Origin of the sequence: Streptomyces sp. NPDC006384 (assembly GCF_042870695.1) — a bacterium.
In the GTDB taxonomy this organism is placed as follows: domain Bacteria; phylum Actinomycetota; class Actinomycetes; order Streptomycetales; family Streptomycetaceae; genus Streptomyces.
The window spans coordinates 1-54,640 of the sequence record NZ_JBIAHR010000011.1 but is presented as its reverse complement, the minus strand read 5'-3'; the positions used below and the strand labels follow the sequence as shown (position 1 = coordinate 54,640).

The 54,640-nt window shown below is 71.8% G+C and carries 56 protein-coding genes and 3 pseudogenes; 30 read left to right on the top strand and 29 right to left on the bottom strand.

Going from position 1 to position 54,640, the window contains the following annotated elements:
* Window positions 1-664 precede the first annotated feature (664 nt).
* From ACFYOJ_RS17050 to ACFYOJ_RS17030, 5 genes are all read left to right on the top strand, one after another.
* The gene (locus ACFYOJ_RS17050) at window positions 665-1,843 is read left to right on the top strand and encodes a cytochrome P450 (protein ID WP_356557691.1); all 1,179 of its coding nucleotides are present in this window, start codon (window positions 665-667) and stop codon (window positions 1,841-1,843) included.
* Window positions 1,844-1,929: 86 nt separating this feature from the next.
* Complete coding sequence (locus ACFYOJ_RS17045) at window positions 1,930-3,198, top strand: MFS transporter (protein ID WP_356557692.1); 1,269 nt, start codon at window positions 1,930-1,932, stop codon at window positions 3,196-3,198.
* 53 nt (window positions 3,199-3,251) lie between these two features.
* Window positions 3,252-5,168, top strand: coding sequence for a RiPP maturation radical SAM C-methyltransferase (locus ACFYOJ_RS17040; RefSeq protein ID WP_356557764.1), 1,917 nt, complete (start codon window positions 3,252-3,254; stop codon window positions 5,166-5,168).
* The gene (locus tag ACFYOJ_RS17035; RefSeq protein WP_356557694.1) at window positions 5,165-5,737 is read left to right on the top strand and encodes a DUF5825 family protein; all 573 of its coding nucleotides are present in this window, start codon (window positions 5,165-5,167) and stop codon (window positions 5,735-5,737) included. Before ACFYOJ_RS17040 ends, ACFYOJ_RS17035 begins: the two co-directional genes overlap by 4 nt.
* Window positions 5,730-6,941 carry a cytochrome P450 gene (locus tag ACFYOJ_RS17030; protein WP_356557696.1) on the top strand — a complete coding sequence of 404 codons (1,212 nt, stop codon included), beginning with the start codon at window positions 5,730-5,732 and terminating at the stop codon, window positions 6,939-6,941. The genes ACFYOJ_RS17035 and ACFYOJ_RS17030 overlap by 8 nt, the downstream gene beginning before the upstream one ends.
* Here the strand turns inward: ACFYOJ_RS17030 and ACFYOJ_RS17025 are convergent.
* Window positions 6,938-7,120, bottom strand: coding sequence for a hypothetical protein (locus ACFYOJ_RS17025; RefSeq protein WP_356557697.1), 183 nt, complete (start codon window positions 7,118-7,120; stop codon window positions 6,938-6,940). The two genes, ACFYOJ_RS17030 and ACFYOJ_RS17025, sit on opposite strands and share 4 nt — an antisense overlap.
* A gap of 194 nt (window positions 7,121-7,314) precedes the next feature.
* On the opposite strand from ACFYOJ_RS17025, the pseudogene ACFYOJ_RS17020 reads away from it, so the two are divergent.
* Window positions 7,315-7,772: pseudogene (locus ACFYOJ_RS17020) on the top strand (RNA-guided endonuclease InsQ/TnpB family protein); the annotation flags it as partial.
* Between the two features lie 31 nt (window positions 7,773-7,803).
* Here the strand turns inward: ACFYOJ_RS17020 and ACFYOJ_RS17015 are convergent.
* The 5 genes from ACFYOJ_RS17015 to ACFYOJ_RS16995 all read right to left on the bottom strand — a co-directional run bounded on the left by ACFYOJ_RS17015 (window position 7,804) and on the right by ACFYOJ_RS16995 (window position 11,706).
* Window positions 7,804-8,388 carry a dienelactone hydrolase family protein gene (locus tag ACFYOJ_RS17015; RefSeq protein WP_356557699.1) on the bottom strand — a complete coding sequence of 195 codons (585 nt, stop codon included), beginning with the start codon at window positions 8,386-8,388 and terminating at the stop codon, window positions 7,804-7,806.
* 209 nt (window positions 8,389-8,597) lie between these two features.
* The gene (locus tag ACFYOJ_RS17010) at window positions 8,598-9,338 is read right to left on the bottom strand and encodes a sporulation protein (RefSeq protein ID WP_356557700.1); all 741 of its coding nucleotides are present in this window, start codon (window positions 9,336-9,338) and stop codon (window positions 8,598-8,600) included.
* A gap of 118 nt (window positions 9,339-9,456) precedes the next feature.
* Entirely contained in the window at window positions 9,457-9,639 is a 183-nt protein-coding gene (locus ACFYOJ_RS17005; protein ID WP_356557701.1) for a hypothetical protein, read from the bottom strand.
* Window positions 9,640-9,818: 179 nt separating this feature from the next.
* Entirely contained in the window at window positions 9,819-10,799 is a 981-nt protein-coding gene (locus ACFYOJ_RS17000; protein ID WP_356557702.1) for an alpha/beta hydrolase, read from the bottom strand.
* A gap of 196 nt (window positions 10,800-10,995) precedes the next feature.
* On the bottom strand, window positions 10,996-11,706 hold the full coding sequence (locus ACFYOJ_RS16995; RefSeq protein ID WP_356557703.1) for a TetR family transcriptional regulator: 711 nt from the start codon (window positions 11,704-11,706) through the stop codon (window positions 10,996-10,998).
* Between the two features lie 89 nt (window positions 11,707-11,795).
* Between ACFYOJ_RS16995 and ACFYOJ_RS16990 the strand changes: the two genes are divergently transcribed.
* The 3 genes from ACFYOJ_RS16990 (at window position 11,796) to ACFYOJ_RS16980 (ending at window position 16,148) form a co-directional block, all read left to right on the top strand.
* Window positions 11,796-13,244, top strand: coding sequence for a cytosine permease (locus ACFYOJ_RS16990; protein WP_356557704.1), 1,449 nt, complete (start codon window positions 11,796-11,798; stop codon window positions 13,242-13,244).
* A gap of 175 nt (window positions 13,245-13,419) precedes the next feature.
* Window positions 13,420-15,051: an amidohydrolase family protein gene (locus ACFYOJ_RS16985; RefSeq protein ID WP_356557705.1), complete on the top strand. Its 1,632-nt coding sequence runs from the start codon at window positions 13,420-13,422 to the stop codon at window positions 15,049-15,051.
* Window positions 15,048-16,148: a C45 family peptidase gene (locus tag ACFYOJ_RS16980; RefSeq protein ID WP_356557706.1), complete on the top strand. Its 1,101-nt coding sequence runs from the start codon at window positions 15,048-15,050 to the stop codon at window positions 16,146-16,148. Before ACFYOJ_RS16985 ends, ACFYOJ_RS16980 begins: the two co-directional genes overlap by 4 nt.
* A 155-nt stretch (window positions 16,149-16,303) precedes the next feature.
* Here the strand turns inward: ACFYOJ_RS16980 and ACFYOJ_RS16975 are convergent, their stop codons facing one another.
* The 5 genes from ACFYOJ_RS16975 to ACFYOJ_RS16955 form a co-directional block, all read right to left on the bottom strand.
* Complete coding sequence (locus tag ACFYOJ_RS16975) at window positions 16,304-17,428, bottom strand: hypothetical protein (RefSeq protein ID WP_356557707.1); 1,125 nt, start codon at window positions 17,426-17,428, stop codon at window positions 16,304-16,306.
* A 121-nt stretch (window positions 17,429-17,549) separates the two neighbouring features.
* Window positions 17,550-18,593: a GNAT family N-acetyltransferase gene (locus ACFYOJ_RS16970; protein ID WP_356557708.1), complete on the bottom strand. Its 1,044-nt coding sequence runs from the start codon at window positions 18,591-18,593 to the stop codon at window positions 17,550-17,552.
* Window positions 18,594-18,813: 220 nt separating this feature from the next.
* Window positions 18,814-20,109 (bottom strand): methyltransferase domain-containing protein, encoded by a 1,296-nt coding sequence (locus ACFYOJ_RS16965; protein ID WP_356557710.1) that lies wholly within the window; start codon window positions 20,107-20,109, stop codon window positions 18,814-18,816.
* A complete protein-coding gene (locus ACFYOJ_RS16960; RefSeq protein ID WP_356557712.1) occupies window positions 20,106-21,593 on the bottom strand; it encodes an NUDIX domain-containing protein in 1,488 nt (495 codons plus the stop codon). The genes ACFYOJ_RS16965 and ACFYOJ_RS16960 overlap by 4 nt, the downstream gene beginning before the upstream one ends.
* A gap of 62 nt (window positions 21,594-21,655) precedes the next feature.
* On the bottom strand, window positions 21,656-23,668 hold the full coding sequence (locus ACFYOJ_RS16955; RefSeq protein WP_356557714.1) for an ABC transporter ATP-binding protein: 2,013 nt from the start codon (window positions 23,666-23,668) through the stop codon (window positions 21,656-21,658).
* Between the two features lie 657 nt (window positions 23,669-24,325).
* Here ACFYOJ_RS16955 and ACFYOJ_RS16950 point away from each other — a divergent pair.
* The 3 genes from ACFYOJ_RS16950 (at window position 24,326) to ACFYOJ_RS16940 (ending at window position 27,084) form a co-directional block, all read left to right on the top strand.
* Entirely contained in the window at window positions 24,326-24,487 is a 162-nt protein-coding gene (locus ACFYOJ_RS16950) for a hypothetical protein (RefSeq protein ID WP_356557716.1), read from the top strand.
* On the top strand, window positions 24,477-25,895 hold the full coding sequence (locus tag ACFYOJ_RS16945; RefSeq protein WP_356557718.1) for a glycosyltransferase family 2 protein: 1,419 nt from the start codon (window positions 24,477-24,479) through the stop codon (window positions 25,893-25,895). Before ACFYOJ_RS16950 ends, ACFYOJ_RS16945 begins: the two co-directional genes overlap by 11 nt.
* 349 nt (window positions 25,896-26,244) lie before the next feature.
* On the top strand, window positions 26,245-27,084 hold the full coding sequence (locus tag ACFYOJ_RS16940) for a DUF899 family protein (RefSeq protein ID WP_356557719.1): 840 nt from the start codon (window positions 26,245-26,247) through the stop codon (window positions 27,082-27,084).
* Between the two features lie 197 nt (window positions 27,085-27,281).
* Here ACFYOJ_RS16940 and ACFYOJ_RS16935 read toward each other — a convergent pair whose 3' ends face one another.
* Both ACFYOJ_RS16935 and ACFYOJ_RS16930 read right to left on the bottom strand, forming a co-directional pair.
* Complete coding sequence (locus tag ACFYOJ_RS16935; RefSeq protein WP_356557721.1) at window positions 27,282-28,277, bottom strand: EamA family transporter; 996 nt, start codon at window positions 28,275-28,277, stop codon at window positions 27,282-27,284.
* Complete coding sequence (locus tag ACFYOJ_RS16930; protein ID WP_356557723.1) at window positions 28,274-28,870, bottom strand: TetR/AcrR family transcriptional regulator; 597 nt, start codon at window positions 28,868-28,870, stop codon at window positions 28,274-28,276. Before ACFYOJ_RS16930 ends, ACFYOJ_RS16935 begins: the two co-directional genes overlap by 4 nt.
* Window positions 28,871-29,092: 222 nt before the next feature.
* Here ACFYOJ_RS16930 and ACFYOJ_RS16925 point away from each other — a divergent pair, with 222 nt between their 5' ends.
* From ACFYOJ_RS16925 to ACFYOJ_RS16900, 6 genes are all read left to right on the top strand, one after another.
* A complete protein-coding gene (locus ACFYOJ_RS16925; protein ID WP_356557765.1) occupies window positions 29,093-30,091 on the top strand; it encodes a Ku protein in 999 nt (332 codons plus the stop codon).
* Window positions 30,092-30,248: 157 nt separating this feature from the next.
* Entirely contained in the window at window positions 30,249-30,371 is a 123-nt protein-coding gene (locus ACFYOJ_RS16920; protein ID WP_356557724.1) for a hypothetical protein, read from the top strand.
* 383 nt (window positions 30,372-30,754) lie between these two features.
* Entirely contained in the window at window positions 30,755-31,417 is a 663-nt protein-coding gene (locus tag ACFYOJ_RS16915; protein ID WP_356557725.1) for a DedA family protein, read from the top strand.
* Window positions 31,418-31,506: 89 nt separating this feature from the next.
* A complete protein-coding gene (locus ACFYOJ_RS16910) occupies window positions 31,507-32,706 on the top strand; it encodes a sensor histidine kinase (RefSeq protein WP_356557727.1) in 1,200 nt (399 codons plus the stop codon).
* Window positions 32,706-33,341, top strand: coding sequence for a response regulator transcription factor (locus ACFYOJ_RS16905; protein WP_356557766.1), 636 nt, complete (start codon window positions 32,706-32,708; stop codon window positions 33,339-33,341). The genes ACFYOJ_RS16910 and ACFYOJ_RS16905 overlap by 1 nt, the downstream gene beginning before the upstream one ends.
* Before the next feature lie 680 nt (window positions 33,342-34,021).
* A complete protein-coding gene (locus tag ACFYOJ_RS16900) occupies window positions 34,022-34,828 on the top strand; it encodes an SAM-dependent methyltransferase (protein WP_356557729.1) in 807 nt (268 codons plus the stop codon).
* Window positions 34,829-35,111: 283 nt separating this feature from the next.
* Here ACFYOJ_RS16900 and ACFYOJ_RS16895 read toward each other — a convergent pair whose 3' ends face one another.
* The 4 genes from ACFYOJ_RS16895 to ACFYOJ_RS16880 form a co-directional block, all read right to left on the bottom strand.
* Window positions 35,112-35,879, bottom strand: a complete 768-nt coding sequence (locus ACFYOJ_RS16895; protein ID WP_356557731.1) for a glucose 1-dehydrogenase — start codon at window positions 35,877-35,879, stop codon at window positions 35,112-35,114.
* A gap of 105 nt (window positions 35,880-35,984) precedes the next feature.
* Window positions 35,985-36,332 carry a cyclophilin-like fold protein gene (locus ACFYOJ_RS16890; RefSeq protein WP_388597153.1) on the bottom strand — a complete coding sequence of 116 codons (348 nt, stop codon included), beginning with the start codon at window positions 36,330-36,332 and terminating at the stop codon, window positions 35,985-35,987.
* A 197-nt stretch (window positions 36,333-36,529) separates the two neighbouring features.
* Window positions 36,530-36,940, bottom strand: a complete 411-nt coding sequence (locus ACFYOJ_RS16885) for a cupin domain-containing protein (protein ID WP_356557735.1) — start codon at window positions 36,938-36,940, stop codon at window positions 36,530-36,532.
* Window positions 36,941-36,976: 36 nt separating this feature from the next.
* Window positions 36,977-37,993: a zinc-dependent alcohol dehydrogenase family protein gene (locus ACFYOJ_RS16880; protein ID WP_356557736.1), complete on the bottom strand. Its 1,017-nt coding sequence runs from the start codon at window positions 37,991-37,993 to the stop codon at window positions 36,977-36,979.
* Between the two features lie 213 nt (window positions 37,994-38,206).
* Between ACFYOJ_RS16880 and ACFYOJ_RS16875 the strand changes: the two genes are divergently transcribed.
* On the top strand, window positions 38,207-39,094 hold the full coding sequence (locus ACFYOJ_RS16875) for a helix-turn-helix transcriptional regulator (RefSeq protein ID WP_356557738.1): 888 nt from the start codon (window positions 38,207-38,209) through the stop codon (window positions 39,092-39,094).
* A 419-nt stretch (window positions 39,095-39,513) separates the two neighbouring features.
* A pseudogene (locus ACFYOJ_RS16870) lies at window positions 39,514-40,283 on the top strand (histidine kinase); the annotation flags it as partial.
* Window positions 40,284-40,531: 248 nt separating this feature from the next.
* On the opposite strand, the gene ACFYOJ_RS16865 reads toward ACFYOJ_RS16870, so the two are convergent.
* Window positions 40,532-40,744: a DUF4287 domain-containing protein gene (locus ACFYOJ_RS16865; RefSeq protein WP_356557740.1), complete on the bottom strand. Its 213-nt coding sequence runs from the start codon at window positions 40,742-40,744 to the stop codon at window positions 40,532-40,534.
* Between the two features lie 53 nt (window positions 40,745-40,797).
* On the bottom strand, window positions 40,798-41,469 hold the full coding sequence (locus ACFYOJ_RS16860) for a DUF998 domain-containing protein (RefSeq protein WP_356557741.1): 672 nt from the start codon (window positions 41,467-41,469) through the stop codon (window positions 40,798-40,800).
* Window positions 41,470-41,591: 122 nt separating this feature from the next.
* On the opposite strand from ACFYOJ_RS16860, the gene ACFYOJ_RS16855 reads away from it, so the two are divergent.
* Entirely contained in the window at window positions 41,592-42,260 is a 669-nt protein-coding gene (locus tag ACFYOJ_RS16855) for a TetR/AcrR family transcriptional regulator (protein ID WP_356557742.1), read from the top strand.
* A 483-nt stretch (window positions 42,261-42,743) separates the two neighbouring features.
* Here the strand turns inward: ACFYOJ_RS16855 and ACFYOJ_RS16850 are convergent.
* Window positions 42,744-42,905 (bottom strand): annotated as a pseudogene (locus ACFYOJ_RS16850) (IS110 family transposase); the annotation flags it as partial.
* Window positions 42,906-43,159: 254 nt separating this feature from the next.
* Between ACFYOJ_RS16850 and ACFYOJ_RS16845 the strand changes: the two are divergent.
* The 3 genes from ACFYOJ_RS16845 (at window position 43,160) to ACFYOJ_RS16835 (ending at window position 43,875) form a co-directional block, all read left to right on the top strand.
* Window positions 43,160-43,315, top strand: a complete 156-nt coding sequence (locus tag ACFYOJ_RS16845) for a hypothetical protein (RefSeq protein WP_356557743.1) — start codon at window positions 43,160-43,162, stop codon at window positions 43,313-43,315.
* Between the two features lie 50 nt (window positions 43,316-43,365).
* Window positions 43,366-43,608, top strand: a complete 243-nt coding sequence (locus ACFYOJ_RS16840; protein ID WP_356557744.1) for a hypothetical protein — start codon at window positions 43,366-43,368, stop codon at window positions 43,606-43,608.
* A gap of 81 nt (window positions 43,609-43,689) precedes the next feature.
* The gene (locus ACFYOJ_RS16835) at window positions 43,690-43,875 is read left to right on the top strand and encodes a hypothetical protein (protein WP_356557746.1); all 186 of its coding nucleotides are present in this window, start codon (window positions 43,690-43,692) and stop codon (window positions 43,873-43,875) included.
* 112 nt (window positions 43,876-43,987) lie between these two features.
* Here the strand turns inward: ACFYOJ_RS16835 and ACFYOJ_RS16830 are convergent, their stop codons facing one another.
* Both ACFYOJ_RS16830 and ACFYOJ_RS16825 read right to left on the bottom strand, forming a co-directional pair.
* Window positions 43,988-44,155, bottom strand: coding sequence for a hypothetical protein (locus tag ACFYOJ_RS16830; protein WP_356557747.1), 168 nt, complete (start codon window positions 44,153-44,155; stop codon window positions 43,988-43,990).
* A gap of 698 nt (window positions 44,156-44,853) precedes the next feature.
* A complete protein-coding gene (locus tag ACFYOJ_RS16825) occupies window positions 44,854-45,876 on the bottom strand; it encodes an NADP-dependent oxidoreductase (RefSeq protein ID WP_356557748.1) in 1,023 nt (340 codons plus the stop codon).
* Window positions 45,877-45,976: 100 nt separating this feature from the next.
* On the opposite strand from ACFYOJ_RS16825, the gene ACFYOJ_RS16820 reads away from it, so the two are divergent.
* Both ACFYOJ_RS16820 and ACFYOJ_RS16815 read left to right on the top strand, forming a co-directional pair.
* Window positions 45,977-46,894, top strand: coding sequence for a LysR family transcriptional regulator (locus tag ACFYOJ_RS16820; RefSeq protein WP_356557750.1), 918 nt, complete (start codon window positions 45,977-45,979; stop codon window positions 46,892-46,894).
* A gap of 231 nt (window positions 46,895-47,125) precedes the next feature.
* Window positions 47,126-47,602: a hypothetical protein gene (locus ACFYOJ_RS16815; protein ID WP_356557751.1), complete on the top strand. Its 477-nt coding sequence runs from the start codon at window positions 47,126-47,128 to the stop codon at window positions 47,600-47,602.
* Window positions 47,603-47,834: 232 nt separating this feature from the next.
* Here the strand turns inward: ACFYOJ_RS16815 and ACFYOJ_RS16810 are convergent, their stop codons facing one another.
* Window positions 47,835-48,065 (bottom strand): hypothetical protein, encoded by a 231-nt coding sequence (locus tag ACFYOJ_RS16810; protein WP_356557752.1) that lies wholly within the window; start codon window positions 48,063-48,065, stop codon window positions 47,835-47,837.
* A gap of 133 nt (window positions 48,066-48,198) precedes the next feature.
* On the opposite strand from ACFYOJ_RS16810, the gene ACFYOJ_RS16805 reads away from it, so the two are divergent.
* The gene (locus tag ACFYOJ_RS16805) at window positions 48,199-48,546 is read left to right on the top strand and encodes a hypothetical protein (RefSeq protein WP_356557753.1); all 348 of its coding nucleotides are present in this window, start codon (window positions 48,199-48,201) and stop codon (window positions 48,544-48,546) included.
* A gap of 639 nt (window positions 48,547-49,185) precedes the next feature.
* Window positions 49,186-49,344 carry a hypothetical protein gene (locus tag ACFYOJ_RS16800; RefSeq protein ID WP_356557754.1) on the top strand — a complete coding sequence of 53 codons (159 nt, stop codon included), beginning with the start codon at window positions 49,186-49,188 and terminating at the stop codon, window positions 49,342-49,344.
* Window positions 49,345-49,440: 96 nt separating this feature from the next.
* Here ACFYOJ_RS16800 and ACFYOJ_RS16795 read toward each other — a convergent pair whose 3' ends face one another.
* Window positions 49,441-50,304: a helix-turn-helix domain-containing protein gene (locus ACFYOJ_RS16795; RefSeq protein WP_356557756.1), complete on the bottom strand. Its 864-nt coding sequence runs from the start codon at window positions 50,302-50,304 to the stop codon at window positions 49,441-49,443.
* A gap of 151 nt (window positions 50,305-50,455) precedes the next feature.
* On the opposite strand from ACFYOJ_RS16795, the gene ACFYOJ_RS16790 reads away from it, so the two are divergent.
* Window positions 50,456-50,857: a heme-binding protein gene (locus ACFYOJ_RS16790; RefSeq protein WP_356557757.1), complete on the top strand. Its 402-nt coding sequence runs from the start codon at window positions 50,456-50,458 to the stop codon at window positions 50,855-50,857.
* A gap of 140 nt (window positions 50,858-50,997) precedes the next feature.
* Here the strand turns inward: ACFYOJ_RS16790 and ACFYOJ_RS16785 are convergent, their stop codons facing one another.
* The 4 genes from ACFYOJ_RS16785 to ACFYOJ_RS16770 form a co-directional block, all read right to left on the bottom strand.
* A complete protein-coding gene (locus tag ACFYOJ_RS16785) occupies window positions 50,998-51,378 on the bottom strand; it encodes a toxin Doc (RefSeq protein ID WP_356557759.1) in 381 nt (126 codons plus the stop codon).
* A 3-nt stretch (window positions 51,379-51,381) separates the two neighbouring features.
* Entirely contained in the window at window positions 51,382-51,522 is a 141-nt protein-coding gene (locus ACFYOJ_RS16780) for a hypothetical protein (protein ID WP_356557760.1), read from the bottom strand.
* Between the two features lie 372 nt (window positions 51,523-51,894).
* The gene (locus tag ACFYOJ_RS16775) at window positions 51,895-52,155 is read right to left on the bottom strand and encodes a hypothetical protein (protein WP_356557762.1); all 261 of its coding nucleotides are present in this window, start codon (window positions 52,153-52,155) and stop codon (window positions 51,895-51,897) included.
* Between the two features lie 201 nt (window positions 52,156-52,356).
* A complete protein-coding gene (locus tag ACFYOJ_RS16770) occupies window positions 52,357-53,109 on the bottom strand; it encodes a transposase family protein (RefSeq protein ID WP_356557768.1) in 753 nt (250 codons plus the stop codon).
* A 355-nt stretch (window positions 53,110-53,464) separates the two neighbouring features.
* Here ACFYOJ_RS16770 and ACFYOJ_RS16765 point away from each other — a divergent pair, with 355 nt between their 5' ends.
* On the top strand, window positions 53,465-53,875 hold the full coding sequence (locus ACFYOJ_RS16765) for a VOC family protein (RefSeq protein WP_356557763.1): 411 nt from the start codon (window positions 53,465-53,467) through the stop codon (window positions 53,873-53,875).
* Here the strand turns inward: ACFYOJ_RS16765 and ACFYOJ_RS16760 are convergent.
* The coding region (locus ACFYOJ_RS16760; protein ID WP_388597146.1) for a transposase at window positions 53,833-54,640 on the bottom strand (808 nt) is incomplete at its 5' end. The genes ACFYOJ_RS16765 and ACFYOJ_RS16760 overlap by 43 nt on opposite strands.

The following is a 54,640-nucleotide window of genomic DNA, read 5'->3' as shown; positions in this document are numbered from 1 at the left end:
CGTCTGCATCCCATACAGTTCTTGAGGCCCTGTCAATGGTGAGTGCGCATATGGCCCGGCACGGCGTCCGAAGCCCCTTCCCGGCGGCGAACGGAGGGACCGCCGCCGTCCGGTCGATTCCGATTCTCCCTCGCCCGCCGACGCATTGGGCCATGAATTCCCTGGCCAGAACCCTTGTCGCGCCGGAGCGAGAGGGGGCATCCACCCACTCCGGATGGAGGGCTCCCCGAGGCGTGGCAACCACCAACGGTCCGAACGATTCGGGTGATTTCACATGGTTGAAATCCCGCTCCGGGCACGCGCTCCGGCTCTCCGCCGGCCGGCGGATGCGGTGTCTTCCCGCCTCTTGTGGGGCTTGATCGAATCTGGGTAGGGTGCTTCGGGTCCGGAATAGTGCCAAACGGAGAGGTCATCGTTCGACGGTGCCCGCCTTCAGTGGACAAGGGCCGGACATGGCCGGTTTTCCACTCTGTGGCGCAAAAAGATCGAGCACCGGAATCCGTGGGCTGCGGAAGCCGATTCGGCGATCACACCCTTCAGCGGGCATCGGTCCCCAATGTTGATGTGTCTTCCGTCATGGGACATTCGGAACGGAGCTAGGATTGTGACGTCTTCGCAGGCCGGCGTTCCCGATCTGGAATCCACGGCAATCCCGTACTTTCCGATGCCCCGGGCGTCCGGCTGCCCGCTGGATCCGGCACCCGAGCTCGCCGAGCTGCAAGAACGGGCGCCGCTGGTCCGGGTCCGGCTGTGGGACGGCAGCACCCCGTGGCTGGTGACCCGGCACGCGGAACAGTGCGCGCTGCTGTCGGACCGCCGGGTCAGCGCGGACTGGATGCAGCCGGGCTACCCGTTCCACACCCAGTTCCTGCGCGACCACCACGGCGAGGGCCAGTTCCTGACCGCCATGGAGGGCCCCGAGCACCTCCGGCTGCGCCGGATGATCGCCCGGCCGTTCACCCCCCGCATGGTCGAGAAGCTGCGGCCGACGATCCAGCAGGTCGTCGACGAGCGCATCGACGCCCTGCTGGCCGGCCCGGGGCCGGCGGACTTCGTGTCGGAGTTCGCCCTGCCGATCCCGTCCAGGGTCATCTGCCACGTGCTGGGCGTCCCCTACCAGCACCACGACTTCTTCCACCGCGCCATCAGGGCGGTGACCGAGAGCGACGTCCCGGCCGACGTCGCGAGCAAGTCCGAGCGCGAGCTGTACCACTACTTGGCCAAGCTGATCGGCCACAAGCTCGCCCACCCCGATGACGGCCTGCTGTCCCAGCTCGCCACCGAACGGCTGGCCACCGGCCAGCTGAACCGGCACGAACTGGTGATGCTGATCCTGTTCCTGCTGATCTCGGGGCACGAGACCACGGCCAGCATGATCGCGCTGGGCACGCTGGCCCTCCTGCTCCATCCCGACCAGATCGCCGTGCTGCGGGACGCCGACGAGGCCGGGGTCGACGGGGCCGTCGACGAGCTGCTGCGGTACCTGACCACCGTCCAGCCCGGCCGCCGCCGCGTGGCCGTGGAGGACATCGAGATCGCCGGACAGCTGGTCCGCGCCGGCGAGGGCCTGATCCTCCCGGAGGAGATCGGCAACCGCGACGCGAGCGTGTTCCCCGACCCGCAGAAGCTGGACCTGCGCCGCGACGCCGGCCAGCAGCTCGCCTTCGGGTTCGGTGTGCACAAGTGCACCGGCCAGCCGCTGGCCCGCCTGGAGCTCCAGGTCGTGTTCACCGCCCTGTTCCGGCGCATCCCCACCCTGGCCCTGGCCGTCGACCTCGACGGCCTCCCGTTCATGGACGACGGTCTCGGGTACGGCCTCAAGGGCATGCCGGTGAGCTGGTGAGTGAACGCGACCGAGCAGGAGCCGAATCCGCCCGTGATGGTGGAGAACGTCCTTGACCACCGGAGTCACCAGGGGGGACCCGCAGCATGACCGGCACCACACAGGCCCTTGACGGATCGGCGGCGGTCGACGTGGCACGCGACGTCACGCGCCCGTTCTACATCTACGCCGTGCTCTCCAACTCGGTCTTCCAGCGCGGCGTGTTCGTCATCTTCCTCTACCAGCAAGGCTTCTCCGCCGCGCAGGTGGCCCTCCTCCAGACCCTGCTCTTCCTGGCCAGCGGACTCGCGGAGCTGCCCACGGGCATCATCGCCGACCGGATCGGCAGGCGTGCCGGCATCGTGATCGGCCAGGTGCTGGTGGCCGGATGTCTGCTCGGTCAGGTGGCGACCTCCGACTACTGGCTCTTCCTGGCGCTGTTCATCGGCCAGGGCGTGGGCATGGCCTGCGTGTCCGGTTCGGACACCGCCCTGCTGTACGACCTGCTCGTGCGCCGCGGCGCGACGAGCGGCTACGTCAGGATCAGGTCCCGGTTCACCATGCTCGGGACGGTCACCTCGGGGGCCGCCATCATCCTCGGCGGCCAGCTTCAGCGGTTCTCCTGGGGAATCGTCTACACCGCCTCGGCGTCGTGCCTCGTCGTGGCCGTGCTGGTGCTGCTGGCCCGGGTGCCCGAGATCCGCGGCGTGGACGCGGTGGACGAGCAGGACGGTGCCGGGAAGGAGCACGGCGACACCACGGCCTGGCGGGCCATGCTCCGGGTCGCCACGCCGGCGCTCGTGACGCTCGCCGTGGTGTCCGGACTGATGCACGCGACGCTGACGCCCTACATCATCTTCACCCAGAAGACGCTCTCCGATCAGGGTGCGAGCACCGCGCTGGTCAGTGTGGTCATCTCGGCGGGATTCTTCATCGGCGGCCTCACTCCCCTGCTGTCGGACCGCGCCGACCGGCGCATCGGGTACCGGATCATCGCCCCGTTGTCGCTCCTGGCGCTCGCCGCGGCCCTCGGCCTGACCGGCCTCGGCCTCGTCTGGGTCACCATCGCCGCGTTCCTGCTCCTGGTCGGAATCCCCGAGATCACCGCCGTACTCGTGGACAACGTGTTCAACGAGGCGGTGCCGTCGCGCCACCGGGCGGGCCTGCTGTCGATGATCGCGTTCGTGGAGTCGGTGCTCATCGGCATCGGCTATCTCGTCCTCGGCGCGCTCATGGGCGGACTGGGCTCCGGCGTGGGCATGGCCGTCTACGCCGCGGTCCCGCTGCTGGCGTGTCTCCTGTGGCTCCCGGTGCTCATCCGGGGGACGCGGGTGAGCACCGGGAGCGAGCAGGCCGCCGCCCCGAAGGAATCCTGAAACAGCCCGTCTCGGACAACGCCCCTGACCGATGAGGAGCCGAAGTGGAACTGATGCAGATCGGGCACAGACAACCGGTGCCGAATCTCTCCCCCCCGGTCGTGCATGAGGACTCCCTCTCGGTCGCGCTGGTCTGCATGCCCTGGGCCGTGGTCGACATGCCCTCCTTGGCGCTGAGCACGATCGCCCCGCTGTTCGAGCGGCGCGGAGAGGTCGGGAAGCTCGACGTCGTCTACGGCAACATCCGGTGGCTCGACCACCTGGTCCGGGAGGCGGGCCTCGAACGCGGGCACTACGAGCTGATCGTCGACGCCGAAGTGTTCGGGGTCGGCGAATGGGTCTTCTCCAGCTGTTTCCGCCCCGGCGCCGACCCACGCAGCACGAGCTTCTACGACCTCATACGCGACAGCGAGCACGTCGACGCCTACTGCGCGATGTTCCGCGCGGCGCCCGCCTTCATCGACGAGCTGGCCCGGGACCTCGTGGCCTCGGACGCCGACGTCCTGGGGCTGACGACGACCTTCGACCAGAACATCGCCTCGTTCGCGCTTGCGCACCGCGTCAAGCAGCTGCGGCCGGACGTCGTGACGATCCTCGGCGGGGCGAACTGCGACGGCGTCCAGGGCACGGCGGTCCACCGCGCCCGCCCGGAGTTCGACTACGTGATCCGGGGGGAGGCGGAGCACTCGATCGCGCCGCTCATCGCCCACATCGCGGAATGCCGCAGCGGTGACGGGAAGAAGGACGAGGAACCGCTCCGTGCCGTGCCCGGCCTGTGCTGGCGGTCCGACGCCGACGGAACCACGGTCAGCAACCCCATCGGGCGGACGCCCGTCTCGATGAACGTGGTGCCGGAACCCACCTACGACCACTACTTCCGCGATCTGGGGAAGTCCCCGGCCGCGCCGTTCATCGACGTCAAGATCCCGCTGGAGGCCAGCCGCGGCTGCTGGTGGGGAGCGAAGCACCACTGCACCTTCTGCGGCCTGAACGGGTCGGCCATGACCCATCGGGCGAAGCCCGCCGAGCGCGTGCAGGCGGAGGCCGGCCGGGCCATCCGCCGGCACAACGTGCTCGACCTGGTGTTCTCCGACAACATCCTGGCGCCCGAGCACGTCGTGCAGCTGACCTCGGATCTGGCGCTGCCCGCCGAGTGGGACGTCCGGCTGTTCGCCGAGGTGAAGTCGAACCTCAGCTTCAGACAGCTGGAGTCCCTCGCGCGCGCCGGCTTCACACAGCTGCAGCCGGGTGTCGAGAGCCTTTGCACGCCCATCCTGCGGATCATGCGCAAGGGGGTGACCGGGTGGCAGAACGTGCGGTTCCTGCGGGACTGCGCCACCTGCAGGATCTACCCCTCGTGGAACATCCTCGTGGGCTTCCCCGGGGAGCAGGACAGCGACTACGAGGCGCTGATCGCCTCGCTCCCGTCCCTCCACCACCTGACGCCGCCCGCCGGGGCGTTCCCGATCAAGCTGGAACGCTTCAGCCCCTACTTCGACGATCCCGCCCTCGGTCTGCAGGCGCTCGGCCCCTCGCTCAACCTGGTGAGCGCCTACGAGGGGGTGGCGGAGGACCTCGACGACCTCGTCTACGTGTTCGAGTCCGCGCCCGCCGGCCTCTCCCCCGAGACGAACGAGCTGCTGCGCGAAGCGGTCGCGAGCTGGAAGGACACCGCCTCGGTCTCCCGGCTGGTCGCCCTGCCGTCGCCGGACGACTCGCTCGTCGTCATCGACGACCGGCCCGCCTGGCCCTCCCGCGAGCTGGTGTTCCGGCCGGGGCTCGAAGCCGAGGCGTACCGGGCGCTGGCGAAGGGCAAGACGCTTCCCGCGCTCGCCTCCGCGATGCGCTCGCTCGAGATCGACCTGCGGGAAGGTCAGCTCGAAGAGCTCGTCGAGAACTGGACGGAACTCGGCATCGTCTTCCATGAGGACTCGACCTGTCTGGCGCTCGCGACGGGATTGCGTTGGTGACGAAGCAGACAGCAGAGCGGCGGTCGAACCGCCGGAAGCTCTTCGCGCCGGTGGACCTCCACTCGGTGCGGAGCAGGGAGGACCTCGTCGCCCTGACCCGGTCGGGATACGCCGGGATCAGACTGACCGGTCACTTCACCCTGCAGGAGATGGGCGACGACGAACTCGTCTGCCTGATCGCGCTGCTCCGTGACGCCCGCGGGGTCGGCCTGCGGGTCTCGTGGAGCGGCGACTGCGGCACCCTGGAGGTCGGGAGCCTCCGCCACCTCGACCCGCCGCGGCGGCCGGACGGCTCCTTCGCGTGGCCGGCGCAGCAGGGAAGGGCCCTCGTCGTCCGGCGCGGTCCGACGTTCCTGGCCGTCGAGGACACCCGCTACGGGGAGCGCCGCCGCATCGACGTCGACCGCTCGGAACCGGCGGCGGCCGTCCTCGACGAAAGCCGCTGGGGACGTACGCTCACCCCCGCCGAGGCGGCCGGCCTGGACGCCCTCGAACTGCACGACCTCGTCTTCTGTGCCGGCGACCACGCCGTGGGCATCGCCGTGAGACAAGGAGTCTGGTGTGTCTGAAGGCCGCATCCTCTTCCGCAGGACGCTCGACGAGCGCACCGTGTCGCGAGGGCCGGGGGAGCCGCCCGCCGCCGTCGTCCCCCTGCGCATGGGGACGGCCGGGCTGGGCCTGCTCGTCAACGATCACCGCGAAGCCACCCGCATCCTGTCCGACGTCGAGACCTACGGCAGCGCGGGCGAACTCATGGCGAGCGTCTTCGACGAGCCGGACGAGGCGCATCCGGACGAGGCGCATCCGGACGAGGCGCATCCGGACGGCTCGCATCCTCACGCGGCGTCCGAGGAGGTCTTCGCGGTCAACCAGACCGACGGGGAGGAGCACCGCCGCGTGCGGCGCGCGCTCCGGAGGGTCATCGACACCCGCGTGCGCGACGTCTCGGACCAGCTGATCCAGGACGTGCGGCAGGCGGTCGGGAGCGCCCTCGCGCTGGGGAGGCTCGACGCGGTCGCGTCGATCGGCGTGCCCGTCGCCGACAGCGTGATGTCGCGCCTGCTCGGACTCGACGAGAAGCTCGTCTCGGCCCTGCGGGCCGCGGTGTACGGGGGATACCCGGTGCGCGAGCTCGACGCCACCCTCGTCGACTGGGTGCGCGACAGGCGGGCCCGCCCCGCCGACGACCTCGTGTCGGACCTGATGGCGCAGCTCCCCTCCCTCGACGACCGGCAGGTCGCGGCGAACACCCGGCTGCTCGCGCTGTCGGGCGTCGAGGTGCTGGCGGCGCTGATCACGAACGGCATCCTCTGCCTGGCGCAGGACCCGAAGACCCAGAGCCTCGTACGCGACGACGAGACGCTGCTGCCCGGCCTCGTCCATGAGGTGCAGCGGTACGCGAGCCCGATCGCGCGCGGGATCTACCGCATGTCGAAGGAGACGTCCGTGATCGGCGGGTACGCGGTTCCCGCCGGCACCCTGCTCGTCATCGGGGTGGACGTCTGCAACAGGGACACGTCCGCGCTTCCCGACGCCCACAGGTTCGACCCCACGCGCGGCCGGGATTTCGAGTACCTGACGTTCGGCCGCGGGAAGCACTCGTGCCTGGGCATTCCGGTCACGCGCCTCGTCGCGGCGCAGGCCCTGCGCGTATTCCTCTCGGGAACGACGAGCTTCGGCCTGACCGTGGAGCCGTCGGAGCTGCGTTTCCACGACACTGCGGTCATGAACGGTCTCGTCGAACTCCCGATCTGGGTCGAGTGCGCGAACTAGTGTCCCGTGATCGACGAGGATCTCGTCGGCGGGGTGGTCCGGGTGAAGGGTTTCGCGTCGTCGTTCCAGGAGTCGATGCAGTCGCGGATCTGTTCGACCAGGACGTTGACGCTCTCGAACGTGCCGCGGCGGACGGACTGCTGGGTGGTGATCCCGGACCAGGTCTCGATCTGGTTCAACCACGAGGATCCGGCGGGGGCGGAAGGGAAGTGGACGTGCGGGTTCTTCGCCAGTCACGCCTCCACGTCCGGGGAGGCGTGACTGGCGAGGTCCGAGGCAGAGGCGAACTCGTGGTGGGGCGGGTACCTGTCGTGGACCCCAGACGAACTCGGGCCGAGACCGTGAACCCGGTTGCTCGTCGCCGCCACTCCCGGCCCGGAAGGCCGCCAAGCCGCACGCCAGGATCCGGCGGCAGCGCGCCGGCTTCCACCACAAGACCGCGCTCGCTCCGTGCGCGACCACGGCGTGATCGCGCACGAGCGACTGAACACGGCGGGCATGACCAGAGCCCCCGCACCCAGGGCCGACCCCGACACGCTCGGCGGCTTCCTGCCCAACGGTGCTGCCGCGAAGGCCGGCCTCCACCGCAGCATCCTCGACGCGGGCTGGGCGCAGTTCCTCACCGTCCTGGCGCACAAGGCGGAGAGTGCCGGTCGCCTCACGATCCCGGTGGACGCGCGCAACACCTCCCGCACGTGCCCCCGGTGCGGGCACGTGGCGAAGGAGAACCGCGTCACCCGGGAAAGGTTCCGGTGCACGGCGTGCGGGTTCGCGGCGAACACGGACCACGTCGGCGCGACGAACGTCCTCACCAGGGCCGGACCGGCCCTCCCGTTCGAACCACCCTGGCCGGTGACGCCGGTTACCTACCGGTCATGCGGTCGAGGAAGCCGAGCACCCGATGGGTGACCTGTCCTGCGGCCTGCTCGTCGTAGGACGGGAGGCTGCTGTCGGTGAACAGGTGCCTGTCGCCGGGGTAGAGGAACAGCTCGGCGTCGGCGGCCGACCCGACGAGCGCGCGGGCGGCGTCCACGTCACCCTCCCCGGCGAAGAACGGATCCGCGTCCATGCCGTGGATCTGGACCGGGACGTCCCGGGGCCAGGCGCCGCCGAACTCCGAGACCGGGACGCACGCCTCGAGCAGCAGCGCGCCCTTCGCACCGGGGCGGGTCTGGGCCAGCTTCTGCGCCGGCAGGACACCGAGCGAGAACCCGACGTAGACGAGCTCCGCGGGCAGCCCTTCGGCGGCGGCGCTTCCACGCTTGATGAACGTGTCGAACCCGGTGCTCTCGACGTAGCCGATGCCTTCCTCGAGGCTGTCGAACAGCCGCCCCTCGTACAGGTCGGGGACGTGGACGGTGTGTCCGGCCCGCCGCAGGTGCCCGGCGAACTCGCGGACGCCGGCGGTCAGTCCGTGTCCATGGTGGAAAACCAGTACCTCGGCCATGTCGCTCCCCTCGCGCTGCGGCGCCCGAGTGGCGCCGTGGCACGAGTATGGCCCGCGGTACTGACAACCGCGGTCCCGGAAGCCCGAACCCCGCGCCGGCCCCGGACGTCCGACGTCCCCCTCCGGGCGGGCGGTGGCACGGGCGAAACGGGCGGCGGGGACGCGGCGTTCGCGTCCCCGCCTGTTCCGTCCTACGGACCCTTTGCGTCCTACAGGCCGTGGGCGTCGAGCAGTCCCTTCAGCCAGGCGGTGACCTTGGCCTGGTCGTTCGCCTGCTCGTAGGAGAAGGCGTGGGGACCGGTACTGCCGATGACGAGGTCGAGGGAGTCCTCACGGGCGATGAAGGCGGTCTCCAGCTGTCCGCTGCGGCCGGACTCCACCGGGTACCAGAACTCGAACTCCTGCCAGTGGTTCGCCTTCGAGTTGTCCCCGCCCTTCACCACCCCGTGCTTGACCTCCGCCTCGTCCAGCCGGTAACCGAGGTCGAGATACGCCTGCAGGATGCTGTCCTGCGCCGGCAGCGCGTGCACCTGGAACTCGTCGAAGTCGCCCTTGTCCACCGCGTTGTCGACGGCGAGCTCGGTACGCACCGCGGCCCTGCCGCCCTTGACGGGCCGGCCCAGCGCGTGGGTCAGCGGCATCTCCCAGGGCAGGTCGAACGTCGCCTCCCAGGAGAGTGTCTCCCCCGCGTGCAGGGTGAACGTCCCGTTCCCGGGCTGCCAGGTGAGCAGCACGCCGGGATTCTTCCAGCCGGTCTCGGAGCTCTCGTCGTCCTCGAACCGCGTGACGACCTCGAGCGCGAAACGGTCGATCCGTACGTCCGCCCCACCGCCCTGCACGACCACCTCGGCCGTCAGCTTGTCCCCCGGACGCACCGAGGTGCTGCCCAGAACGGTTTCCACGCTCGGGGCGTTGACGCCGAGCGCGCTGAGGAATTTGCGGAATGCCATCTCTGTGTCCCCTCCCGGACGTTCACTTCGAACGCCCATGCGGGAACTGTAGGGGACCACGGCATGCCGGAGTGAAGATTGTGACGTTCTTGTTCCGGACGGGAGTGGACGGCGTGCATCACGTTCCGGCGACCGCGTCGCGCACGCGTGCAGGGGATTCGCCGGACAGCATGCGCCGTCGGATCTCGCGCACGGCTGCCCGGTGCATCCCGGCGAGGGCGCCCGCGAGGAGCGCGGGCGCCGGAAGACCGGTGGTGTGCGGCGCGGTGGCGATGCCCGGCTTCGCCGCGACCGCTTTCATCGCGGCCCATTCTGTGTCGTACTCCGGACGTACCTGGGCGACCGTGCGGACCGCTCGTTCACTCAGCTCAACGGGGTGGGGGAAGGACGTGCCACGACTCGGTCCTCTCGAACGTATCGAGTCTCCGCCGACCCCGGAGCGGTCCACTCCGGCGGCAGCGGGCGGTGCGGGCGGGGGTGTCAGGCGGGCAGGGCGGTGAGCCAGTCGGTCAGGAGGCGGTTGACCTCGGCGGGGCGTTCCTGCTGGATCCAGTGGCCGCAGCCGTCGAGGAGGTGGGAGGAGACCAGGCCCGGCAGTGTGACCGGGTACGCCTCGATCGCGTCGGCCAGCCAGGTCGTGGAGGCGTCCAGGCCGCCGCCGATGAACAGGGACGGCTGGGTGACGGGGGCGCCGTCGAAGGCGGCGAGGTCCTCCCAGTCGCGGTCCATGTTCCGGTAGCGGTTGAGCGCTCCGGTCATGCCGGTCCGTTCGAACTCCCCGGCGTAGACGTCGAGGTCGGCCTCGGTGAGCCAGGCGGGCAGCCGGCCCGTGGGGAACCGGTCGCGCAGCGTCCCGTTCCTGCCGACGAAGTGCGGGTCGGGAGCGCCGGGTGCGGGCATGGTGTCGGCGGACAGGGCGGCGTAGAAGCCCGCGAGCCAGCCGCGCACATCGGGTTCGATCTCGGCCTCGGCGCGGCCCGGCTCCTGGAAGTACGAGACGTAGAACTCCTCGTCCCCGCCCATCCGGGCGAAGACGTCGCTGGGGCGGGGGCCGCCGCGCGGGGTGTAGGGGACGCTCAGCAGTCCCACCGCCCGGAAGACGTCCGGCCTGAGCAGGGCGGAGTCGGCGGCGATGGTGGCGCCCCAGTCGTGGCCGACGACCACCGCCGTCTCCTCGCCCAGGGCGTGCACCACCGAGACGTTGTCCTCCACCAGGTCGCGCATCCGGTACGCCTCCGTCGCGGCCGGCCCAGAGGAGCGGCCGTAGCCGCGGACGTCGATGGCGACCGCGCGGTGTCCCGCCGCCGCGAGGGCCGGCAGCTGGTGACGCCAGGAGTACCAGGATTCCGGGAAGCCGTGCACGAGCAGCACCAGCGGCCCGGTTCCCTGCTCCGCCAGGTGGATCCGGCCTCCCGGCGAGTACACCGACCGGTGGGTGATCTCCGTGGCGTGCTGCGACATGCGTGACCTCCAGGACCGTTGGTCTGCTGTGCGCGAGGAGGCGAGGAGGCGAGGAGGGTTCCCCGTCCCCGCCCGTTGCGCCGGCTCGACACCGATCCTGCGGAAGCTCCTGCCGGGAAGGCGAGATCTTTTGCCGTTACGGCAAGTCCGGCCGGGCCTTGCGGTGACGGGCGCCGCTACGGGCTCCCGGTCGCGTTCACCGAGGCTCGAGGGCCACCGGGGTCCGGGTGCCCGCGCCGCCGCCGGCGGCGGCGTCACCCGCCCGGCCGGCACCGGCGGCGCGGGCCCGGAGGGTGCCGGGGGACAGGCCGAGGCGGGTCTCGGCCGTCTCGATGGCCACGTCCCGCATGTCCAGCTCCTCCGGGGGTGCCTCGTCGTTGGCGTAGGAGCCCAGTCCGTCGACGGTGATGAGGATGTGCAGCGCCGTCCTCAGGGGGTCGTCGGTCGTGAAGTCCCCGGCCCGGACGCCTTCGGCGACGAGGTCGACCAGCGCGGAGCGGGTCGTCGTCTCCTGGGCGCGGACCGCCAGCCGCAGCGGCGTCCTGAACCTGCTGAGGTGCCGGGCGTTGAGCCACAGGCGGCTGAGGTCCAGGTAGTCGCCGTCCGTGAGCCCGACGAGGAACCGCGCGAGCCGGTCGACGGGCGGCCGGTCCGGTTCGCCCGGCGGCAGCAGTGCCTCGCGCTCCTGCGTCGTGGCGTGGGTGAACGCCTCGGCGACCAGTTCGTCCGCGGCCGGGAAGTAGTGGCTGATGAGGCCGGGGCGTACTCCCAGGTCCTCGGCGACCCGCCGGAGCGTGACCAGCTCGAGTCCCTCCTCCAGCGCGATGCGCGCGGCGCTGCGCACGATCTCGGCGCGGCGTTCCTGCGGAAGTTTGCGGGTGCGGGTCGGCCGGGGTCTTGACGTCATGGCGCAAAGGTTATTGGATCGGCGACCAACAGGCAGTTGGCCACTTGCTCAATAAGCGGCAACGTCGCCGTTACATCCGAGAGGCCCCTATGACGACACACCCCACCACCGCACCTCCGTCCGCGGAAGCTCACGAGGGGCCCGGTCCCGAACGTGCGGGACATCCGGAGACCCGCGGCATCGACCTGGTGCCGGACGCGGAACGGACCGGCCGGCCCCGCCAGCTCTTCGCGGTGTGGGCGGCGCCGAACGTCAGCTATCTGAGCTTCGCGGTGGGGGGCACGCTCATCCTGATGGGGCTGACGCTTCCGCAGGCGGTCGGCGTCATCCTGGCCGGAAACCTGCTGTGGGCCTGCACCGGGATCATCGCGGCGAGCGGCCCGGTCGCCGGGACCAGCGGCTCGGTCATCTCCCGCGCCTTCTACGGGGTCATGGGCAACAAGGCCGTGCTCGTCGTCACCGGCTGGCTCATCGCGGCGGCCTACCTCGCCCTGAACTGGTCGGCCGCCTCGGTCGCCGGCATCGGGCTGGCGGTGCGGTCGGGACTGCCGGACAGCTCCGTCGTGCACGCGGCCGTGATCTGTCTCATCGCCGGCGCCACCCTGCTGATCGCCATCTACGGCTACGCGACGATCGTCCGCCTCTACTCCACGCTCAGCATCCTGCTCACCGTGGTGTTCGTCGTGGTGACGGGGTACGTGCTCGCCGAGGCCGACTGGGCCTACGCCCCGGCGGAACCGCTGCACGGCGGCGCGCTCGTCGCCACGCTCGGCGTCGCCTTCACCATCGTCGCCTCCACACCGCTGTCGTACAGCAACAGCCCCGACCTGGCCCGCTACCTGCCGCGCGGCAGCAGCTCCGCCGCGATCGCCGGATGGACGGCCCTGGGCGCGTACCTGCCGAGCGTCGTCTTCACCTCCGTCGGCGCGCTGGCGGCCACCAGCCTCGACATGAGCGACCCCCAGGCCGCCCTGGAGAGCATCCTGCCGGGCTGGTTCATCCCCGTCTTCGTCGTCTCGGTCGTGCTCAACACCCTGACCAACAACGGCATGACCGCCTACAGCGCCAGCCTGTCCATCCAGTCGGTCGGCGTCCGTATCGCGCGCATCCCCGCGGTCCTGGTCATCGGCGTCCTCGGCACGGTCATGACGCTGTACGCGATCCTCGTCTGGGACTTCCTGACCAGCGTCAACACCATGCTCCAGCTCGTGGTCGTGGTGACCGGCCCGGCGATGGCGGTGGCCGTGACCGACCTCCTCCTGCGGCGCAACCGCTACGACGGCGCCGCCCTCCTCCGGCAGGAGCACGGCGGACCGTTCTGGTACCGGCGGGGCGTCCACCGGGCCGGCGTCCTCGCCCTGGCCGTGGGCGCGCTCGCCTCCCTGATGTGCGTGACGACCAGCTTCTGGACGGGCCCCCTCGCCGAGGTCATGGGCGGCGTCGATCTGGCCATCCCCGCCGGCATGGCCGTCGCCGCGGCGGTCTACTGGGCGACCGCGCGTGTCCTCGGGACGGTCCCGCGCCCCGAACCGTCCTGACCGCCCCGCCCGCACCACGCGGCACAAGCCGCACACGCGGCACGTACTGCACATGCGGTGCGTGCCGCACACGCGGTGCGTGCCGCACACGCGGTGCGTGCCGCACGAGCGGCCCCAGCCGTACGAGCGGCCCTGCCGCACACGCCGAACAAGAAGACAAGAAGAGGAACAGACTGTGCACGCCGACGCCCTCCTGCTGGCCGGCCATGTGGAGAACCCGGCCGAGGAACCCTCCGGCCCGCCGGCGAACGCGGTGGCGATCGCCGACGGCCGCGTGATCGCCGTCGGCGACAGCACCGCCCTCGACGCGCTGCGCGGCCCGGACACCGCCGTCCACAGCTTCCCCGGCGCCACGATCCTCCCCGGCCTCACCGACGCGCACGCCCACCCCGTGTGGGGCTCGATCGAGATCGGCCGCGGCGTGGACCTCTCCGGCGCCGCCACGCTCGACCAGGTCTGCGAGCGTCTGGCCGAGGCCGCGGACGGCCTGCCGGCCGACGAGTGGATCACCGGCTTCGACCTCGACGTCAACGTCTTCGACGGCGACCCGGCCGGTGCCGTGTTCGGGGAGCGCTTCCCCGGGCGGCCCGTCTCGCTGATGACGCGGGACGCGCACGCGCTCGTCATCAGCCCGCGGGCGGTGGAACTCGCCGGCCTGACCGGCCGCGAGACGTTCACCGACGCCTCCTCCGTCGAGGTCGGCCCCGACGGCCGCCCGACCGGGTACGTCGTCGAGCTCCAGGCGATGGACCTGGTGTTCGACCACTATCCCGAGGTGCCGGTGGCCACCGCCGCCGAGTACGTCCTGCGACAGCTCCGCGTCCTCGCCGGCAGCGGCCTGACCGGACTGCACGCGCTCGACTTCACCGACCCCTCGGAAGCCGTGTACCGGCACATCGAGGAACACGGCGAGCTGCCGCTGCGCATCCGCTGCTCCCCCCTGGTCCCCGCCGACTCCGCCCCCGGCGTCTGGCGCGACATCGCCGGGCTCCAGGGGCGCCGCGGCCGGCGCTGGCACGTCGAGGGCGTGAAGTTCATGCTCGACGGCACGGCCGACAACGGAACGGCCTGGTTCGACCGGCCGGACACCCACGGGGAGAACCGGGAACCGCTCTGGCGCGACCTCGACGCCTACCGGGCCGCCATGCGGTTCTTCGCCGGACGCGGCATCCCCACCGCCACCCACGCCATCGGCGACCAGGCCGTCCGCTTCGCCCTCGACGTCATCGAGGAGATCGGCCCGGTCGACCGCGGACCGCACCGCATCGAGCACATCGAGTCCCTGCCCGACGACCTCCTGGACCGCTTCGCGGAGCTCGGCGTCGTGGCCGGCCTGCAGCCCGTGCACGGCACCCGGCACACCCGCGCCGACGGGACGGACAACTGGTCCCGGCGCATCGGCCCCGACCGGGTCGCCCGCGGCTGGCGCACCCGCGACCTGCTCGACCACGGCGCCGTCGTGGCGCTCGGCTCCGACTGGCCGATCGGCCCCGGCGACCCGCGGATCGGCCTCGCCGACTGCCAGCTGCGCCGCCCGGTGGAGGAACCGGACACGCCCCCCGTGCAGCCCGGGCAGGCACTGACCGCCCGTGAGGCGTACGCCGGCATGACGGCCGCCGCCGCCCGCGCCGCAGGGGCGGCGCACGAACTCGGCAAGGTGGCGCCCGGCTACCTCGCCGACCTCACCGTGTTCGCGGCCAACCCGCTCGACCTGCCCCCGGACGCGCAGCCCGGCAACCCCGTCCTCGCGACGGTCGTCGCGGGCGTCGTCCAGCTCCACCCGAACAGCGCAGAAGGAACCTCGTGACCCCCACCGCCCTTCCCCGCCCCGCCCACCGCCTCCACGTCGAGGTCTCCGCGGCCGACCCGTACGACCGCGGCGTCGCCCGCGGCGAGCAGCTGCGCGAGGGCATCCCCGCCGCGGCGGAGGTCTACGACCGGCTGTTCACCCTCGGCGGCATCACCCCCGCCCGGGTGGCCGAGGACGCCGCACGCGCCCTGGAGGACATCGGACGGTTCCGGCCCGACGCCCGCGCCGAGATCTCGGGCATCGCCCACGGCGCCGGTGTCGAGGAGTGGCGCGTCGCCGCCCTCAACGCCCGCACCGAGATCCTCGCCCGCAGCGCCGCCGTACCGCCCGGGGAGTGCACCACGATCGTGCGCCGCCTGGCCGGCGAGGACGCCGCGGCGCGCACCTTCGGCGTCCAGACGTGGGACTGGCACATCGAGCTGGGCGACCTGTGGCACACCCTGGAGTCGCGCGGCGGCCGGCACGACTTCGTCGGCCTCACCGAGAACGGCATCCTGGCCAAGATGGGCGTCAACAGCGCCGGGCTCGCCCTGCACTTCAACATCCTCGGCCACCGCGACGACGGCATCGGCGGCATCCCCGTGCACGTGCTGGCGGCCGTCGTTCTGCAGGAGGCGGGCAGCGTCGCCGAGGCCGTGGAGATCGTCCGCAGCGCTCCGCTCGCCTCCTCCGGGTCGTTCGCGCTGTTCGACGAGACGGACGCCGTCCTGCTGGACCTGAGCCCCGTCGGGATCTTCGAGGTGCGGCCCGAGGACGACACGTTCGTGCGCACCAACCACTTCCTCACCCCGGTCCCCGCCGCCGACGAGAAGAGCTGGCTCTACCAGCCCGACTCGGGCGAACGCCGCGCCTTCGTCCTCGACCGCCTCTCCCGCAGGCGTCCGACGTCCGTCGACGACCTCCCGGAACTCCTCGTGACCGGCCCGGGCGAGCCGCCGGTGACCTGCCTGCCCGACCCGGACAAGCCCCTCGGCCAGCGCTGGGCCAGCCTCGCGACGATCACCCTCGAACCGGCGACCCGCACCGCCGCGATCCTCGACGGCACCCCGGCCGACATCGGCACCCGCGACTGGCGGATCCTCACCGCCGGCTGACCCGCCCCGACCGCCGGCCGGCCCACCCGCGCGCGGCCCCGTCCGGAGACGGACGGGGCCGCGCGTCATTCGCACGGGCGTGAGCCGGCCCCGCCAGGTGCAGGCCCGCCCAGGCCGCGCCCGGGCGCCCTACGGGCGGGCAGGACGCGGCGGCGCTACCGACGGTCGTCCCCCTCCGCCCAGGACGCGGCGGCCGTCACCGGGAAGGCGCGGCGGACCTCCGCGAAGAGGCGCAGGTGGCCGGTGCCGTGGGTGACCACCGCCGCGAGGAGGGCGTCCAGCGCCGCCTTGAGGGGGTCGGGGGCGGCGGCGTCCCAGAGGGCGGCGAGGGCCGCGGCCTGAGGCAAGCCGGGGGTCCCGTCGGGGGACCGCGGGACGCGTGCGTCGGAGAACACGGCGTCCCGCAGCCGCCGTGAGTCGTCCAGGGGCGGCGAGTAGGGCTCGCCCCGGTCGAGCTCCGCCAGGCCGCGCGCCACCCAGTCGATCCCGCCGAGCCCCGCTGCCGCACAGGCGCGGTGCGCCGCCCAGCGGGCGAGCGCGCGCTGCTCCTCGGGGCCCGCGGCGTCGATCGCGTGCACGAGTGCGGCATCGAGGCCGATGAGGCCTTCGGGAAAGCCCTCGAACCTCCGGAGCCCGTCCCGGACATTCCGCAGCCGGTCGCTGGGCAGGCGCCCGCCCCACGCCTCCCTCTCCTTGCGAAGCTCGGCGTGTTGCTCCTTCTCGCGGGCCCGGCGCTCCTCCTCGGCCCGCTCCTCGGGAGTGGGGCCCGGAGGCTGCTCGCGCGCGAACCCGTGCCAGTAGGAGGCGGTCCGGCTGGTCTCCCTGACCACCCGGTCCGGAGCCGGCGGAGCCGGCCAGAAGCGCAGCAGATACCCCTCCGGCACCGGTCCACCCCCGCCGCGTACCGCGTCGCGCGCCTCGTCCATACCCCGGCAGTGGTAACGCACCCGGTACGAGACCTCGGAGAGGGCGAGCGGGCACCGGAGGCGGTCCCACTCCACGAGACAGGTCCTGTCCGACACGGGCCGGAACGACACCTCGACGATGTCCTCCCAGGCGTCGGCGTCCAGGGGCGGTTCCGTCTCGTACAGTTCGACGGCCAGGGGGACGCGGCCGGTGTGCGTCGCGGTCACCAGAAAGAGACGGCCCGGCACGGCCCCGCCGCACAGCCCGGCCCGCTGCCCGGCGAAAGAATCCCCGAGATCGGGACCGCCGTCGTCGCTGTGGACATAGAACTGCCCGTAGGCCACCTGCACTTCGCCGCTGAAGAGTGTGCGCATGGAACAAACGTGCCGCACGGCTCCGACAACGAGCCCTTCCGCTCCCGCCGACGCGAGACGGAAGACGAGGGCCACGGCCGTGCCGTGCTGCGCCACCGGCTCGGAAACACGACGTTGCCTCTCATGCGTCCCCCCAGTCCCAGGCGCCGAAGTACGCGGCCTCGCCGGTGCGGCGGGCCTTCTCCACCGCGCTCAGGCGTGCGAAGTCCCGGGCCGGCATCAGCGCTTCCCACTCGGCCAGGGGCAGCACACGGACCTCGTCGTGTTCCTGCGGGTCGAGGGTGATGCCGCGGATCTGCGCCGCGGTGAGCCGGCCGCCGTCGAAGACCATCCCGATCGTGCTGTAGGGCCACTCGGCGCCGGGCAGCCCGTACACGGTGGCCAGCAGCCGGGGCGGACCGGAAACGGTCAGCCCGGTCTCTTCCCGGCACTCGCGCACGGCCGTCTCCCAGGGCCGCTCACCGTGGTCCATGGTGCCGCCGACCAGCTGCCACGGGTGGGCGGGGGAGTACACGGAGTGCAGTTGCAGCGGCCGGTCGTTCTCGTCGGTGAAGTAGAAACACGCGAACGCGGTGGCCTTGAGGACCGTCTCGGCGTACTGCTCGGGCGGCAGCCGGCCGGGGTCGCGCCGCGGGGTGTTCGTCGCAGCCGGCTGTTCGGGCCGTGTCATCCGCATCAGTGCCGGACTGCCTGTGAATCCCAGCTCACGGTAGAGCTGCTGTGCTTCCACGCCGGCGTGGACCTCGAACAGGGTGACCTGCTCGACGTCGGCGAGATGGCCGAGCAGAGTGGAGACGACAGCCCGGGCGTAGCCGCGACGGCGGTGGCCGGGGTGCGTGGCGACCACGTGCACGCGGGCGGCCAGGCCCCGGGGGCAGGCCGGGGCCGGGAGCACGGGATGGAGCAGGCCGAGGGCGCAGGCGGCCATCGTGCCGTCGGGGGCGTCGATGACGAAGGCCCGAGCGTCCCCCTGATCGGTCAGCCGGGGTGCCAGCTCCTGTGCGCACCGCCGGATCCACTGCTCGCTCAAGGGCGTGGACAGGACGTACTCGGAGCGCATCCGGACGATGGCCTCGGCGTCAGCGGTGGTCGCCGCGCGGACCGACGTCCGCGCGGCGGCGTTCCGCGGTCCGGCTGAGTCGGCGGGTGTCGTGCGGGCGTTCACGGGGAGTCTCCTGCCGATGAGAGGGGTGCACGGTGCTCTGTCTGCAGCCGGGTCGGCGAGGACGGGTGTGAGCGCGGCCCGGTCCCGGCCGAGTATCGGCCGGCAGCCCTACCACCTCGTCCGGAACATCCGGCCGATAGCGGTCGTACGCGACGGCGGCCGCCGCGAACAGCTCCGCCCGGCGTGCAGGGCTGCTGGAGGAGAGGATCGTCGGAACGGGTCATGTGGATGCTCCGTCGTCGTGCGGGCAGTGGGCGGGAAGGAACCAGGACAGACGACCGCACGGCGATGCTGCCCGCTGTCGGCCGTCCGGCTCGAAGAGAAGGCGGTAGCGGCCGGGGCTGCCGACTGCCCGCCACCGAGCGGCCAGGTCCTGGAGCTCCTTCCAGATGTCGCGCGGCCCGTGGACGGTGACGTCCCAGCGAGAGCGCCCCACCGGCTTCCCCCGCAGCCACGATCCGCAGCCGGGCGCGCCGATCACGAGGTGCTCGGCAGCAAAGTCCCGCACCAGCCCGCCCAGCAGGTGGTCGGCAGCGAGCCACAGGCCCCGGTCGGTGTCCGCGGGCGGCGCCGGCACGCTCCGCCGGGTCCGGGTGCCCGGCCCGGTGGCGATGCGCTGCCGGAAGTCCTTGCCGAGCCAGATCCGGTCCACGCCGTGCCCGGCCCGGTGGGCGAACTCCACCGCCCGCAGCTCCCCTGTGATCCGCCCGTCGGCGGCGCACTCGACGACGGCGAGGCCGGGCCACGACGGTGACGCGCTGGTCACGTGCACCAGCAGCCTGCCGCCGGGGGCGAGCTGCTCGACCAGCGCGTCCGGCACGCGCTGCACCGTGTACGACACGAAGATGCGGTCGAACGTCCGCCCCGGCAGGCCCTGTTCGCCGGATCCGCACACCACCTCCGGCCGGAAGCCCAGATCGGCCAGCCGGGCCGCCGCCGCTTCGGTGAGGTGGCGGTCACGGTCGAGGGTGACCACCCCCTGGTCCCCGCAGACCTGGCAGGCCACCGCGGCGGTCACCCCCGCGCCCGTCCCGACGTCCAGCACCCGCTGGCCAGGACGCAGGCCGAGTCCCTCCAGCAGCTCGGCAGTCAAGCTCGTCACCGTCGACATCGACGTGATCGACGCCCCCGACCGCGTTCCGCGCGCCCTGCCCAGCAGCGGTTCCCCGGCGTGCTGGACGAGCACACTGGCCCCGCTGTACAGCAGTCCGAGCAGTTCCGGGCGGTCCTGCGGGGCCGACCAGTCCAGCAGGTCCCACCGCGGCGGCTCCTCGTCCGGGGCGCCGCGCCGGACGTAGGCCTGCGGCATCAGCACTTCGCGGGGCAGCGCGAGGAGGGCGTCGCGGACCGGGCCCGGCCCCAGCTTCCCTTCCTCCTCGAGCCGGGCGACCATCGCCGCCCGGGCGGCTGCCGGATCCGCTGCCGCGCTCGCCGGAGTGGTACCGCCGACCGGGCGAGCGGCGTGCTGGTGGTGTGCCGGGACGTCGGCGGTGGGGCGGGGGTCCGGTGTGCTCATCGACCGTCCCAGCCCAGTTCGGAGTACGGGCGTCCCCGGAGGATTCCGTCGATCGCCCGCCGGGTGTACGGCACGACCTCGGCCGGCAGGTCCTGCGGCTCCCACCACCGCCACTCCACGCACCGGTCGGGCTCCAGGACCTTCGGGGTGCCGCTCCAGGACCGGGCCTGGAAGACGAGCGCGATCCTGGGCCGGGCGTCGGGGGAGTCGACGTGGTGCACCGTGTGGACGAGCTCGACGTCCCCGGGCGCGATGGTGAGTCCTGCTTCCTCCTTCGCTTCCCGTACCAGGCAGTCGATCGCGGCTTCCCGCTCGCAGTGGCCGGCCAGGAAGTGCCAGGTGTCCGGCGCGAAGGCGGAGGCGGGGTGACGCAGGCCGAGGAGGATGCGGCCGTGCTCGTCCCGGAGGTGGAGGTGGACACCGACGATGTGGAGTTCGGTCCCCGCCGGGGCCTCGCCGGACAGCCGGCGGGCGCCGGCCGGCGGTTCCTCCGCCGCGGGGTGCCCGGCCGCGTGACGGCGGATCAGCTCGCCGAGCCCGGGGCTCAGGCGGAGCCGGTCCAGCATGTCGACGGTGCACCACTTCAGCAGGACGCCTTCGCGCAGCTCCACCGCCTCGGGGGCACCGCTCCACACGCCGCTGTAGACCTGGACGGGCACCGTGAGGCCGTCGGCGCTCGTCGCCTCCTCCACGGCGAACGGCACCAGACCGGCGGGCTCGAGACCCGGTACCTCCTCGGCGAGTTCGCGCCGCAGCGTCGCCTCGAGGCAGGAGTCGTCCCCCGTGCGGCCGCCACCGAGCAGGGCGAACACCCAGGGCTCCTGGATGTCCTCCCGGTCGTCCCGCAGATGGAGCAGGTACCGGCCGTGCCCGTCATGGATCAGGGCGCCGGCGCCGACGGGCTCCGGCCGCCCGTCGAGGCCCGCCGCCCCGGCGTCCAGGAGCTTGGCCCGCAGCGCGGGGGAGCGCACATCGGCGAACGGGAGCCACCGGGCGTCCGTGACCTCCTCGTCCTGCAGGGTGAGCTGCGGCGTCCGCCCGGCTGCGAGACAGAACGCGAAGCGGAAGTCGTAGTGCTGGTGCGCGGGTTCGCCCCTGGCCGGATCCGCGTCGATGCCGTGGACGTCCACGTCGATCGGCGAGTCCAGGAACTGCGGGGTCGGGCAGAGGTCCGAGGGACGGATCCCGGTCTCTTCGCACACCTCCCGCACGGCCGCGGCGAGGAGCGTACGGTCGCCCGCCTCCACGTGGCCGCCCGGAACGAGCAGCAGCCCTGTCGCCCGGTGGCCGATGTGCAGCACGCGACGGTCCCGGTCGATGACCACCGCGCTGCAGGTGACGTGACCGGGCAGCGTGGTGCGGCCGGTCGGCTCCTCGGGCCCGTCGAGGACGGCCACCAGCCCCTCCAGTGCCTTCCGTTCCCCGGGGTGCCGGCCGAGGTAGGCCTCGACGGTCGTGCGGATGCGGGAGCGGGAGGGCGGCATGTCGATCACCTCGGAAGTCGTGGGGCGTGGGCGTGCGGGACGGGACCGCGTGGGGCCGGGCGTCACGCCGGGTCACCGGTCTCGGCGTGGTAACCGGCGGCCTGGAGGGTGAACATGGCGGCGTACTCGCCGTCGAGGTCCATCAGCTCCTGGTGGGTGCCGGTCTCGACGACGCGGCCGCCGTCGAAGACGAAGATGCGGTCGCAGCCGACGACGCTCGCCAGGCGGTGGGAGATCAGCACCGTGATCCGGTCGGAACGTGGCGAGTCCCGCAGTACCGCCTCGTACACGGCGTGCTCGGCGCGCGGGTCCATGCTGGCGGTCGGTTCGTCCAGCAGCAGGACGGGGACGTTCTTGTACAGGCCGCGGGCGACGGCGATCTTCGCCCACTGGCCGGCGGAGAGTTCCTGACCGCCGCGGAACCGCTTGGACAGCAGCGCCTCCCACCGGCCGGGCAGCCCGGCGATGACCTGCTCGGCGCCGGAGGCCCGCGCGGCGTCCAGGGCCCGCTGCGGGTCCGCCTCGGTGAGGGTGCCCCGGGAGACCGTCAGGTTGGCCAGGGCGCTGAACGGGAAACGGACCGGGTCCTGCAGCACGCAGCCCACCCGGGCCTGCAGCGACTCGGCGTCCATGTCCCGCACGTCCACGCCGTCCCAGCGGACCGCGCCCCCGTCCTGGGGTTCGTACAGTCCGGCGAGCAGCCGTGCGCAGGTGGACTTGCCGGAGCCGTTGACACCGACGAACGCCACCGTCTGGCCTGCCCGCAGGGTCATGGAGATGCCGTCGAGCGCGGGAGTGTCCTTGCCCGGGTAGGTGAAGGACACGTCGTCCAGGGTGATGGTCCCCACCGCCGCGGGGGCGGGCAGTCCGCTGCGGCGCGGCTGGAGCTCCCGGCAGCGTTCCTGGAAGGCCAGGAGGTCGTCCACCCACATGGCGTGCTCGTAGACCAGGTGGGCGACGTCGACGAGCCGGGTCAGCGAGGACTGGGCGGCCTGGATGGCGAGGACCGCGCCCGCGCCGGCGGCCAGGGGCAGCCAGCCCGCGATCAGCATGGCGCCGAGGGCCGTGTAGGTGACACCGGTGCCGATCCCGCCGACGGCCCGGCCCGCCAGGGTGAGGCCGGCCGAGCTCATGCCCAGGCGGGTGTCCTCCTCGGCGATCCGTGTCGTCAGCCGGCGGTGCTCCTCCAGCAGCGCGCCCTGGGCGGTGTCCGAGCGGAGTTCGGCGGCGGCGTCCCTCTCCAGCAGCAGCCAGGAGAAGACCCGCACCCTGCGCTGCAGGGCGTTCCACCGCTTGAAGGAGTGGAAGCGGGCCCGGGCGGTGCGTACGGCGGCCGCGCCGACCGGCAGCACGGACAGCAGGAGCAACGGCAGCAGGGCGGGGTGCAGAACGCCCAGCACGCCGGCGGTGCCCACGAGCCCGAGCAGCGCCGCGGCCAGGGAGACGACCTGGCCGACGATCTGCCGGGCGTAGAACAGCCCGCGGTCGTTGGCCCGGTAGGCCTCGTCGTGCCAGTCGGCGTCGTCGACGACCTCCAGCCGCACATGGGCGGTCAGGGCGAGGAACTCGCACTCCAGCGCGGTGCGGATCCTCGGTGTCACCCGGGCCTGGGCGACGGCGACGCCCGCTTCGAGGAGTGCCCGGGCGGCGAGGAAGCCGATCACGACCAGGAGCTGGGGGACGGCCGCCCGCACCCTGTCCGGGGTGGGGCCCTCGGCGAACAGCTCCCGCAGCACCGCCACCGAGGCCATGAGCCCGAACGCCGTCATCGCGGCCGACGCCGGCTGCAGGACCACCACCGCGACGGTCGCGGTCCGGTCCGCGTGCCAGGCCAGCCGGCCGACCCGGCGCACGATCCGCGGCAGGCGCGCGAGGATCTGTCCCACCGTGGCCTTGGACGCGGCGCCGTCGTACACGGACCAGTAGGTCTCCGCCAGGCCGTCGGTGATGTCACCGTCGTTGTCACGGTCGTGCGGCCCGGCCGGCACGGTGGCGGGCGGCAGCGGAAGCTCCGCCCCGCGCGGGGCGGGCACCGCGCCCCGGCGGACGCCGTCCGCGTCGCTGCCGGCGCTCATGCCCCCCACCTCGTGTCCGGACGTGCCGCGCCGCGGAGGGCGTCGGCCCGGCGCCGGAACCGCGCCGCACGCGGGACGGCCGGACGCAGACGCCGTTCGCACACGGCGGGAGGATCGACAGGAGCGGGCACGGGGGCGGGCACGGGATGCACGGTGTCCTCCGGACGGGCGTACGAGGGGTGGTGGTGCTCCGACAGCGGCCCCCGGCCGGCGGTCGCGGCACCGTTCGCGGCCACAACCTCCGGCGGGCTCCCCGCCTCACCGCTGCCTGGCACGACTGACGTCAACGTGTTCCCCCCTGGTGGACGTGAAGGCGGTGTCGGCGTGTTCAACGACGCCGCCACGATTTCGCACACCTGTGCTTTCGGACGGCTTGTGCACCCCGGGACTGAGCGGTTCTCCGAAGCTGCACAGTGCACCGACCCTTGCCGCGCAAGAGCACGCGGCCGGGGCGGGTTGGCCGAAACGCCGATGCCCGGGCGGTGCGTCCGCGCGCGGCCGGCCGGCGGAGAAGACCTCCGGGCCGCCGGAGACCGCGCCGGCCTCCGGTACGCGCCCCTGCATCCGGCGCGCGACACAGAGGCTCCACTGTGTCCGGAAAGTCAATATTTCTGCTATTTGTCCTCTTTAGGTTGATCTTCCTGGAAAGGATTCGCTATGCCGTACGACGAGCTGGCCGTCACCGGAACGGGTCTGTCCCTGTTCGGTGTCGCGGTGGGTCACAGCTGGCTGGTGGCGACCGCGTTCGCGCTCACCCTCGGTGGCGCGCTCCTGGTCCGGGCCACCTTCCGGCGGGGCAGGGGCGCGGATGAGGCGTAAGGCGGGGACCGGCCGCTCCGCCCCGGTGGGCGGGCACCTGCCCGGCGCGCGGTTCGTCCGCCCGGGCGGCAAGGGCGTGCTGGGCGGGCTGCCCTTCGCGCTCGTCGTCGGCTGGGGGGTCTGGCACCTGCTGGAACTCACGGTGTGGCGGGACGGCACCGACCCGGGGATGAGCATCGTCTGGCTGGCGTCGTTCCTTCTGCTGTGGTGGCTTCCGGTGTGCTGGATGGAGCGGCCGGCCACGGTCACGGAGGACCAGCGGCCGGGCGTCGACGGCTTGCGGGTGACCGTCCAGATCCCGGTCTACAACGAGGACCCCGAGGCGCTCCGCGCCTGCCTGGAGTCGGTGTTCGCCCAGTCGCGCCCGGTGCAGCGGATCCGCGTCGTGGACGACGGCTCGGTGGACGCGGCGACGGGCGCGCCGCTGGACTACGACGCCGAACGCGCCTACCTGATGCGGCACGCGGACCGGCTCGGCATCGAGGCGACCTGGGACCGGACCCCCAACCGAGGCAAGCGGTGGGCGCAGATGCACGTGCTCGCCGAGGACGACGCCGACATCTTCGTCACCCTCGACAGCGACTCGGTGCTGGACGAGCACGCGGTGGCCGAGGGCCTGAAACCGTTCGCCGACCACCGCGTGCGGTCCGTGGCCGGACTCGTCGTCCCGCTCAACATGACGACGAACCTCCTGACCCGGCTCACGACCCTGCTGTACATCCCCTTCACCCGCGGGCTGCGCAGCGCGCAGTCGGTGCTCGGCTCCGTGCTCATCAACTCCGGCACCCTCGCCTTCTACCGGGCGGACGTGGTGCGCCGGCACGCGGGGGTCTACGAGCGGGAGACCTTCCGCGGCGTGCCGATGCAGATGAACGACGACTCGATGCTGACCATGTACGCGCTCCTGGCCGGCCGGACGGTGCACCAGCCGTCCGCGGTCTGCTTCACCCTGGTGCCGGACCGTCCGCGGCACTACTTCCGGCAGCAACTGCGCTGGATGCGCGGCACCACCGTCCGGCACCTGTGGTGGATGCGCCACATGCCGCTGCGGTCGCTCGCCTTCTGGATGCCCGTGGTCGAGTACGCGCACCTCGTCCTCACCCTGCTGATCCCGGCCGCCGTCCTCATGGACCCGTCGCTGCGCGCCCAGTCCGGGGACCTGGCCCTGTACACCCTGGTCCTGGGCTGTGCCATGAACTACCTCATCGGCCTGCGGCTGTTCGCCGTCCGCAGGACCGACGAGACACTGGGGCACCAGATCCTGATGTACTCGCTCTCGCCGCTGGCCGGACTGTGGCGGCTGCTGGTGCTCCGCCCGCTGTACCTGTACGCCATGGCGACCTGCTGGCGGGTCGGCACCTGGGGCACCCGCGGCCAGGTGGAGGTGCGGGTGGCCCCCGCCGGGTGAGCGGCACGGGCGACGGCCGCGGACCGGCTCCGCGCCCGCGGCCGTCGCGGTGGACCGCCTCGTCCGGCCGTCCGTCCGGCACCACGGACGCGGGAGGCGTCCGGCTCGCGGCGGGCGGCCGCCGGCCCTTCGCGCGGGGCGCCCCGTCCAGCAGGGACGGGGTGTGCAGAAGAGCGCCGGCCCGAACCGCGGGACCAAGGGGCGTCGGTACGCCGGCCCGCCCGGCGGTCGCCGGCACGTTCGGAGACGATGGAGCCAGGCCGGATCGCGCATGACGGCGATCCCGGCCGGCGACTACGTTGCCGAGGAGTGACCCGTAGTCGCGACGAAGCGATCCCAGGAGCCGCTGATGTCCGGGAACCCGAGCAAGGCGCGACCGCCGGTCGTCGACCGCGCGACCTTCGAGCAGCAGTTGGAGGTGCTGCGGGCGAGGGAGAAGGCCCACACCCGCGAAGGCGACGCGATCGCCGCCGCGCGCCGCAGACTCCCGATGGTCGAGGTGGCCGCGGACAGCCCGTTGCTGGGGCCGGACGGCCCCATGACGCTCCTGGACGCGTTCGAAGGGCGACGTCAGATGATCGCCTACTACTTCATGTGGTGGCCCGGCCGGCCGGCCGCCGAGCAGTGCGAAGGCTGTACCTGGGTGATGAGCCACGTGGGCGAGCTGGCTTATCTGCACTCGCGCGACATCACCTTCGCCGTGTTCTGCCAGGGGCGGAACACGGCCTACGGCTTCGGGGACGCGCGGACGTCGTACGAGGAGAGCCTGCGCTACCGCGCCTTCATGGGCTGGGCGATGCCGTGGTACTCCGCCCAGCCCTCGCTCGAGTCGCTCCTCGTCGGCCGGGAGCCCGGCCTGTTCCACCTGGTGTGCTACCTGCGCGACGGCGACCGTGTCTTCGAGACGTTCTGGACCAAGCGTCGAGGGGCCGAGGCGGTGGACTACAGCTACGCGCTCATGGATCTCACGGTGTTCGGGCGTCAGGAGGACTGGGAGGACTCACCGGCAGGCTGGCCGCGCCTCGGGCATGCCACGCGGACCCTGGGCGGGGCTCCCGACTGGCCGCCGCTGCGGGAGTGGCCGGGTGGACGTCCCACCGCACAGTGGCCGCGCGTCGACGCCGGCCGCTCCGACGACCTGGGCACCACCGGCACCGGCCCGGCGACCGAGCCCGGTCACTGCCACTGACCGCGTGACGCGTGATCAGGAGGCGACGGCCTCCTCGCGTTCGGCCACGGCCCCGTACTTGGCCGGGCCGGGGCGCTGCCGCGTCTGCTGCTCCCCGCCGCACACGTACCGGAGGACGCTGACACTCCGGGGCCCGGCGCCCGGGCAGCGTCTGTTCACGACGCCGGGAGGCGTTTCACCCACGGCGTGTTCGATCGTCACCGCCGGTGGACGGCGTCCGCGGTCCTCGCGGGCCGGTCGCTGTCGTGGCGGGCGGGGTCCCGTGGCCGGTGGCGTGAGCGGCGGGTGGGTGCGGGAGTGGTGAGGACGGCGAGGCAGGCGATGACGAGGACGATGCCCGCCCAGCCGGTCACGGGAAGGCGTTCGCCGACGACCAGGACGGCGAGGACGGCGGCGACGGCCGGTTCGAGCAGCGACAGGGTGGTGGCGGTGCTGGCGGGCACGTGGGCGAGGCCCCGTCCGAAGAGGACGTAGCCGGCGAACATCGGGACGAGGGCCATGTACGCGCCGACGCCGGCGTTGGACCAGGAGGCGACCAGCGGCGCGCCCGTGACGGCCAGGACGGGCAGGAGGAGGAGTCCGCCGATCCCGAAGACGGCGCCCATCGCCGCGCGGGAAGGGATGCGGTGGGTGATGAGCCGGTGCGCGGCCCAGGAGTAGAGGGCGTAGGTGGCGGCGGCGACGAGTCCGAGGCCGATGCCGAGCAGGGTCCCGGACGGGGAGGCGCGGCCGGTGGTGCCGGTGGCGTGCGCGGCTTCGGCCACGCAGAGCAGGACGGTGCCGAAGAGGCCCAGGGCGGCCGCGGACATCCAGCGCCGGGTGAGCCGGCGGCCGTCCACGACGCGTTCGATCAGGGCGGAGGCGAGCGGGGCGGTGCCGAGGGAGACGACGGTGCCGACGGCGACTCCGGCCAGGCGCATGGAGCTGTAGAACGCCAGGGGGTAGACGGCGACCGACGCGGCGCCGAGCAGGACCGTGCCGCGCCGCTCGCGCAGACCGGCGGCGCTGCGGGCGATCTGCCGGGCGGCGACGAGGGCCTGGAGGAGTCCGCCCAGGCCCATGGCGGCGGCGCCGATGGCCAGGGGGCCCACGTCGGGGGCGAAGGTGGCGGCCGTGCCGGTCGTGCCCCACAGCACGGAGGCGGCCAGCACGCACAGGGCCCCGGCCCCCGCGGACCGGCCGGGGCCGGTCACAGCCGGTCCAGCAGACCGGCGGCCATCGCGCGGGCGTGCCGGACCCGCTCTCCGTGCCCCTCCAGGCCGGCGCGGGCCATCGCGCCCTCCAGCAGGAAGGACAGGTGTTCGGCCGTCGCGCGGGCCTCGTCGGGACGGCCGGGCAGCAACCGCTCCATGTGGTCCGCGAGCAGGCGCTCGACCTGCTCCTTGTGGGCGCGCACCACGGCCCGGCCCTCGTCCCCGGCCGGGAGTTCGGCGGCGGCGTTCAGCAGCCCGCACCCACGGAAACCGTGCTCGTAGGCGAAAGCCGCGTGGTCCGCGTAGGCGTCGAAGACGGCCAGCACACCTTCACGGGGGCCGTCGGCCTGCTCCAGCCGGGCCCGGTAGAGACCGAGCCACTCCTCGTGCCGGGCGTCCAGATAGGCCCGGACCAGGTCGGCCTTGGAGGAGAAGTTGTTGTACAGGCTCATCTTCGCCACGCCGGCCTCGGCCGTGATCGTGTCGATGCCCGTCGCCGCCACGCCGTCGGCGTAGAAGCGCCGGGCCGCCGCCTCCAGAAGCCGCTCCCGGGCCGGCCGCCGGCGCCCGGTGCTCACGTCGCTCTCGCTCATCACGATCCAAACTAGGTAGGTAGGTCTACCTAGAGTAGGGGGCGGCCGGAGCCGTGGGAAGCCCCGTGGACGCCCCCTCGGCCGGACCGCGGAGACGGAGGAGTGCCGAACGGGCCGTCCGGCGCCCGGGCCGTTCGATTCGGACGGCGGCCGGCATCCCGGCAAGAGGAAAGAGGTGAAATGGGACAAAATGGCAGCGTCGGCCGGTGGGCGACCGGAAAGGTGCTGCACGTGAGATCCATCTGGAACGGCGTGATCTCGTTCGGCCTGGTCAGGGTCCCGGTCAAGCTCGTGAACGCCACCGAGAGCCACGCGGTCCCCTTCCGCGAGATCCACACGGAGGACGGCGGCCGGATCCGCCACCGCAAGTTCTGCGAACTCGAGGACCGCGAGGTCTCCGCCCAGGAGATCAGCAGGGGGTACGAGGAAGCGGACGGCACGATCATCCCCATCACCGACGAGGACCTGTCCCACCTGCCGATCCCCACCGCCAGGACCATCGGGATCGTCACCTTCGTCCCCGAGGACAGCATCGACCCGCTCCAGATGGGTGCCGCGTACTACCTGGCGGCGGGCAGGGCACCGTCCGCCAGACCCTACGCGCTGCTGCGGGAGGCCCTGAGGCGCAGCGACAGGGTGGCCGTCGCGAAGTTCGCGATGCGGGGCCGTGAACGTCTGGGCATGCTCCGCGTGATCGGCGACACGATCGTCCTGCACGGCCTGCTCTGGCCGGACGAGGTCCGCGCTCCCGAAGGACTCGCCCCCGGCGCGGACGTCGCCGTCCCCGACCGGGAGCTGCATCTCGCGGACGCCCTGGTGGACGCCCTCGGCGGGGCCGGCCTGGAGGGCCTGCGCGACGAGTACCGCGAGGCGGTGGAGGAGGTCGTCGCCGCCAAGATCTCCGGCGAGGCCCTGCCCGAAGCGCCCGAGCCGGAGCGCGGCGGCCGCATCCTGGACCTGACGACCGCCCTGGAGATGAGCCTCCAGGAGGTCCGCGCCGCCTCCGGGGAGACCGGCGGCGGAAAACCGGCGTCCGCGGCGAAGAAGCCGCCGGAGGGGAAGCAGGCCGCGAAGGCCGTAAAGGCCGGGCAGGATGCCGGGAAGCCGCCGAAGGCACAGCCTCCGAAGGCACAGCCGCAGCCGAAGAAGGCTGCTGCGAAGAAGACCCCGGCGAAGAAGGCCCCGGCGAAGAGGGCGGCCTCCCGCGGACGCCCCGCCTGAGCCCTGCCCGGTTCCCGTTCCGTCCGTACCACGGGAGCCGCCCTGCGCGGCCCGGCCCGACGACGGCGCTGCCGGAGACCGCGATCAGGGCGACGGCGAAGGGCGCGACCGGGAAGCCGGGACAGCGCAGCCGGGGCCGGGTGCCGTACTACGGGCCGTGGCCGGCGCTGGAGCGGCGGACGTGGCGCCCCGGCATCCGGACCGCCGTGCCGGCGGCTCCCGCGCCCACGGCCCGGGCGTGGAGTTCACCGATGGGGAGCACAGCGACATCGAGCTGTAGGCCGGCCTCCGTGCGCGAGCGCCTCGTCCCCGGCTGTGACCGAGCGCTTCGGCCGGCGGATGGGCCGTTGGTCGGTGCGGCAGGGCCGGGGGCGGTGGCCGGCTGCATGCCCTGCCGGTCGCGGTCCGGCTCGCCCACGCCAGGGGGCGAGGACGACCAGGCCGGAAACGGGGCGTCCAGCGAATGCCGTTCCGCCGGCACGGTGCTGCCGATCCCGCGCCCGGCGCACTCCGGACCCTGCGGAAAACCGCAGGGTCCGGAGTGGGGGAAACCGCACAAGTTCGACGGCTACCCGCATACCGGCACCGAGCTGGGATTCCTAGCGTGGTCACCGGATCGCGGCACCGGCCCGCGGCGTGCGCCTCGTATCTGGAGACCTCGAGATGGACCACATCACCCTTGCGCTGCCACAGGAGCCCGCGGACGGCATCGCGGGATGGGCGGCCGACCTGGTGGACGCCATGGGCGCGCCCGGCGCCGGCCTCGCCGTCGCCCTGGAGAACCTCTTCCCGCCGCTGCCCAGCGAGATCATCCTGCCGCTGACCGGCTTCGCCGCGGGACAGGGCGTCATCAGTCTCTTCGCCGCCCTGTTCTGGACCACCGCCGGCTCCGTGGCGGGCGCCGCCGCCCTCTACCGGATCGGCGCGCTGTTCGGCCGCGAGCGCATGCACGCGATCTGGGCCAGGCTGCCGCTGGTCAAGGCGTCCGACCTGGAACGGACGGAGGCGTGGTTCGCCAGGCACGGCGCCAAGGCCGTCTTCCTCGGCCGTATGGTGCCGCTCTTCCGCAGCCTCGTCTCCGTGCCGGCGGGCCTGGAGCGCATGCCGCTGCCGGCCTTCCTGACGCTCACCGCCCTGGGCAGCCTGGTGTGGAACACCGTCCTGGTCATGTCCGGCTACTGGCTGGGCGACCAGTGGGACACCGTCGAGGGCTACGTCGGTGTGCTGAGCAAGGCCGTCCTGGTCCTGGTCGCCGCCGCGCTCGTCTTCTACGTCGTGGTCCGGCTGCGCTCCCGCGGCACCGCCCAGCACCGCCGCACCTCGTGACCGGTCCCGTCCCCGCCGAGGCCGAACGATCTTGCCGCAGCTGTGCCGTCCGACTACTCTCGGCGAGCGTGCAGGGGGATTCGGCGGACATGACCACCCAGCCCCTCCCGACGGTGCCAGGAACCGCGCTGCCGGGAAGTGAGCCCGCGGCGACGCCGGCCCCGGCGCTGCCGCTGCGGGCCGCCGGAGTCCTCCTCGGCTGTCCGACCGCGCTGCTGGGACTGCTGTACTTCGTCGTCGCCGGAGCCCCGCTCGGTCCGCTGCTGCTGTGGCCGCGCACCCGGCGGCGGGCGTTCGCCGTCCTGGTCGCCGGGGCCCGACGGCTGACGGCGCTCGAACGCCGGCGCCGCTCGGTCTTCTTCGGGGACCGCTTCCCCGACGGGCCCGTGTCCGGCCGGCGCATCCTGCGCTACCTCGCCGCCCGTACCTGCTCCGGTCTGATCACCGGCGTCGTGCTGGGCCTGTTCGCCTTCGGCGCGGTTCTCGCGGGCCTGCTCGTCGCGAGCCTGGTCCGGGGCACCCTCGACCGGGGGGAACTGGCCACCCAGGTCCTGCTCGGCGGGGTGCTGCTCTTCCTGGACGTGCAGGGCCTGTTCTCGCTGGGGGCGCTCGACGCGCGGCTGGCCCGCGAATGCTTCGGTCCCTCCGAGCGCGAGCTGATGCAGCAGCGCATCGACGAGCTGGCCGCCAGCCGGGCGGCGGTGCTCCAGGCGGTCGACACCGAGCGCCGGCGCATCGAGCGGGACCTGCACGACGGGGTGCAGCAGCGTCTGGTGGCGCTGGCCATGCTCCTCGGGCGGGCCCGGCGCGGCGGCCGCACACCCGAGCAGGCCCGCAGTCTGCTGGAGCAGGCCCACAAGGAGTCGCAGGAGGTCCTCACCGAGCTGCGGGAAGTGGCCTGGCGGGTGTATCCGACGGCGCTGGACAATCTGGGGCTCCAGGAGGCGCTGGCCGGGGTGTCGGAGCGGTGCGGCATCCCCGTCCGGACCGACTTCGCGCTCGCCGGGCCGCTGCCCGCGTCCGTCGAGACCGCCGCGTACTTCGTCGTCTCGGAGTCGGTGACCAACGCGGCCAAGCACTCGGCCGCCACGGAGATCCGGGTGAGCGTTCGCACGTACGGGCCGGTCCTCGTCGTCCGGGTCGAGGACGACGGCGTCGGCGGCGCGAAGCCGGAGGGCAGCGGGCTGACCGGCCTGCGCAGCCGGGTCGGTGCCCTGGACGGCCGACTGCACGTCCACAGCCCCCACGGGGGACCCACCACGATCACCGCGGAGCTGCCGTGCGCGTAATGCTGGCCGAGGACTCGACCCTGCTGCGGGAGGGACTGGTCCGGCTGCTCACCGAGGAGGGCCACGAGGTCCTCGCCGCGGTGGGTGACGCCGTCGCCCTGTTGCGGGAGGTCGAGGCCCGGCAGCCGGACATGGTCGTCGTGGACATCCGGATGCCGCCCACCCACACGGACGAGGGACTGCGGGCGGCGCTGGAGATCCGTGAGCGATGGCCCGGCGTCGGGGTCCTGGTCCTGTCCCAGCACATGGAGCGCAACTACGCGGCGCAGCTGCTGACGTCGAACGCGGAGCGGGTCGGCTATCTGCTGAAGGACCGGGTCGCCCAGGTGGAGGAGTTCCTCGACGCGCTGGAGCGGATCCGGGCGGGCGGCGCCGCCATCGACCCGGAGGTCGTACGGCAGCTGGTGATCCGCACGACGCACAGCGACCCGCTGGCCCGGCTGACGCCCCGCGAGCGCAGCGTCCTGGAGACGCTGGCGCAGGGGCACACCAACGCGGCCATCTCGGAGAAGCTGCACATCTCCCTGAGCACGGTGGAGAAGAACCTCAACATGATCTTCGACAAGCTGGAACTCGCGCACACCACCGGCTACAACCGCCGGATCCTGGCCGTGCTGCGGTATCTGGAGTCCTGACGCACGTCGTCCGGCTGTGGTCCGGCGTCACGAACGCCGACTTCAGGAACGCCGACTTCAGGAAATGCTGCCGGGTGAGGACCGCGCTCTCCGTTTTCTCCCTCTCGACTGTCGTCACGCCGCGGCAACTGATCAATTGCCAAGGGACGTACGTCTGCCATTCGATAGTTCCCAGGGGCAGTACGGTTTCCCGCAGGTTTCTTCCTGAGGTTTTCCGCAGGGTGGGACCTGCGGTTTTCCGTAAGGCGAACCTGCGGAAAGCAACGGTCACCACGACGGTTTACCTCGTATCCGCCCGCCGCCCGCGCACCTAGCGTTCTCCCCGTCGAGTTCCGGCCGGTCTCCAGAGCCGGACCTGCAACAACGGAAGGAAGCAAGGTGCGAAAGAAACCGGCAACGGTTCGGATTGCGCGATGGAGTGCCACGCACCCGTGGTCCCCTCTTCTGCGAGGAGACGTCATGCCCCCGAGTTCCTCCAAAGACCCTCCCACCGGCGGCGACGGGACCGGTCCGGTCGACCAGGGTCCCTGTTCCGCTGCCGGCGCGAGGGCCGGCACACGACAGCAGGGCCCCTGGCTCGCGGCCGGACGGATTCCTGGTCCCGCCTGTGACGAAGGTCAACTCCCGTGCGTATCATGCGGATTCGATCCGCGTGTCTCGTGGGACAGGAGTCAAGCGACATGATGATGCCCTCCTCAGGGCCGGTCCGGCCGACGCCGGAGATCGACACCTCGGTACCGCACTCGGCGCGGATGTGGAACTACTGGCTGGGCGGCAAGGACAACTACGTGGCCGATCAGGAGGCCGCCGAACAGTTCCAGGCGGCCTTCCCCCAGATCGCCGAGAACGCCCGCGCCTTCCGGGCGTTCCTGGGCCGTGGTGTCACCTACCTCGCGGCGGAGGCGGGGATACGGCAGTTCGTGGACGTCGGTACCGGTCTGCCCACCGAGAACAACACCCACGAACTCGCCCAGCGGGTGGCGCCGGAGTGCCGCATCGTCTACGTCGACAACGATCCGCTGGTCCTGGCCCACGCCCGGGCCCTCCTGGTCGGCGCCCCCGAGGGCGCCACCGACTACCTCCACGCGGACCTGCACGAACCCGAGACCATCATGAAGGCCGCCCGCCGGACCCTCGACTTCGAGCAGCCGGTCGCACTCATCCTCAGCGGCATCCTCGGCCACGTCATGGACGACGACGAGGCCCGCGACCTGGTCCGCCGCCTGCTCGCCCCCCTCCCGTCCGGCAGCCACCTGCTGGTCTGCGACGGCACCGACACCAACGAGGAACTCCGCTCCGCCCAGCAGGAGCACAACGATCGCACCCCGGTCCAGTACCGCCTCCGCACCCCCGAGGGAATCGCCTCCTTCTTCGAAGGCCTCGACCTCATCGCCCCCGGCGTCGTCCCGTGCACCCGATGGCGCCCGGAACCCGGAGCCCCGGCCCAGCACGTCGACTCCTACGGGGCCATCGGGCGCAAGCCCTAGCCCGGCGTCCGACCCGGGGCGGGTCAGTCTGAGCTGCCCCGAGTTCCGTAGAGTCCGGTGATCTTGTCTCAGGCGGACTGCGGGGCGGCTTCCTGTTGTCGCCACCGGCCGTGTTCGTACTCGGCGGGCGGTACGTGGTCGAGGGCGGAACGGAGTCGTTCCTCGTCGTACCGGGTGACCCGCTGGAAGATCGCCCGCTCGACGCGGAGTTGCTTCGACTCCCCGGGCTCGGCGGTGGTCAGCCGGTCGTCAGGGCTCGGCCGGTGAGGGCGGAGCCGAGAGGTTACTGGGCGGTGTAGCCGCCGTCGACGGGCAGGGCGACGCCCGTGACGTAGCTCGCGCCGGGACTGCACAGCCACAGGACGGCCTGGGCGATCTCTTCGGCGGTGCCGAGGCGGTTGATGGCCTGGCCCGCCGCGGCCTGATCGCGGTCCAGTTCGCCCTTGGCGGCCATGGCGTCGACCATGGGGGTGGCGATGGTGCCGGGGCAGACGGCGTTGATGCGCACGCCGCGGGAGCCGTATTCGAGGGCGGCGCTCTTGGTCAGGCCGATCACACCGTGCTTGGTGGCGTGGTAGGCGGCGCGGCCGGGGTTGCCGACGAGGCCGCCGAGGGAGGAGCAGTTGACGATGGCGCCGCTGCCCTGGTCGCGCATGTGGCGCAGTTCGTGCTTCATGGCCGCCCAGATGCCGCGCAGGTTGATGTTCTGGACGCGGTCGAACTGCTCGGCGCTCTCGTCGGCGGCGTCGGTGGGCGGGGGCATGATGCCGGCGTTGTTGTAGGCCATGTCGAGGCGGCCGAAGGTGTTCACGGTGCGGTCGACGGCGGCGGCGATCTGGTCCTCGTCGGCGACGTCGCAGACCAGGGCGAGGGCCCGATGGCCGGCGTCGGTGAGTTCCTTCACAGCGGCGTTGACGGCCGCCTCGTCGATGTCGGCGAGGCCGACGGCGGCGCCGGCTTCGGCGAAGGCGCGAGCGGTGGCCAGCCCCATGCCGGAAGAGGCTCCGGTGACGAAGGCGACCTGGCCTGTGAAATCGTAGGTGGGGTTCATGTCGTTCTTCTCCCGTCGAGGGGCGGGCCGTGGTCAAGGATCCGAGGGGGCGGGTCAGTGCCGCGGGGCACCGGTGCGGTGGCGTCGTCGAGCAGGCGGGCCGGGTCAGGAGGCGGCTTCGATGGTGATGCTGGTCGCCCGGCCGAGCTGGTCGGCGCTGACATCGAGGTGGCCGAGGACGAGCAGATCCGGGGAGGGAGCGGGCCCGTCCTGGTAGAAGAGGGCCAGGTTGCCCCAGGGGGCGTAGTAGGCGATGTCGCCGACCGTGGCCGCGGCCGGTTCGGGGGCGCCGGAGGTGTCCAGCTCGCGCGGCAGGTCGGCGACCCGCTCGGTGCCGTGGAAGTCCTTCAGGTCCAGGGTGAGCGGCAGCAGCGCGGCGAAGTCGCGGGCGGCAGGGCTGTCGTTCAAGGCGGCGCCGACGGGGCGGCCGTCGAGAGTGACCCGGATGTTCATGGACGTACTCCTCCCGGAGGCGGACGAAGAGCGGGAGGCCACCGGCCCCTGTTGCCCCGCCGAGGCGGCGGCAGAGGGCGTGGCGGCCGGGGCGCTCCCCTGCGTCCCGCTGGAACAGGCGGTCACGGCCAGCAGCAGGACGGCCACCGAAGCGGCACGGCCCGTTCCGCGGCGGACTGCGGAGTTCACGAGCGGTGTCAGCCGGCGGCCGGTTCGGCGGTGTACTCGTCGTCGGTGACGGGCTCCAGCCAGTGGACGACGTCGTGGTCGTCGTCGCCCTCGTTGATGGCCAGGTGGACCATCAGCCGGTTCGGGGCGGCGCCGTGCCAGTGCTCCTCGTCCGCTTCGAACAGGACGCGGTCGCCGGGACGGATGACCTCGACCGGGCCGCCGCGGCGCTGGCACAGGCCGACGCCTTCGGTGACGAAGACGGTCTGGCCCAGCGGGTGGCGGTGCCAGTGGGTGCGCGCGCCGGGCATGAAGTGCACCAGGGACGCGGTGACCCGGGAGGGGGCCGGTGCGGCGGCGACGGCGTCGATGTAGACGTCGCCGGTGAACCAGTCGGCGGGGCCCTTGACGGTGTCGAGCGAGCTTCGGGTGATCTGCATGATCGTTCCTTCGGACGGTGGGCGGTCAGTACGTGATCAGGGCTTGAGAAGGGCCTTGACGGCGCGGCGCTCGTCCATCGCCCGGTAGCCCTCGGCGACCTGGTCCAGCGGGAGGGCGAGGTCGAAGACCTTGCCCGGGTCGATGGCGCCGGTCAGGACGCGGTCGATCAGGTCCGGGAGGTAGCGGCGGACGGGGGCGGGGCCGCCGCGCAGACCGACGTGGGAGAAGAAGAGCTCCTGGCCGTCGACGGCGACCTCGTGGGGGACGCCGACGAAGCCGACGTTGCCGCCGGGGCGCGCCGAGTGCAGGGCCTGCTGCATGGCCTGGGCGGTGCCGACGCACTCCAGCACGCTGTCGGCGCCGATGCCGCCGGTCATGTCCTTGATCCGGGCCACGCCCTCCTCGCCGCGCTCGGTGACGATGTCGGTGGCGCCGAACTCGAGGGCGAGCTTCTGCCGGGACACGTGACGGGACATGGCGATGATCCGCTCCGCCCCCATCTCCTTGGCCGCGATCACCGCGCACAGGCCGACCGCACCGTCACCGACGACCACGGCGGTCGAGCCGGGCTTCACCTCGGCGGCGTCGGCGGCCCACCAGCCGGTACCCATCACGTCCGAGACGGCCAGCAGCCCCGGCCAGAACCGCTCGTCCGGGACCCCGTCGGTGGCGACCAGAGTGCCCTGGGCGTTGGGGAGCCGCACGTATTCGGCCTGGCAGGTGGACATGAACTCACGGTCGAGGCAGTTCGACGGGAAACCGTTCTTGCAGTTGGCGCAGGTGTTGTCCGAGGTCGCGAACGAGCCGACGACGAACTGGCCGGGCCTGACCGAGGTGACCGCGGAGCCGACCTCCTCCACGAAACCGACGTACTCGTGCCCCATCGGGTGCGGGTCGCCGATCGGCTCGGCACCCCGGTAGGGCCACAGATCCGAGCCGCACACACAGGTCACGGCCGTACGGATGACCGCGTCGGTGGGGTGAAGCAGCTTCGGGTCGTCCAGGGACTCGAAGCGGACGTCGCCGGGGGCGTGGAGGACTGCGCCGCGCATGAGTAGAGCTTCCTTCGCGTGCCGGGGCGTGCGGCCCCGGATACCGGGGCCGTCGCCGAGTGCAGGGCCTGATGCAAGATCCCGTCGTGATGACCGGACGAAAAGCACCACGTCATCCAGGTAACCCGTTCTCCGCGCGGGGAGCGAGACACCATCAAGGGGTGTACTGCCAGTACATCCCTGTGGACGCGAGCGGGACGTACCGTCGAAGGCGTGGACAACCAAGCAGAGGTCCGCGAGTTCCTGACCTCGCGGCGAGCCAAGATCACTCCCGAGCAGGCCGGCCTGCCGTCCGGGAGCCGCAGGCGGGTACCGGGCCTGCGCCGCAGCGAGGTCGCCGCGCTCGCCGATGTGAGCGTGGAGTACTACGCCAAGCTGGAGCGCGGGAACCTCGCCGGGGTCTCCCCGGCGGTCCTCGAAGCCGTCGCCCGCGCGCTCCAGCTCGACGACGCCGAACGCGCCCACCTCCTCCACCTGGCCCACGCCGCCGACGGCACAGACGCCCTCACCCGGCCCCGCCGACGCTCCACCAAGCAGTGGAAAGCACACCGCAGCCTCCAGTGGACCCTGGACGCCGTCACCGCCGGCCCCGCCTTCGTGCGCAACGGCCGCATGGACCTGCTCGCCGCCAACGAGCTCGCCCGCGCCTTCTACGCCGACGTGTACGCCAACCCGCACAACCAGGCGAACCTCGCCCGCTTCCAGTTCCTCGACCCCGCCTCCCGCCGCTTCTACCCCGACTGGGACCAGGCCGCCGACATCGCCGTCGCCATCCTGCGCACCGAAGCCGGCCGCAACCCCTACGACAAGGACCTCCACGACCTCGTCGGCGAGCTGTCCACCCGCAGCGACGCCTTCCGCACCCGCTGGGGATCCCACAACGTCCGCCACCACGGCACCGGCACCAAACGCTTCCACCACCAGGCCGTCGGCGAACTCACCCTCGCCTACGAGGGCCTGGACATGGCCGCCGAACCCGGCCTCACCCTCACCATCTACACCGCCGAACCCGCCTCCCCATCCGAAGAGGGCCTGCGCCTGCTCGCCTCATGGGCAGCCACCCGGGAAGCAGCCTCCCTCACACGCCACGCATCCGGCTGACGGCACAACTGACGGATACTCCCCTCCGTAGCCCAGCACATACGGACCGTCCCGTCGTCTTCGTGCGACTGCCGGCCGGGGCGGGGCTCGTACCGTGCCCGGGAAGGTCCGGCGCCCCGGGACCCTGCGGCGGGCACCGTCGCTGTTCTCACCCGCCCCCTACCGGGGTGGCACCGCCGGTTCGGCTCCCCGGTGTGATGCGCGGCCCGCCACCGTCTTCCTCCTCTCCTCCCGTCATCGCGGACGAGAGGAGGGGGACGGGTGGAGCCGGACGCGCAGGGCTCCTGTTCCGAAGGGCACCATGACACAGCCCGGCGGACTTCGCCGCCGGCGCAACCGTGACTACGGTTGCGCCGGGTCCGCCTGACAGGCACGCGTCCCCGGAGGCGGTTTTGTCGCACAGGAGAAGGCGGGCGCTCATGACCTCGGCGAAGGAACGGCCGCGGGCGCTGCTCGCGGGGGCGGCGCGTCGGTGGGTGCGGCTGCTGCCGTGGGCTCTCGCGTTCGTGCTGTGTGTGGCCTTGCTGCCCACGACCATTCAGGTGCTCACCGCTGATTACGGCCTGCATGCCGGTGTCGCGAGTGCGCTGGCCGTCGCGCAGGCCGCGCCGCTGCTGCTCGCTGTCGTCCACCCGCTGCGGGCCTGGTACGTGATCTTCGTGGCGGACGTGGCCGGGGCGCTCGTCCTGCTCACTGCCGACTTCGAGAAGCGGCTCCTGCGGCCGTTCCCCCCGATGGAGCTCGTCGGATACGTCGGTCTGTGCCTTGCCCTGGGGCTGCGTGAGCCGCGCCGCACACTGCTGCTGGTGTGGCTGGCGACGGCGGCGGCCAACGTCGGCCTGCTGTTCCTCGCACCCGGGGCACGGGCAGCGACGGCGTCCTGCTGACCGTCCTCAGCGGCGTCGCTCTCCTGCTCGGCGGTGCGCTGCGTGAGCGGTACGAGGTGCAGCGCAGGCTGGTGGAGCAGGAGACGATCAGCGAGGCGGAGCGTGAGCGGCGGACGCTGCTGGAGGAACGGGCCCGCATCGCGCGCGAGTTGCATGATGTGGTGGCGCATCACATGGACGATGCGGTGTTTCACGCGATGCTCCTGTCGGTCCGCTGTGCTCGCGAGTCGAGCGGGACAGCGGACCGATTCCTGACAGGAACAGCGTGTGATGCGGGACACGGAGTGCTGGGGGCGCCGCCCGAGGGAAACGGGGCCGCATCCGGCCCTCAGCCCGCCGCCGGCCGGTGTCGGGCGGTGGCCGACAGGGGGCCGCGCAGATGACGCCGAGGACCGCCAGGGTGGTTCCGGCCCGCATGGCCTCGGTGCAGCGCAGCGACGTGCCCGTCGGCGGGCAGAGGAGGGCGCCCGCCACGGCGAGGACAAGCACCGTGGCCTCCCGCGATCGATCACGCGAGAGACCACGGTTCCCCTTCGGGGGCGGGCGCGGTTCACCTTCCGCTGTCCTCGGCGAGGGTGTGCGCGACGAGCGCGTAGGCGTGACCGTGCCCCAGGCCGTACTCGGTCTTGAGCCAGGAGACCAGCTCCATGTGCTTGGCCAGTGGTGAGGAGCGGATCAGGTCCTTCCACTCGGCGACCGGGCGGCCGTACTTCTCCTCGATCGCGGGGAAGTAGCTGGCGGGGTCCTTCATTGTTCTGGCCATGATGCTGAATCCGTCCGTTCGTGTTCGGTGATCCTGGATTGCGGATGGAGCGGCTACCGCTGTGCCGGAGGCGCCGTGGTCATCAGCCGGGTGATGACCACGGTGAGCCAGAGAAGCCCGAGTCCGGCTCCGGCGGTGAACGCCAGGACAGCGCTGGCCGAGGCGGCGAACCCCGCGAGGATTCCTACCGGCACGATGCGGGAGGCCACGGCCCACCCGCGTCGGTTCTGGGCGGCGAAGTGGCGGGCCAGTACGAAGAATGCGGCGCACAGCGCCAAGTAGCCCACCATGCCGCTGAACATGTGGACGGCGCCGTGCGCGCTCAGGGAGGCGACGTGGTCCTCGGGGGTGCCGGCGGGGAACCCGGCAGCCGGGTCGGCGGTGAAGGCGCCGGCGAACAGGAACGAGACGCCGAACACGCCGACCAATCGCGGTGCCCAGGTGCCGCCGGGTGCACCGCGCAGCACCTGGCGCATCCCGACCGCGCCGGTGATGACCAGAACGCCCGTGAGTATGAAGGAGGTGATCTGGATCCAGCCGAGGTCACCGAGGCTCAGCTGACTGAGGGCATTACGGGTGAAGTCGAAGCCGTCCCGGGTGAGGCCCTGTAACAGGCCCGCGCCCAGGAACAGCGGGCCCGCCGCGGTGGCGACGGCCAGCAGGGTCCGCTTCGCCGGCCGGGCCGGGTCGGACACGGTGGTGGGGGGACTGATCGTCTGGGTCATGTGATGTCTTCCTCGACGGAGAGAGCCGATTTCGGAACTAGACGGTGTGGTACCGCGTGGAACTGGACGGTACAGTACCCAAGCAGGAACTGGACTGTCCAGTACTTGATTCAGGAGGTGGCATGGAAGCAAGCGAGCTCGGCCGGTCGGCACTCAAGCGTCAGGCGATCATGGAGGCCGCGACCAGCGCGTTCATGAGCAAGGGTTACTCCGGCACCAGCATGGACGACATCGCGAAGCTGGCCGCGGTGTCGAAACAGACCGTCTACAAGCACTTCTCCGACAAGGAGAAACTGTTCGCCGAGATCGTCCTGGCCACCACCGACCGGATCGACGGCATGATCGACCTGGTGGCCCACATCCCGGCCGACGCCGGCACCCTGGAAGAGAACCTGACCCATCTCGCCCGCCAGTTCCTGGCCGCGCTCACACAGCCCCAGGTCCTCCGGCTGCGGCGCCTGGTCATCGCGAACGCGGACGCCTTCCCCGAACTGGGCGCCAGCTGGTACGAGCAGGGCTTCGAACGGGTCCTGGCCACCCTGGCGGCCACCTTCCAGCGTCTTACCGACCACGGACTGCTCCGATGCGAGGAACCGCTCCTGGCCGCCAACCACTTCTCCGGCCTGCTGCTGTGGACCCCCGTGAACAAGGCCATGTTCCACGGCAGCCCCCAGCACACCGAGGCCGAGCTCGACCACTACGCCACCGTCGGCGTCCGTACCTTCCTCGCCGCCTACCGTCGACCACCGCGGACGCGCCGCACCCGAAGCGCCCTTGAGGGAGCTGGATGACCTGGCCCGACGCACCGTTGTGCGCGACGGCGTACATCTTCTGCCGCGACCGGGGCGGAGGGGGGTGCCCCTATGTGTTTGGTCAAGGTGGTGGGCCAGGATGCCGGCATGACGACCTGGTTCCGGACCTACTACGAGGACGAAGATCTGTGGCTGTACTTCGAGGCCGATGACGAGGGCTGGGCGGTGCGTCAGGTTGAGGTCCGGGGGCAGGACTCGCGGGCGGTGACGGCGGCTTCCTTGGCGGAGGTCGTGCACTTGCGCGACCATGCCGATCTTGCGTCGATGGGCCGCTATGAACGGCAGTATGGCGTTCTCGCCGAAGGCCCCATGGACGGCTGGCAGGACCAGCCGCAGGCGGCCGAGATCTCCGCGGAGGAGTTCGAGCGGCGGTGGACCGAAGCAAGGCGGACGCTCGGCGACTCAGCCCGACCTGGCGGGCTGGGGTTCGTAGAAGGTGCCGTCGCGGACCATGGCGAACAGGACGTCGGCCCGGCGTCTGGCGAGGCTCGGGACGATCAGCGCGGCCGCCTCGGTCCCCGGAACGGTGACGGTCTGCTCGTCCAGGGCTGAGAAGATCTCCTCGACCAGCCGCTCGGCCATCCTCGGAGCCTTCGGTCGCAGCAGGGTGAGGCGACGTTCGCCGAGCAGGTCGACGGACTGACCGTCCGGCACGGCAGACGCAGCGCCGAGCTGCAGAGGGTGCTGGAGCGCGTGGCGGTGATGCTGGCCGGCCGTCCTGGCGCCCGCTTGTCCCAGGCTCTGGCGGCCGGGGCTTTGGCCGGCTATCTGTTGGCGAGCCCCGGCCGGGAGCGGTCAGTCATCAATGGGCGGGACGGCCCGCAGCCCGTCGGCGGGGGGGCTGTGAGGCGTCGGCGTCGTCCGTGATGATCCGCAGGATGTCGTCGACGGAGCTGCTGCGGGTGGGCGGTCTCCCACGTCGTGCTCAGGGGTGCGAAGACGTCGTGGACGAGGGAACCGTCGGACAGCTCCCGTCCGTCGGACTTCAGACCGCCTGGATCTGCCCGCCCGCCGACGCCGCCACGCGCGGCTGATCGCCGCCCTGACCACGCTGATCGGTGCCTGTGCCGAAGCGGCGGGCGCCGTGTACCGGCCGATCGCCGCCGCCCTCGCCGACCGTCTCGCCGACAACGCGCGGGCTTTCGGCGAGGGCAGCAGCTCCACGGACGTGGGCCAGGTCCCGATGCCGCCGGTCGACAACCCTGAACTGGTCCCGGTCCTCGCCGGTGTCCCCGATTCCCCGGTGCAGTCCGGCGGCGACCTGTTCTCCGACCATCCCGCTGTCCGTACCCGCGCTGCGCAGGCCGTCTCCTTGCCCGGCATCTGAACGCCCCGCCCCCGGCAGGGGACGGGGCCCGTATGCTGCGGCGGCCCGGTGCACCGCCCACAGGAGGGAAACCGCCCCGTCGTGTTCTCGCAAACCCCCGTCTACGACCGTCTGGTCGCCGAACGCGGCGACATCCCCGTCCAGGTCCGCGGCGAAGCCGACCGGATCCACCGCGACCTCGCGTACGTACTGCGCCGGACGTCCACCACCCCGCCGGATGCACCACGAGGCGCCTTCGAACCGAAGCAGCCTCCCACCGCCCTGTAGCGGCTCAGGCCCAGAGTTCTGCCAGGCCAAGGCCCGGCAGAACGTTGCCCGTGGTCCAAGCTGCCCCCGCACCCTCCGCCGTACCATGGCGGTACCCGGCAGCGCGGCGAGGTCACGTGGACAGGCCGCGCCCGCAGCCCGCCGCGCGGTCCCGTACGGAGAAGGCGTGTTCGCTGCCTCGCTGACGCTGGCTGTCGCGGACCCTGTCCAGAACGACGTCCATGGCCGACAGCGCGATCCTCTCCGCGACGCAGTCGCGGGCGAGTGCAGCACCGTCCACCCCGACAGCGGCGACTCGTCGGGGAGGCCCGGCTTCGGCCGCAAGCCCTGACGTCCCTCGTTGCAGGGCTTCTGCGCGGCGGCCTTCGGTGAGCAGCGCTTGCACCAGCCGCGATTTCACGCCCGGTGCCGGGGACAAGAGGGGTCTGGCGGACTGGTTCGGGTGGATCCCCATGCGTTGCGCTCCTGTGCAGAGCTCCACGACCGTTGTCTGCTGGACACCGGTCACTGGCTCAAAGTCACGGAGTCGATCACCCGCCCGAAGCGGTCGGTCACGGCCACCCCCTCCGTCAGGAGATAGCACCGGTTCATACCGAGCCGAGCAGTCAGCAGACGCCATCCGAACGTCACGGTGTACACCGCGGCCACCACCGCCGTCGTCCAGGTGAGGTTCCCGTCGACCTGGTCCGGTCCGAACCCCTGACGGGCGGTCGGTGAGGCAGGGCAGTACCCATGCGCAGAAAGGCTCGAACAGGCTTGCTCTGGACCGTGACGGCTGGTGCGGTTGGTGCTGGTCCTGCGGTGACGCCCGTCCTCGGACTGACGTCCCCCCGGGATGCGGACGGGGCGGGCCTGGGCACCGATCGAGACGTCCGCCGTGCTCGGCCTGGGCCTGGAGGGGACGGGCGTGAAGGCCCTGCCACAGCGTCGGCTGTCGAGGGTGCGGGAGACGGCCGTTCCGCGATACCGAGTCGGGTGTCAGCTGACGGACGGGGATTCCGTACGGTCTCGTACGATGATCTTGCCGGTGTTCTCGCCGCGCAGCATTCCCAGGAACGCGTCCACGATGCGCTCGAAACCGTCGACCACCGTCTCGTCCAGAGCGAGCCGGCCGCTCTGCAGATGTGGCACCGCGAACTCGTACAAATCCTCCTGCAAATCGCGGTAGTTGCTGACCAGGAAACCCTCCATGCGGATGCTCTTCTCCACCATGTCCGCGTAGTTGATGCGCGGTTGCGGCGCGCCAGGGGCGTTGTACTGGCTGATCGTGCCGACGCGGACGACGCGCCCGAACTCGCGCAGCGCTCCCACCGCCGCGGCCAGCTGCTCGCCGCCGACGTTGTCGACGAACACGTCGATGCCGTCCGGCGCGGCCTTGCCGAGCAGGTCGGCGGCGGGCCCGTCGTGGTAGTTGAAGACGGCGTCATAGCCCACCTCCCGCGTAAGGTGGCCGGCCTTTGCCGCCGAGCCCGCGCTGCCCACGAGCCGTCCGGCGCCGAGCAGTCTGGCGAACCGCCCGGTCGCCGTGCCGACCCCGCCCGCCGCTGCTGACACGAACAGATCCTCGCCCTCCTGGAGCCGGGCGATCCGGGTGAGCCCCACATAGGCGGTCAGGCCGGTGCCGCCGAGGGTGCTCAAGTACGCGGTCAGGGGCACCTCTTCGAAGAGGGGCAGCTGCCGGATCTCCTCGGGCCTGACCACCGCATGCGTGCGCCAGCCCTGCCGGTGGAACACGATCTCGCCCTCAGCCAGACGGGGCGTGCGCGAGGCGATGACCCGCCCGATGGTGCGGCCCTCCAGCGGTGCGTCGAGCGCGAAGCCACCAGGCATGTCGTCCATCATCTCGCGGTGATACGGGTCGACGGACCAGTAGAGGTTCTCCACGAGCGCGCTGCCGGCTGCGGGCTCGGGCAGCGGGGACTCGATGAAGGCGAAGTGCTCGGCGGTGGGAAATCCGTGGGGACGGGCGATCTGATGCACGGTGAGCGCGGTCTTGTTCATGGCCGGACCGTAAGGCGGGAATGCGCCACCTGGGCAGCCGGTTGAGCTCATGCGACAGACCGTTCCATGAGCAGTTCTCATATCTCGAGGTGAGCGCCCCGTGGCCCGCAGTACCGACTCCGATCTCGCCCCGCACGAACTGCGCGTCCTGGTCGCGGTCGCGGACACCGGCGGGTTCTCGGCCGCGGCCGAGACACTCGGCCTGACTCAGTCCGCGGTCTCCCACTCGGTGCGCGGCAGCGAGCGCAAGATCGGATCCGTGCTGTTCGACCGCGGCCGCACCGGCGCCCGCCCCACACCCGCCGGAGACAAGGCCGTGGCGTACGCCCGTCGCATCCTGCGCCTGCTGGACATCCTGAACACCGAGGCGCGCGGCGCGGCCCGGTCCGACACGGCGGAGGGGCCGCTGCGGATCGCCGCCTTCCGCAGTGCGGCTCTCCACCTGCTGCCGCCCGTCCTCCAGCGGCTACGTGCCCGGCATCCCGGGATCGAGCCTCGGGTGCGGATCGTACGCGAGGTGGGACGCGGCACCGCGGGCGAAGTGGCCGACGGGAAAGCCGACATAGCCATCGCCACACTCGGAGGCTCCGTGCCGCCCCCACCAGGTCTGGTCGCGAGCGGGCTCGTCGAAGAGCCGTACGCCCTGGTACACCCGAGGGGACACACCGCCCCGCGCTCGCTGCCGCTGGTCGACTGGGCCGAGAACTGTGGCTCGTACACCCGTGACTGGTGGGCGGCACAGGACTGGATCCCGAAGGCGACCATCGAGGCCGAGGATGACGGAGCGGTGCTCTCCTTGGTGAGCGGCGGTCATGGAATGGCGATCATGCCGGCGCTCTCCTTGGTCGGAGCAGCGGACTCGGTTGCGATCACTGATCTCGGCCTCGATCGCCCGACACGCCAGATCGGCTATGTCACCACCTCCGAACTGGCCGGAGCCGCCGCCGTGCGCGCCCTGGTAAGAGAATTGCGGGCGACGGTCCCGCAGTGTGTGGGCCCCCTCAACAACGAGGCGTGATCAGGTCGAGTGCGTGAGCGCGGATCCGCCTGGTAAATCAACTGGAAGCGTGGGGTGAGGCCTTCGACGAGGCGGGAACAGCGCGGTGCGTGGAGGCGGCTGCCCGGACGGCGGTGAGCGTGGTCAGTGCGGTGGAGGAGACGGTGAGGAAGGTACGGCGGTCCACGGTTCGCAGGGCCTCTCCGAGGGGAGAGGGGTGCGATGGGCCGGCGGGCCGGGCAGCATGGCGGGGTGACCGACCTGCTGTGGGATGACGTGAAGTGCTTCTTCGACCCGGACCTGATGGGACCTTTGCCGGACGTGCGCGTCCCGAACACCTCGGTGGAGGACTGGCAGGCGGTCCTCGATCTTGTGGCGGAGAAGGGCTGGAAGTGCCAGTACTCGGAGGGAGCGACGGTGCTTCCGGTTCCCCGGGCGGAGGTCGTGCTGTCCCGCCCGGCGGATGCCGAGTGTCCGAACTTGTGGGTCTGGCCGACTGCCGATGTGCAGGCGATCTTTCGTTTCCTCGACGACGAGATCATCGACTTCGATGTCGACCTGCGGGAGTTGCAGGGGCAGGAACGACTCGATGTGCTGTGCGGCTTCCTCAGGGAGATCGGGCGGCGGTTGGGTAAACCGGTGCTGATGGACGCGGAGGGTGCCTATGGCCATCCGATCCTCGGCTTCGATGCCGAGACTGATCGGTTCGCCCTCCTCATGGAGCCGTAGGTCGGGCGGCTGAGCCCGACAACTGAGATCGGTAGGAGGTTCCGTCGCGGAGCATGGCGAAGAGGACGTCTGCTCGACGTCTGGCGAGGCAGAGAAGGGCCCGGGCGGGGCAGCGTGGGTCGGCCGCCGCGCGCACCCGGCGCGGCGCGGTGGCACGCACGATGCGGTGGATCGGCCCGGCAGTGGTGCGCACCCGAGACACGATGCGTACCACCGCAGTCCTGAGCGCGCGCTACGAGGAGTGGGCCTCGAGGGCCTGGCCGAAGCCGACAGCTTCCATCTGCCGCAGAACACCGGCGACGGTCTCGCCGCACTCTTCCTCGGTGAGGACCTGCCGGACGAAGGCGATGACCGCGTGGGCGACGCCTTCCACCGCATTCGGTCCGGCCTGCGCCCAGCTGCGCAGGGTGGCCACGAGGACGCGCCCGCCGGCCTCCAGGGCGTGGGATCCGGCCTGGCCCACGCCGCACCTGCCCCCGGCTGGTTCCCGCGACGCGACGCTAACGGGGTCGGTGTTCTACGTTCCCGCCCGCTCGGTCCCGCGACCGTGTCTCCAACCGGGAGACCCGCGCGGCCGGGCGGAGAGGACCGTCACCATGACCTTCATCGAGCCCGGCCTGTCCGTGCGCAACGGCTTCGCCGAGGGGCCGCTCGCCGACGCCGCGCTGTCCCGTGCGGCCCGCGCCGGGCAGCTTCTCGACGATCTGCAGGAGCAGGCGCCCACGCTGACCGACGGCCAGCTGCGCGACGGCGTGTACCGGGCGCTGCGCCGCTTCACCCGGGAGCAGCCGCGCACGTGCCAGGTCGACAGCATCACCGCGCTGATCCGCCGCGGGGTGCGCATCGACTGGCCCGCTTCCGACCGTCTGCCCTGTGGCTGTGCCGGCTTCTTCGGGAGTCGTTTCGGCGTGACTTCGGGAGTCGTTCGGCGGCCAGCCGCGTGATCGATGTCAGCGACTTTTGATGTCACTCAAGTGCTCGGGGGCGTCTTGCGAGCCGCGGTGTGGGAGTCCTGCGGGACTGCCAGATCTCGGGAGCGGACTGTTCCCGGTTCCCGCCCGCGCTGGGGTGCGGATACCGGCCTTCGCCCGGAACCCGCATCGTGAAAGCATCCGCTCCCGGCTTCCCCGGCCGAGCCACGAGATGATGCGCAAGGGCGAGATCGCGCGCATGCCGCAGGGAACGGCCCCGCACCCGGTGGTGGAGATCGCCCGGGCCCCGGTCCTGCGCGCCGGGCGGCTGCTGTTCGGCGGCGACTGGGACCCCGACTCCGCGAGCGGCCCGCCCCCGGCACGACCGGCGGCCGACATCGTGGCCGACGCGGGAGGCGTCACCGAACTCGTCCAGACCACGTACCGCCTCACCGTCGCCGACTGGCGGATCGCGGTGGCCGCACCCCGAGCCGTGACGGCCATCGAACACCGCCTGCTCACCGACATCCCCGAACACTGCCCGCCCGGCCGTACCGCTTCTACCCGCTCCACGGCCACCAGGCCGAGCGCCTGCGCACCCCGTTCCAACGCGTCTGCGCCACGCAGCAGGCGGCAGCGCAGAGCCTGCTGGCCGCCGCCCCCGGAACCGGCATGGACACCACCCGCGCCGCCCTCGACGCCGTCGCCCACCAGAACATCGCCCAGACCTGGACCCCGGCCCCCGCTCCAGCCCCCGCTGTGCAGAACGCGCTCGCACGGGGGCCTGTCGTACCTCCGCCGGCCATGCCCGGGACAGGCACCCGCGTATGAGCCGGGGCCGTGTTCATGAGAACTGGAGGCACAGGTGGTCCGGCCTCGTCGGGGCGCCGCGCTCCGGGTCCTGTCCTCCCGGTCACGCTCCTTCCGTTAGGTTGCGGGCCCGGACTGTGCCGCGTGGCTGGTGGCGTCCAAGGGTGTTGACCAGGACGTGAGGAACGCCAGGGCGTCGTGGGTGGGCGAGCCTGCCGGAGCGGTGTAGGTGACCAGGGTCTGGTCGGGGGCGGCACCGAGCTGCATAGCCTGCCAGTCCAGTTCGAGGTCGCCGACGACTGGATGGTGCAGACGTTTGCGTCCTGCGCTGGGGATGCGGACGCCGTGTCCGCCCCACCAGCGGCGAAAGTCGTCGTCGTGGACGGAAAGCTCGCCGACCAGCTTGGTCAGCCGTGGGTCATCAGGGGTGTGTGCGGCGTCCATCCTCAGCCGGGCCACAGCTTCGGCGGCGACGGATTCCCAGCCCGCGTACAGCCCGCGGATGCGGGGATCCAAGAAGACCAGCCGGACCAGATTGCGGTGCTCGGGGCGAAGCGTGGCGAAGTCGAGGAACAGCGCGGTGGCGGCGGTGTTCCAGGCGAGGATGTCGGAGCGTCGGCCGAGGACGAGGGCAGGAGTGCGGGCCAGGGCATCCAGCAGGTCCTGCACAGGCGAGGCGACTTTGGCCGGCGCCGGGCTGCGGCGCGGTGGACGCGGCTGGGCGAGCAACCGCAGATAGGCGAGTTCGTCGTCGCTCAGCAGCAGTGCTCGGGCGAGGGCGGTGAGAAGGCTGTCGGATGCTGCCGTTACACGCCCCTGTTCGAGGCGGGTGTAGTGGTCGACGCTCACGGCGGCGAGCTGGGCAACTTCCTCACGGCGCAGACCCGGGACGCGGCGCGGATTACCTACGGCGGGCAACCCGACCTGCTCGGGGGCAATCTGCGCTCGCTTGGCCTTGAGGAAGTCTCCGAGCTCACTCACGCTCCCAGTGTCCCATCGGCCACTGCCGCGTTCCTGGGGCCGCCATCCCCAGGAACGCCGTGGCCAGCCACACCACAGCTCTGGCTGACCAGCAGAGGTGGCGCGAGGCTCGGTGCGCACGCAACGACAGACCCCGACGAAAGGCACCATCGTGTCTGCTTTCACCCTGGACACCGCCACTCGAATCGCCGCCGCTGGCCAGAGCGCGGCCAAGGAGATAGGCACCGCAATGAACATCGCCATCGTCGACGCCGGCGGCCACCTGCTGCACTTCACGAGGATGGACGACGCCTGGCTCGGCTCGGTCGACCTGGCCGTGAAGAAGGCCAAGACCTCGGTGCTGTTCCGGATGCCCAGCGCGGCCCTGGGCGAGATCTCCCAGCCGGGCGGCCCCGTCTACGGGATCGAGCACAGCAACGGCGGCCTGATCTCCTTCGGCGGCGGCCTGCCGATCATGGACGCTGACGGCCGCACGGTCGGAGCTGTCGGCGTCTCCGGCGGCACCGCCGACCAGGACGTGCACGTGGCCGAAGCCGCCGTCCAGGCGTACTGACCCGCCCACATCCCAGGGACCGACCGGCGACTGCACCGGTTGGGTTCTGGCCGCCCGAGCGGTGAGGAGAAGCCAACGTCCGCCAACCGGGACGCTCACCTCGCCGACTACAGCGCTCATCCGCCAACCGAAGCGCTCAGTCACAGCCGCAGGGACCGAAGCCGCTCGGCGATGCCGTACGAGTCGAGTTCCAGGGCGCGGATCTCGGTGATCAACTCGCGCCAGACCCCGAACTCGGTGTCCACCCGCTGGCCGTGCATCTCCAGGTAAGCGACGGCCAGGCCGTAGCCGAACAGCTCGTTGCGGACCGGGAGCGGGCGCAGCACCACACACTCCTCCAGGAAGACGGCCGCGCGCCAGAAGGGGTCGGGCTGGTGCTGGTCGTGGCGTGGCGGGTCGACCTTGTGGCGGGCGGCCATGCCGACGAGCACGGAGAAGTCGTTGACGGTCAGGCCGTCCGGCAGCAGTTCCTCCTGTCGCTCCAGGAACCACCGGTGGTCGACGTAGTACTCACCAGGCACAGGTCAGGCCGCCCGCGGAGCACGCCGGACCGGACCGCCGAACGCGGCGTCGAACACGGCGACGGTGGCCGGGTCACCGGTCACCCGGCGGAAGGCCTCGGCACCGGCCGCGAGCGCGCGCTCACACTGCTTCTCCTCGGCCACCCGGGCGAGGCAGGCCTGCCAGTGGCAGCCCGGCGTCGTCTGAGCCCCGGCCCCCGGCCCAGTACCGGCGGCCGCCGTGGGCGTCCAGCAGGATGCGCACGGCGCTCGCCGACGCCGTGGTGCCCACGCCCCAGGAGCACAGTCGGTCAAGGCTTCCCGGAACCCGTGATGGTCATCAGTCCGGGAAGCGGCTTCCTCGGGAAGGCTCACGGATGCGTGGAACCGCCACCACGGCGCGCTGTTCCCAGAAGCCGCTGGCCCTGTCCGTGGGCGTGAAGTGTGTCGTACCGAACTCGGCGTCCTCGAAGCCCAGGTGGGCGCAAGGCCCCTGGGAGAAGCGATCCTGTGACAGAAGGATCCGCCCGAGGGGCCTCATGCGCCAACCGCGGATGTCAGCTTCTGTGCCCCAGGCGCGCGTACCAGGGAGGCGACGACGAGCACGTGGAGCCGGAAACCCTTGTCCAGCAGGAGGTCCGTCACCAGCTTGGCAACGGGGTGAGTCCACAGCTCGGCGAGAGCCGGAGCGTGGTCCAGCAGGCGGCGCAGAGCGGACGGCAGCGGCGAGCCGCAGCCGGTGAGTCGACGGAGGCACCCCGCGCATGCGGAGAGGACGGAACGGAACGGACGGAACATGAGTACCTCACCAGGTGTCGATCGGCGAGGCGTGGCCACACCCCGGTGGAAGCCGGCGTGTGACCGATGCTGCTGAGGGCGTCGCAGGGGGCGAAGCGTTCCGGGGTGAGCTTCTGGGGAGAAGGAAAACCCGCTGGTCAGAGCGGAGAGGACCAAATGAGATCCAGGTCCGGCGCAGACAAAGAGCCGTTTCCATCTTGATCAGTTGGCGAGTTCGAGGGCGACGACGGCTCGGACTATGGCGGTGATCCGGGTGGTGCTGCAGCGGAGCTTACGCAGGAGCCGCCGGCCCTTGAGGACCGCCATGGCGCGTTCGCCGAGGCTGCGGATCTTGGCATGGTCCCGGTTGTGACGCCGGCGCCAGCCGCGCAGGTTCCTGCCCCGGAACGGGACGCGGATGGTGGGGCTCGCGCCCTGATACGCCTTGCCCGCCCAGCACTTGATGTTCTCGGCAGCCAGCGTGGCCGGGATGTCGTGGGTCCGGGCCGCGGTCAGGTCGTGTGTGGCTTCCGGCAGTGCGTCCGATGCCCGGATCAGGCGTCCGGCCGGGTCGGCGAGGGCCTGCACGTTCATGCCGTGGTGCTTCTTCTTGCCCGAGTGGTACGGGCGGTCGGCGGCGATGCGGTCGATGGGCAGGAGTGTGCGGTCGAGAATGACGTACGCCTTGCTGCGGACCGTGTCCATGGCCTGCTCCGGTGTCGGAGCGAGCGGGGCCAGGAGGTTGACGGCCTCGCGTATGTAGCGGTAGACCGTCGCGGTCCCGATGCGGAAACCCGCCGCCAGGCGGGCGTAGGTGTCACCGCAGCGCAGGTGTGCGAGGACGAGGAGGGCCTGTCGGCCGCAGGTGAGGCGGCGCCGGCGGGAGCCGAGCCGACGCCGGTGCCCCGCGAGCAGACCGGCGAGACGCTGCAGGGTGCGGCTGGACAGATCGATGGCAGACGGGTAGACAAGCACGAGAGCTCCTGGCGGACTGGTGATCTTGGTCGTGAACTCGTCCACCAGGAGCTTTCTTCATGTCCGCCACCGGGGCGCCGACCCAACCACTCGTGAGGTTGGAAGAGGATCACTGTTCCCCGCACGGTTGAAGGGTGAGTGAGGCGGGCGTGCGCGGTCGCGTGGCGGCCTCGGGGATCGGGCGGCCTGGGTGTCTGCTAGTGCTGCGACCGGAAAGGTTCACCGGCTCGTGACGCCCGGCAGGGTTCCGGTCACAGAACTAGGACCTGTGATCCAGGGCGATCGGCCGATGGCCGCGCGAGAGCCTGATACCTAGGCTACTGAGCAGGAATCGGCAGCTCAGGAAGAGGTCACGATGCCCGTCAACGGTCGTAGTCACATCCGCGTCGCCCGGCCCTCCCGGGACCTGGCGGTGGCCGAGCGGTTCTGGGTGCGGGGGCTGGGGCTCGGTGTGGTGTGGCGGGCCGAGGGCGGGGCGGAACCCGGTGGGCACGACCTGCTGATGGTGGGCTGGCCGGACGCCGACTGGCATCTGGAGCTGGTCCACGAGCCCGCCCGGCCCGTCGAGCCCCGGCCCACCGAGGAGGACCTGCTGGTGATCTACGTCGACGGCCCGGTGCCCGATGACCTGGTCACCCGACTGGAGGAGCACGGCGGCAAGAGGGTGCCGTCGCCGAACCCGTACTGGAACCGGTGGGGCGTCACGATCGAGGACCCGGACGGCTACCGGCTCGTGCTCTGCGAGCGGGGCTGGTCGAACGCGTAGCGGCGGGTGCTTGCCGGGCGCGCTGTCCCTTGCTCGTGCTGTGACCGCATAGGTTCGCTTGGTCGTTTAGGCCGCGGTGGCAAGGGGCGGCTGCCCCAACGGATGCCTTTCTCGCTTCGGATGCGGGCGCGTTCTTTGCGTTCGGCGGCCAGGACGTCGCGGTGGCGGGCGTTGGCGTTGCGCCAGCGCAGGTAGGCGTGAAGGGACCGGGTCTGGACGGTGTGGTTGAGGTGGTGGGAGTTGGCGATGGTGAACTGCCTCAGCGGTCCGAAGTGCGCCTCGATGGGGTCGGCCCACGAGGCGTAGGTCGGGGTGAAGCACAACTCGACCTTGTTCTTCTTCGCCCAGCGGCGGATGTCGGCGCCCTTGTGGGCGGACAGGTTGTCCATGATCACGTAGATCGGTGCGCCGTCCGGGCGGGCGGCCCGGATCGACTTCAGCGCGGCCAGCGTGTTCGCGGCGCCCTTCCTGCGGCGGTTGACCCCCCACAGGGTGTCGTCGCCGATCGAGTAGCAGCCGTGGAAGTAGCGCACCCCGTGGGTGCGGTGGTAGGTGGCGGGCAGCCGGTCAGGGTGTTTCCGGCGAGCCCAGCCGGAGCCGGCGGTGGGCCGGATCCCGAGCGGGCCGAACTCGTCGAACGCGAAGACCCGGTCCGGGAAACGGTCCACCACTGTCGGCGTACGGACTTTTCTCCCCAGATGCGTACGGACGAACGTCCCCGGCTCTGGCCGCAGGCAGCGGCAACGGGACAGAGGATCTCGGTTG

Coding starts and splice junctions, on each gene's coding strand:
- ACFYOJ_RS17050 (WP_356557691.1), top strand. CDS start 665: ATGCCCCGGGCGTCCGGCTGCCCGCTGGATCCGGCACCCGAGCTCGCC.
- ACFYOJ_RS17045 (WP_356557692.1), top strand. CDS start 1,930: ATGACCGGCACCACACAGGCCCTTGACGGATCGGCGGCGGTCGACGTG.
- ACFYOJ_RS17040 (WP_356557764.1), top strand. CDS start 3,252: ATGCAGATCGGGCACAGACAACCGGTGCCGAATCTCTCCCCCCCGGTC.
- ACFYOJ_RS17015 (WP_356557699.1), bottom strand. CDS start 8,388: ATGGCCGAGGTACTGGTTTTCCACCATGGACACGGACTGACCGCCGGC.
- ACFYOJ_RS17010 (WP_356557700.1), bottom strand. CDS start 9,338: ATGGCATTCCGCAAATTCCTCAGCGCGCTCGGCGTCAACGCCCCGAGC.
- ACFYOJ_RS17005 (WP_356557701.1), bottom strand. CDS start 9,639: ATGAAAGCGGTCGCGGCGAAGCCGGGCATCGCCACCGCGCCGCACACC.
- ACFYOJ_RS17000 (WP_356557702.1), bottom strand. CDS start 10,799: ATGTCGCAGCACGCCACGGAGATCACCCACCGGTCGGTGTACTCGCCG.
- ACFYOJ_RS16995 (WP_356557703.1), bottom strand. CDS start 11,706: ATGACGTCAAGACCCCGGCCGACCCGCACCCGCAAACTTCCGCAGGAA.
- ACFYOJ_RS16990 (WP_356557704.1), top strand. CDS start 11,796: ATGACGACACACCCCACCACCGCACCTCCGTCCGCGGAAGCTCACGAG.
- ACFYOJ_RS16975 (WP_356557707.1), bottom strand. CDS start 17,428: ATGCGCACACTCTTCAGCGGCGAAGTGCAGGTGGCCTACGGGCAGTTC.
- ACFYOJ_RS16965 (WP_356557710.1), bottom strand. CDS start 20,109: ATGAGCACACCGGACCCCCGCCCCACCGCCGACGTCCCGGCACACCAC.
- ACFYOJ_RS16960 (WP_356557712.1), bottom strand. CDS start 21,593: ATGCCGCCCTCCCGCTCCCGCATCCGCACGACCGTCGAGGCCTACCTC.
- ACFYOJ_RS16955 (WP_356557714.1), bottom strand. CDS start 23,668: ATGAGCGCCGGCAGCGACGCGGACGGCGTCCGCCGGGGCGCGGTGCCC.
- ACFYOJ_RS16950 (WP_356557716.1), top strand. CDS start 24,326: ATGCCGTACGACGAGCTGGCCGTCACCGGAACGGGTCTGTCCCTGTTC.
- ACFYOJ_RS16945 (WP_356557718.1), top strand. CDS start 24,477: ATGAGGCGTAAGGCGGGGACCGGCCGCTCCGCCCCGGTGGGCGGGCAC.
- ACFYOJ_RS16940 (WP_356557719.1), top strand. CDS start 26,245: ATGTCCGGGAACCCGAGCAAGGCGCGACCGCCGGTCGTCGACCGCGCG.
- ACFYOJ_RS16930 (WP_356557723.1), bottom strand. CDS start 28,870: ATGAGCGAGAGCGACGTGAGCACCGGGCGCCGGCGGCCGGCCCGGGAG.
- ACFYOJ_RS16915 (WP_356557725.1), top strand. CDS start 30,755: ATGGACCACATCACCCTTGCGCTGCCACAGGAGCCCGCGGACGGCATC.
- ACFYOJ_RS16910 (WP_356557727.1), top strand. CDS start 31,507: ATGACCACCCAGCCCCTCCCGACGGTGCCAGGAACCGCGCTGCCGGGA.
- ACFYOJ_RS16905 (WP_356557766.1), top strand. CDS start 32,706: ATGCTGGCCGAGGACTCGACCCTGCTGCGGGAGGGACTGGTCCGGCTG.
- ACFYOJ_RS16900 (WP_356557729.1), top strand. CDS start 34,022: ATGATGATGCCCTCCTCAGGGCCGGTCCGGCCGACGCCGGAGATCGAC.
- ACFYOJ_RS16895 (WP_356557731.1), bottom strand. CDS start 35,879: ATGAACCCCACCTACGATTTCACAGGCCAGGTCGCCTTCGTCACCGGA.
- ACFYOJ_RS16890 (WP_388597153.1), bottom strand. CDS start 36,332: ATGAACATCCGGGTCACTCTCGACGGCCGCCCCGTCGGCGCCGCCTTG.
- ACFYOJ_RS16885 (WP_356557735.1), bottom strand. CDS start 36,940: ATGCAGATCACCCGAAGCTCGCTCGACACCGTCAAGGGCCCCGCCGAC.
- ACFYOJ_RS16880 (WP_356557736.1), bottom strand. CDS start 37,993: ATGCGCGGCGCAGTCCTCCACGCCCCCGGCGACGTCCGCTTCGAGTCC.
- ACFYOJ_RS16865 (WP_356557740.1), bottom strand. CDS start 40,744: ATGGCCAGAACAATGAAGGACCCCGCCAGCTACTTCCCCGCGATCGAG.
- ACFYOJ_RS16860 (WP_356557741.1), bottom strand. CDS start 41,469: ATGACCCAGACGATCAGTCCCCCCACCACCGTGTCCGACCCGGCCCGG.
- ACFYOJ_RS16855 (WP_356557742.1), top strand. CDS start 41,592: ATGGAAGCAAGCGAGCTCGGCCGGTCGGCACTCAAGCGTCAGGCGATC.
- ACFYOJ_RS16845 (WP_356557743.1), top strand. CDS start 43,160: ATGTCGTCGACGGAGCTGCTGCGGGTGGGCGGTCTCCCACGTCGTGCT.
- ACFYOJ_RS16825 (WP_356557748.1), bottom strand. CDS start 45,876: ATGAACAAGACCGCGCTCACCGTGCATCAGATCGCCCGTCCCCACGGA.
- ACFYOJ_RS16805 (WP_356557753.1), top strand. CDS start 48,199: ATGACCTTCATCGAGCCCGGCCTGTCCGTGCGCAACGGCTTCGCCGAG.
- ACFYOJ_RS16800 (WP_356557754.1), top strand. CDS start 49,186: ATGGACACCACCCGCGCCGCCCTCGACGCCGTCGCCCACCAGAACATC.
- ACFYOJ_RS16775 (WP_356557762.1), bottom strand. CDS start 52,155: ATGTTCCGTCCGTTCCGTTCCGTCCTCTCCGCATGCGCGGGGTGCCTC.
- ACFYOJ_RS16765 (WP_356557763.1), top strand. CDS start 53,465: ATGCCCGTCAACGGTCGTAGTCACATCCGCGTCGCCCGGCCCTCCCGG.